This window comes from Grimontia sp. THUN1695, from assembly GCF_059704325.2.
The window spans coordinates 3,113,741-3,170,386 of record NZ_AP046577.1 but is presented as its reverse complement, the minus strand read 5'-3'; the positions used below and the strand labels follow the sequence as shown (position 1 = coordinate 3,170,386).

The following is a 56,646-nucleotide window of genomic DNA, read 5'->3' as shown; positions in this document are numbered from 1 at the left end:
TTAACCACTAAAATGTAGTAAAGTTACGCTAATTCACGAAATTTGAAATCGACATAAAGAGGGCACCGTATGTCTGCTAAGAAGCCTTTGGCACTCGTTATTCTGGACGGATGGGGTTATCGCGAAGACAGTAATGACAACGCGATTGCAAACGCAAAAACACCGATTCTTGATGGCTTGATGGCGGGCACCAGCACCCTGATCTCTGCATCAGGTATGGATGTTGGTTTACCAGAGGGTCAAATGGGTAACTCAGAAGTGGGACACGTGAATATCGGCGCTGGCCGTATCGTGTACCAGGATCTGACCCGTATCACCAAAGCCATTCAGGATGGTGAATTCTTCAACAACCCAGTACTGACCGGCGCAATCGACAAAGCCGTGAAAGCAGGCAAGTCCGTGCACATCATGGGCCTGATGTCGCCAGGCGGTGTTCATAGCCACGAAGATCATATTGCAGCTGCGGTTGAAATGGCCGTTCAGCGTGGGGCTGAAAACGTCTACCTGCACTGCTTCCTGGATGGCCGTGACACGCCACCACGCAGCGCCAAAGCCTCTCTGGAACGTTTCGATACGCTGTTTGCGAAGCTCGGTAAAGGCCGCACAGCGTCTATCATCGGCCGTTACTTTGCGATGGATCGTGATAATAACTGGGACCGCGTCGAAAAAGCCTACGATCTGTTGGTTGAAGCAAAAGGTGAGTTTACCTATGGTTCGGCAGTAGAAGCGCTGGAAGCGGCGTATGCACGTGACGAAAACGACGAGTTCGTAAAAGCATCTGAAATCCGTGCAGACGGCCAGCCAGTCGCAGCCATCGAAGATGGCGATGCCGTTTTGTTTATGAACTTCCGCGCAGACCGTGCACGCCAAATCACCCGCGCATTCATGCCCGGTTTTGATGGTTTTGCACGCAGTAAAACCCCAGTGCTGGCAGACTTTGTGATGCTGACAGAATACGCCGCAGACATCGACACCGCCTGCGCCTATCCATCAGAAAACCTGGTAAATACGCTGGGTGAATGGCTGTCCAAGCAGGGCAAGACCCAGCTGCGTATCTCTGAAACAGAGAAATACGCACACGTTACTTTCTTCTTCAATGGCGGTGTAGAAGCCGTGTTTGAGGGTGAAGAGCGTGCACTGGTGGCCTCACCGAAAGTGGCAACTTACGACCTGCAACCGGAAATGAGCTCTGAAGAGCTGACCGATAAACTGGTTGAGGCCATTAAGAGCGGTAAATTTGACCAGATTATCTGTAACTATCCAAACTGCGACATGGTCGGCCATACCGGTGTCTATGATGCAGCAGTGAAAGCGGTTGAAGCTATCGACCACTGCATTGGTCGCGTGGTTGAAGCCATTAAAGAGGTAGATGGCCAGTTGCTGATCACAGCTGACCACGGTAACGCGGAAATGATGGTTGACCCTGAAACAGGTGGCATCCATACCGCACACACCAACCTGCCAGTCCCCCTGATTTACGTGGGCAACAAAGACATTGCACTGGTTGAAGGCGGCAAGCTGTCTGATCTGGCACCTACCATGCTGGCGTTAAGCGACATGGAAGCACCGGCAGAAATGACCGGTAAACCGCTGTTTGTAGCCAAATAATACGCAGCAAAATCCAGTGACAGAAAACGCGCTTTCTCCGAGCGCGTTTTTTATGCATTTTTGCCCGTCTCAATCCAATTTTTTTCTTAAAATAGAGCAAGTAAACCGGTTAATTTTTATTTTATAACTTGCGATGCTGAGACAGGCAGAATAATGCCAACCCCCGATCCGCTTGATATACTGCCAGCCATGAAAAAGAAAACATTGCGCCATCTAGACTCCTTATGCGCCAGTGCCTTACGTGCTGGCGTTTTGCTGTGCCTGCTTGTTGCCCCCTTCGTGCATGCAAACGATGAACTGCTCTCTGGCATGAAAAATGAAATCTCCCGCCAAGAGCAGCAACTCAGCGCCAACGCAAAAAAGCTCAACGCGCTGCAATCGGCCTTGAAAGCGCAGGAACAATCCATCGGAGCGCTCGCCAAACAGATGCGTGATGCCAATGCCAGCCTCCAATCCACCGAACAAGAGATCGCCACACTGAACCGCGAAAGCCAGCGCCTTGAACAATTGAAGCTGGGTCAGGTGGAGTTACTGAAGGAATTGCTCAACAGCCAGTACCGGCAGGGAAAACATAGCGAGCTCAATGCCCTGTTAAGTGGCAAAGACACAACCGATATGGATCGCATGACTGTCTACACTGAACGTCTGTCAAAAGCCCGTACTGATGCCATTAACGATCTGGCAGCAACAGATACTGAACTACAGCTCAAACGCCACCAGCTTCAGACACAAACAGAGAAACAGAAAGCGCTGATTACCGAGCTCGCCGCAGACAAAGCCGAACTCGAGAAAAAACAGCAGGCCCAGAAGAAAACCGCCAGTGCCATCCGCCGCCAAATCAGCAGTGACAAAGGCTACCTTGCTGAGCTTCGCAGCAATGAAAAACGCCTGAAGGCTGAGCTGGAACGCGCGGCTGAACAAGCCCGCATTGCCGCCGAGCAGGCAGCCGTCAAAATGGATGGCCTTGCGAAATATAAAGGCCGCATGCAATGGCCCGTTAAAGGCCGGATTCTTCACCGCTATGGCTCCGCCCAAACCGGGCAGCTTCACTGGAATGGTATCGTGATTGCCGCCAAAGAAGGCAGCGAAGTGAAAGCCGCACACGACGGTACGGTTGTGCTCTCCAACTGGTTACGTGGCTATGGCCTGATGGTGGTGATTGACCATGGTAAAGGTGACATGAGCTTTTACGGCTACAACCAGGCATTGCTGAAAAACGTTGGTGATACCGTGAAAGCGGGTGAACCAATCGCCCTTGTCGGGAACAGTGGTGGACAGGCCGCGTCAGCACTCTACTTTGAAATCCGCCGCAAAGGTAATGCCACCGACCCCAACCCCTGGTTGACACGTTAGAATCAGGTGCCTGTTTCACAGGCGCTTATTCACCGGCGCTTCGCCATGAAAAAAACCGCCAACGCGGTTTTTTTCATTATAAAGATGGCGGACAGATAAAGTTACTTGGTCCAGTCCAGGATAACTTTGCCTGACTGGCCGGAGCGCATCACATCAAAGCCTTGCTGGAAGTCATCCACACTGTAGTGGTGGGTAATGATTGGGCTCAAGTCCAGACCAGACTGAATAAGGCTTGCCATCTTGTACCAGGTCTCAAACATCTCGCGGCCGTAGATACCTTTAATCACCAGCCCTTTGAAAATGACCTGGTTCCAGTCGATACCCATGTCTGACGGCGGAATGCCCAGCAGCGCAATACGGCCGCCGTGGTTCATGGCTTTCAGCATGCCATTGAACGCTGACGGGTTGCCGGACATCTCAAGGCCGACATCGAAACCTTCGCGCATGCCCAGATCGCGCATCACGTCTTCCAGCGTTTCCTCTGCCACGTTCACCGCACGGGTCACGCCCATTTTACGCGCCAGCGCCAGACGGTATTCGTTGACGTCAGTGATCACCACATGGCGCGCACCCACGTGCTTCGCCACCGCTGCAGCCATAATACCGATAGGGCCTGCACCGGTAATAAGCACATCTTCACCGACCAAATCAAACGACAGCGCAGTGTGAACCGCATTGCCGAATGGGTCGAAGATAGCCGCCAGATCGTCTGAAATGTCTTCCGGAATTTTGAAGGCGTTGAAGGCCGGGATCACCAGATACTCGGCAAACGCCCCTTCACGGTTAACGCCGACACCGATGGTGTTGCGGCAAAGGTGGGTGCGGCCTGCACGGCAGTTGCGGCAGTGTCCACAGGTGATATGGCCTTCACCCGATACGCGATCGCCAATGGCAAAGCCACGTACTTCCTGACCGATACCGACCACTTCACCCACATATTCGTGACCGACCACCATGGGCACCGGGATGGTCTTTTGTGACCACTCGTCCCAGTTGTAGATGTGGACGTCAGTACCGCAGATCGCAGTCTTACGGATTTTGATCAAAAGGTCGTTATGCCCCAGCACAGGCAGATCGGTTTCTGTCATCCAGATCCCCGGTTCTGCTTTCAGTTTTGCCAGCGCTTTCATTTTGTTCGTCATTGTCAGTTACCCAATCAGACCCATTTCTTTGCCGACTTTGATAAAGGCGTCGATAGCCTTGTCCAGTTGCTCACGGCTGTGCGCGGCAGACATTTGTGTGCGGATACGCGCCTGGCCTTTCGGCACCACAGGGAAGGAGAACCCGACAACGTAAATGCCTTCTTTCATCATACGTTCGGCAAATTCACCCGCCACTTTGGCATCGCCCAGCATCACAGGAATGATGGCATGGTCAGCCCCTGCCAGCGTGAAACCCGCTTCACTCATGCGGGCACGGAAATGGTTGGCGTTGTCCCACAGTTTTTCACGCAGGTCACCGCTTTCTGCCAAGAGATCGATAACACGGATAGAAGCAGCCACAATCGCCGGTGCCAGTGAATTGGAAAACAGGTAAGGACGCGAGCGCTGGCGCAGCCAGTCGATCACTTCTTTTCTACCCGACGTGTAGCCGCCAGATGCGCCGCCCATGGCTTTACCCAACGTACCGGTGATAATGTCGATACGGTCCATCACATCATGGTATTCGTGGGTACCACGACCGTTTGCGCCCATAAAGCCGACGGCGTGTGAGTCATCCACCATCACCAGTGCACCGTATTTTTCCGCCAGATCGCAAATAGCCGGCAGGTTCGCGACCACGCCATCCATCGAGAACACACCGTCTGTCACGATCAAGATATGGCGCGCCCCTTTTTCTTTTGCGGCAATCAGTTGTTGTTCCAGCTCTTCCATGTTGTTGTTGGCGTAGCGAAAACGCATCGCTTTACACAGGCGTACACCGTCGATAATAGACGCATGGTTCAGCGCATCAGAAATGATCGCGTCTTCTGCATCAAGAAGAGTTTCGAACAGGCCAGTGTTGGCGTCGAAGCAGGAAGAGTAAAGGATGGTGTCTTCCATACCGAGGAAGGCGGACAGTTTCTCTTCCAGCACCTTGTGTGCATCCTGGGTACCGCAGATAAAACGCACGGAGGCCATGCCAAAGCCATGCTCATCCATACCGGCTTTTGCCGCTTCAATCAGCGCAGGGTGGTTAGCCAGGCCCAGATAGTTGTTGGCACAGAAGTTCAACACGTCTTCACCGGATGTCACCGAGATATTGGCTTTTTGGGCTGAGGTGATCACGCGTTCATCTTTATACAGGCCTTCAGCTTTGACGTCTTCAAGCTGCTGGCGGATTTGCTGATAAAAAGCGGCAGTCATCGCTTACTCCATCAATGGAAACAGGAACGGGTTGATATCAATATGTTTATTCCATCACATTAAGCTAAAGCGTCTAAATAACCGCTAGCTTTCAGGATGACATATCAGAAAGAGTGTAGATGATAGAGTTCTGGGGAAGGTTGCGTCTATCGAATTAGTACATCTAATTGTGTTTGATCACGCGGAGTCTGTCGCGCTTTGGGTGGTTTCCATCTGGGTACGGTAATGTCCGATAAGTGCTGACACCACCGCCTTGCCTTTACCGGTTGTCATGGGTGACACCATGTTGAGGATTTGAAGCACGCCCTGAAAAATCACAACCGGTGTCACCCTGGCCTGTGGCGACTGGGCGCTCTGGTAAAATATCCAGCTGGACGCAACAAGCTTGAGGGTACTGCACAGTGATTGCAGAGCGTCATCATCCATGTCCAGCCAACCGGTGTCACGAAACCGGCTCAGCATGGCAAACAGATTGGCTTTCAGGGCCTGCTGAGCGTCAAGGTACTTTGTCTGTAGCTCTGCATCCCGGCTCAGGATGTCCGGCAGGTTAGCGTAGAAAAAACGGTAACGCCACATCAACTGAAACGTCGCATCAAGGTATGCAAGCAAGCGCTGCTCATCGGATTCCGCTGGCACTTCCGGCTGAAAACCGGTGGAAAGATCGCGCGCGTATTGATCGAAAATACTGTGTATAATCTCTTCTTTATTACGGAAGTGGTAATACAGGTTTCCCGGACTAATTCCCAGATCAGCCGCAATATGGTTGGTAGTCACATTCGGTTCGCCCTGCTCATTAAAGAGCGCCAACGCGGAATGAATGATGCGGTCGCGGGTTTTCATGGTTAAACTGCTATCCTCAAGCCCAGAAAGGGAAATGTTACCATACGCTCTCTCAGTTTACTGATGGGGTGTTCTCATAATTCAGGCCGAACAGAATGTAGGTGAAGATATGATTATAGTGACTGGCGGCGCCGGCATGATCGGCAGCAATCTGGTTAAAGCGCTGAACGAAGAAGGTTATAACGACATTCTGGTGGTCGACAACCTGAAAGACGGCACCAAATTCGTAAATCTGGTTGATCTTAATATCGCAGATTACATGGACAAAGAAGATTTCATCGCCCAAATCATGGCCGGTGATGACTTTGGTCCTATCGAAGCGGTATTCCATGAAGGTGCATGCTCTGCCACCACAGAGTGGGACGGCAAGTATATGATGTTGAACAACTATGAGTATTCCAAAGAGTTGTTGCACTACTGCCTTGAACGTAACATTCCCTTCCTATACGCCTCCTCTGCCGCGACGTACGGCGGTCGTGACCACGATTTCATCGAAGAGCCCCAATACGAAGGCGCGCTTAACGTTTACGGTTACTCAAAGCAACTTTTCGACAACTATGTCCGCCGCATCTGGGCGGATGCTGAAGCCCATGGCGAAACCCTGTCTCAAATCACCGGCTTCCGCTATTTCAACGTGTATGGCCCACGTGAAGGCCACAAAGGCAGTATGGCGTCAGTGGCATTCCACCTGAACACCCAAATCAATGACGGCCAAAACCCGAAACTGTTCGAGGGCAGCGACACCTTCAAGCGTGACTTCGTGTACATCGGTGACGTATGCAAAATGAACCTCTGGTTCTGGAAAAACGGCAAATCCGGCATTTTTAACTGTGGTACCGGTCGTGCGGAATCTTTCCGCGCGGTTGCGGATGCCGTGATCAAATACCATGGCAAAGGGGAAGTGGAAGAAATCCCATTCCCGGATCACCTGAAAGGCCGTTATCAGGCTTACACCCAGGCAGATCTCACCAAAGTACGCGCAGCTGGCTACCCGCATGAATTCAAAACCGTTGCGGAAGGCGTGGCTGAATACATGGCCATATTGAATAAGTAATTGGCGACAAACGGGCCTCGGCCCGTTTTTTCATCTTTCGTTCGACTTCCTGTAGTTTCGACTCTATGAGCCAAAATACAAAAAACAGCGCGTACCTGCCAACGTTTGAGTGGGCATTTCTACACCCCCGCTATTGGGGTACCTGGCTGGGCATATTCTTTGCCGCCATCATGGCGTTTGTGCCATTTCGCCTGCGTGACAAACTGGCCGAGTTTCTCGCTAAGCGTTTGGTAAAAATGAATAACCGCGCGAAGAAGCGTGCAGTGATCAATCTTCAGCACTGTTTTCCAGATAAAACCGACGAAGAACGTTTCGCCATCCTTGAGCAAAGCTACATAAACGCAGGGTGTGTCCTGCTCGGCTTTGCCACCATCATGATGCGCAGCAAACGCTATCTGGAAAAGCGTACCCTGTTCCGCAACGAGGAAATCCTGACCGAACTGGTCGAAAAAGGGGAAAAAGTGATTCTGTTGGTCCCTCACAGCTGGGCCATTGACTATCCCGCCGTGCAGCTTGCTTCCCGCGGCTTACCCGTCGCTGCTATGGTGAAGAAGCAAAAAAACAAAGTCGCAGACTGGTTGATGAACGTCCAGCGCCTGAAATATGGCGGCCGCACCCATGAGCGTGCGGATGGCATCAAACCCTTTATCAAATCAGTGCGCGAAGGCTATCTGGGCTACTATCTTCCTGACGAAGACCACGGCCCGGATTCCAGTGTATTCGTGCCGTTTTTTGCCACACAGAAAGCCACGCTTTCGGGCCTAGGTAAGCTCGCAACCCTAAGTCGGGCGAAAATCGTGCCGTTGATGCCGGTTTACAACCGCGCAACCGGCAATTTTGAAGTGATCGTACAGCCTCCACTTGCACCGTTTCCGTCAGGCAGTGAAGAAACCGATGCGCGTATGATGAACGAGCGTATCGAGCAGTTTTTGCAAAACGATCCCGGCCAATATATGTGGATCATGAACTTGCTGCGTTCACGTCCAGATAATACCCAGCTTTATTAAGAGGGAATAAGATGAATATATTGATGGCCCTCTCCCAACTGGAGGTCACCGGTGCCGAGGTTTATGCCACCACGGTGGGTAATGCACTCACCCAACGCGGCCACAATGTCTTTTATGTGTCAGATACCCTGACAAAACCCCACGATGGCCCTTATTTTAAACTGCGTTTTAACAAGCGCAGCATCCCGCGTCGCTTCTGGCACGTGGCCTATTTGGTGTATCTCATTAAGAAGCACAACATCCAAATGGTGCATGCACATTCCCGTGCTTCCAGCTGGAGCTGCCATGTCGCCTGTAAACTGACCGGCACGCCGATGGTGACAACCGTCCACGGTCGTCAGCCGGTTCATGCATCGCGTAAAAAATTCCACGCCATGGGCAACAAAGCCATGCCGGTGTGCGAAGCCATCTATCATCAACTGATTGATGATCTCAACGTGCCGCAAGAGACGCTGGAAGTCAGCCGGAACGGCATTGATACCCACAGCTACCAATGGCTGGAGCCGCCTCACAATACACGCAAAGTGATCGCCATCATCGGCCGTCTAAGTGGACCGAAAGGCGATCTTTGCTACCGGCTGCTTGAAGAATGCCTCGATCTGGATAAATACGATGTCAAAATCGTCACCGGTACTGTGCCTGATGCGCGCTTTGATAAATTTAAGGACAAAGCCGATTTCGTCGGTTATGTAGAAGATGTACCCGCAATAATGGCGCGTGCAGATCTGGTGATTGGCGCTGGGCGCGTTGCCATGGAATCACTGCTTTGTGGCCGCCCAACCATGGCCATTGGCGAAGCATTGAATATCGGCCCTGTTACCCAGGAAAATCTCCAACAGGCCATGGCAACCAACTTCGGCGACATTGGCAAAAAAGAGCTGGATATCGACTTTTCAATTATTCCGGCACAAATTGAAGCCGCGCTATCAGCACCGCACTGTGACCCGCAGGTGTCTGAGAAAATCAAGCAAAGCTATGATCTTCAAAACATCGTCAGCCACCTCGAAACCATTTACCAGTCGGTTTACGTCTACACCAAGCGTCAAGATATTCCGGTGTTGATGTATCACCGTTTTATCAACAGCGATGACGGGAAAGGTACTATCGGCCCTTACCTGGATATTCGGATGTTCGAAAAACACCTCAAGTTGCTCAAGCGACTGGGGTTTGAAACGCTGACGTTTTCTGATCTGAAAGAGCACGGAGTGATCTCCCGCCTGAAAGCCGGCAAGCGCTATTGCATCATCACCGTGGATGATGGCTTTAAAGACAACTACACCCTGATGTTGCCACTGCTGAAAAAGTACAATTTTAAAGCCGTGGTTTATGCTGTCACTGGCGTGGACTTCAATAAATGGGATGTCGAACACCCTGAGTCACCAGAAAAACGTTTTGAACTGATGACCCCTTCAGAAATAAAGGCCATGGCCGATTCAGGTTATATAGAAATAGGGGGACACACACTCACACATCCACACCTGAATACATTGAGCCGTGAAGCACAAAAAGCGGAAATCATGGAAAACAAGGCGCAGTTAGAAACCTTGTTGGGTAAAGAGTTGGTTTCATTCGCCTATCCATATGGTGACTGGAACGAGGACAGCAAAGCACTGGCTAAAGAGGCAGGCTACCAATTTGCTGTGGCGACCAATAGTGGCCCCGTCGCGTTTCATGAAGACCCGTATTTAATCCGCCGAATTGGGATATTCCCGGGGACGGATGTATTATCCTTAGCAAGGAAAATAACCGGCAGGTATTTATTTAGAAAACTCACGCCTAAAAAGAATGTCTTCACCCACCTTATTTTTAAAGTTCGCAATAGCGTCAAAGTGGCGAAAGGAAACACCATCAAGTTTGGGGTGAAAAACCGGATTCGCAAATGCACCATTGCTATTCACGGACGTGGAAACCGGCTTATTTTTGAAGACGGGGCGAATTTGAAAGGGGTTCACATTGAACTGGATGGCAATCATTGCACCATGATCATTGGCAAACACTGTGTAATAGGTGAAGGTTGTTACTTCTCAGCACGTGAAAATAATACAACCCTGCGCATAGGCGATCATTGTATGTTTTCTCGCAATGTGAAATTAATGACCAGTGATGGGCATGATATACACTCTCTGGAGCAGGAAAAAAGGATCAACCCGGCCAAGAATATCACTATCGGTAACCGCGTTTGGCTTGCCGACAGCGCTGTGGTACTCAAAGGTTGTACCATCGGTGATGGTGCGGTGGTAGGAATCAATGCAGTTGTCACAAAAAATGTACCTAACAACAGCATTGCAGCCGGTAATCCAGCCAAAGTGATCAAAAATAACATTCGCTGGAATGAAGAGTTAACTTACTAACTACAACGATGTCGGCATTGCTCACCGGTATGAGGACAAGGAATGCATGACATTGTTTCGTGAAAGAAATTGTCAATAAAGACAGATATTCCCATGTGTTGCCCCGATTACATGGTCCGGTGGCGCATTAGATATCACTTTTTTCAATATTTTTTCCTTGGTTTTTCTCATCCATTCAGCACTAACTTAGGCTATTTAGCCTGCTTTTTAGCGTTTTCCCTAGCCTCCTCATGGGCTAACAAAAACAAACCCGATCCCGTATCTAAAAAGACAGGAGGATAAATGAACATATTGATTATTGGTCCGTCTTGGGTTGGAGATATGGTCATGTCTCAAAGCCTCTACAAAAGACTGAAAGAAAAACATCCCAGTGCACAAATTGATGTACTAGCCCCTGCATGGTGCAAGCCGATTTTAGAGAGGATGCCAGAGGTAAGCACAGCCATTGAAATGCCGGTTGGCCATGGTGAACTTAACCTGTCTACCCGTTGGAAGCTGGGTAAGTCATTGCGCCAGAACGGTTATTCCCATGCATTTATCCTCCCGAATTCGGCAAAATCGGCACTCATTCCTTTTTTCGCCAGGATCCCGAAACGCACGGGTTGGAAAGGGGAAATGCGTTATGGACTGCTTAATGACCTTCGCCCTGATCGCAATGTTTTTCAGTACATGGTCGAACGGTACGTTGCGTTGGCGCACGACAAAGAGCAAATGTTAGCGGACGTCTCTATTGATAGCCTCCCTTTTCCTTCGCTAACCGTTGACCCAGAAAATCAGGAGAGCTGTTTTTCAAGGTTCGGCATTCGCGCCGACAGTCAATTGGTTGGCCTATGCCCAGGCGCTGAGTTTGGCCCCGCGAAACGCTGGCCAGAAGAACATTACTCAGCATTAGCTCAACAACTGATTGAACGAGGCAATCAGATCTGTCTGTTTGGGGGCGAAAAAGACAGGGTTGTTGCACAAAACATTATCGACAACCTTCCCCGCGCCTCTCAAACGCAGTGTTACAACTTAGCGGGAAAAACATCGCTCGTCGATGCGGTAGACATGCTTGCAGCCTGCCATACTGTGTTTTCTAACGATTCCGGTTTGATGCATGTGGCTGCTGCGGTTGGCGCTCACATCGTCGCGATTTATGGTTCGAGCTCACCAAAGTATACGCCGCCACTATCAACATCCGTGGCGACAGTGAACACGGATATTGAATGTCGCCCTTGTTTTAAAAGAGAGTGTCCTTATGGGCATTTAAAATGCTTAAAAGACTTACATCCATCAACCGTTTTGGCGTCCTACGGCGTTGTTTCCTAAATCATTGAACTAATCATCGGTGCCGCGATCAGATCATCAGAACCTGAAAATGAGTGACGATGATGGGCAAAGCCAAGTACAAAATCAGCAACTGGAAGCAATACAATCAAGCATTGATTAATAGAGGTTCAGTCACCTTTTGGGTTGATGAAGCCGCTATCCAGAGTTGGCACTGCAAAAAGCACCATGGGAAACGGGGAAGAGGCTTTACGTTTACCGATGGTGCCATTGAAACGGCGCTGATGATTAAAGGCATTTTCAAGCTCCCTTTACGCGCCCTTCAAGGCTTTCTCGACTCGATATTTGTCCTGATGGATGTACCGCTGAAATCACCGTCCTACAGCTGTATCAGCAAGCGCGCCAAGACCGTTGAGGTTCAGTATCGCTTACCAAGTCGAGGGCCTGTAGCGCATGTCGTTATTGACGCCACAGGCTTAAAGGTCTTTGGCGAAGGTGAGTGGAAAATGCGGAAACACGGCAAGGAAAAGCGCCGTGTTTGGCGAAAGCTACACCTTGCGATTGATGCCAGTACGCATGAGGTCATTTCAGCTGTCGTCAGCTTGGAATCAGTAGGCGACAATGAAGTGTTACCGACGTTGCTCAATCCGTTACGCCGAAAAATCACACAGGTCAGTGCTGACGGGGCCTACGATACAAAAGCTTGCCATCAGGTGTTAAGGAAAAAAGGTATAAAGCCGACTATTCCGCCGCGCAGCAATGCTGGCTTTTGGGAGGATGGTCATCCTCGAAATGAAGCCGTGAGTGCCTTGAAATCAGGTCACTTGGAAGAATGGAAGCGAGAAGCGGGATATCATCAACGCTCCCTTTCAGAGACTGGGATGTATCGGTATAAAAAGTTACTCAGCCCACAATTGGCACTGCGTGATTACAATGCACAGGTTGGTGAGGCATTGGCGAATGTCAAAGCGATGAACAAAGTCATAAGACTAGGTATGCCTAAGAGTTACCGAGTTGGATAACTGATATAACTCGCGGTGGATCAGTACGTTAAGTGACTGATTTGATCAACAACGCCGCGTCCTACAGCAGAATGGAAAATAACCCCTAGCGTAGGACAAACGAAAAAACATATATAACAAACTGTTATGAGAATTATTATTGTCAGCCTTAAACATTCATTGGAAAGACGAAAAAAAATAGAAAAAAAGCTTAATGCATTAAAGCTGCCATTCTGTTTTTTTGATGCTGTAGACGGTAAAAATGAACACCATAAAATTTTTGACCACTACAACAACAAAAAACGCGTTTTTATTAAAGGGTATCCTTTAAAACCAGGTGAACTTGGCTGCTTTGCCAGCCATTACAGCCTATGGGAAAGATGCGTTGAGTTAAATGAGCCGCTATTAGTGCTTGAAGATGATATTGAGCTAGAAGATGACTTCCTCAATGTCTACAAAAAAATGCATTTGCTTACAGAAAGTATCCCATACTTTAGAATAGGCCGTGTCCTTGATGCAAAATATAAAATATTTAAGCAAATAGATGATTGCCATGATCTCGTTCTGTATACAAAACCAGTGAGAAGTACTCAAGGTTATATGATCACTCCAGAAGCAGCGAAAAAATTCATCAATACCGCTTATGACTGGTATGAACCGGTTGATGATTTCATGGAAAAAGAATGGCTGCATGGTGTTTTAAATTTTGGCATTGAACCTCCTTTGATTCGTCATGATTTCAATATTCACTCTGAAATTGGGGAAAGAGCCAAACCCTATATTCCACTGAACGTTAGAATAATAAGAGAATTACACCGTAGCTATGAATCAATCAGGAAGTTTAGTTATAGCTTTTATAAAATGAGAAAAGTTAATTTAACGACATAAGGCTAAGTCATGAAAAAGATCATTGAATACCTTCTTGGCTTACCCAAGTCTATTTATGTTAATTTTTCTCTTTGCACCTTTAAAGATGCGATAAGGCTTCCTATTATCGTTTCCAGGCGAGTGAAATGTATCTCTCTATCGGGATCAGCCTCTTTTGAAAAAGTAAGGCCAGGTATAGTACGGATTGGATTTGGCAGCGTAGAGACTGTTGATTACAAACATGAAAGAACCCTGCTTTTTATTAAAGGAAATGTGCATTTTAAAGGAAAAGCAAAAATTGGCAAAGGGTCAAGAATTTCAGTGGTCGGGAAAACAACCTTTGGTAGAAATTTTCATATTTCTGCTGATGCAAAGATCATATGCAGGCATGAAATTGAGTTTGGCGAAAATGTTTTAATATCATGGGAAACACTGATCACGGATACGGATCATCACATTGTCACTGATTTTAACGGTAATACAGTAAATAAAAACAAACCTGTCATCATTGGAAAAAATTCATGGGTCGGTGCCAGATCCACCATACTCAAGGGAGTAAATCTCCCTCAAGGAACCATTGTAGGTTCTAACAGTGTTGTCACCAAAACAATAGACACTGAACACTGTTGCATTGCAGGAAACCCAGCCCAAATAGTTAGAAAAAATGTAAAATGGAAAGAATGAGAATTGTCTATATTATCAGTGATATATCCACTACAGGTGGTAGAGAAAGAATAACATTAGAAAAAGTAAAAACATTTGAAAAACATGGTATTATCGCGCATATCATTTCACATAAAATATCAAATAAAGAAGCAATCAACCATTATTTTAGCGATCGAATAATAGACTTAGGTATCAATGAATTTAACAGCAAGCTGTTGAATAAACTAATAAAACGCCCTTTTAGAAAAGCACTGTTCAAGCATAAAATAAAACATCACTTAAAGAAATTATCGCCTGATATCATCATTTCTCTGGGTGATGCATATTCAGATAAACTTAAAAATATCTATCCTTCTTGTCAGCATATTACTGAAGTACATGGCAGTTATGATTTGTTCTTTGATACCCCAAAAAAGCCAAGAAAAAAAACAAGAATAGCGAAAGTAACAAAATTTTGGCACAATGTATCTCAAAACAACCATATGGTTATTTTATCTGATATTGATGCTGAAAAATGGCAATTCCCATCTTTCTCTATTATTCCAAACTTTATTGAACACAGATCATTATATGAGAAAGACAGACAAAAGCGCTTCATTTTTGCCGGACGACTGTCTACAGAGAAAGGCCTTGATTTACTGATAGAAACATGGCGAAACATTCAACGTAAAGGATACCAAATAGAACTCGATATTTTTGGCGAAGGTATGGATTTATTACCTATCATAAAACAGTATGGTCTAGAAAATATGATCAGCGTACATCCATTCGATCCTCATATTATCGAAAGATACCAATCTTATTTGGGATGCGTTATGCCATCTCGATCTGAAGGTTTTCCCATGGTTGCCTTGGAAAGTATTCATCAAGGTACCCCGGTAATAGCGTTTAATATTGAGTCAGGCCTCAGAGACATTGTCAAACACAACAAGAGCGGTTTACTTGCAGCCCCAGGGCGTCCGCATGAATGGTTAGGATTTAGCCATTGACGTCAATCCGGCCATAAGGACCTGCTCCAAGAAGGCGGGTTTCATCATGCAACGTTTCTGTTTCATCGGTACGCTAATCTTGGTGGGTTCTGCCCTGAGCATGTTAAGTGCCATGTGCCTTAACCCTGCCAAGTTTTCAGCGGCGTTTGCTCGGTAAATCTGGCAAGCATCTTCCCGCATACTGACATCTAAAATCCAATGCATGGACTCAATGCCCCAGTGAGCCCGGATTGCATCTCCTGCCTGCTCTGGGGTCAGCTCGGCTGAACTGATGTAGTAGCGATACTCCAACTCTGGCTCTTTGCCTTTTGCTGCCCGGTAGTTTTCGACCATCACAATACTGGTTAGCCCATTCCAGATGGAGAAGTCACCGTCCAACTCACATGCACTCAGGACATGACAAGTACGCGCTTCAATCCGGCCTTTCTGCTTCTCAATTTGACATGTGCCTCTGTCAATCGGAGCGCGTCGATGTGGACTGAAAGCGGCCTGTACCGCTGCCGCTAACTTGCCTTGATTGCCCTTAACCGCCAATAAATAATCGCCGCCTTTGCGCGTGATAGCCTTGGCTATCTTGGTCTGGCAGGCCATCGCATCAATCGTCACGATGGCGCCTCGCAAGTCGAGCATCTGGATCAATGCGGGTATCGCGGTGATTTCATTGCTCTTAGTATCGGTTTTAAGCTGGCCCAATACGAGTTGGTTGGCGCTGGCATAGGCACTCACCATATGGATGGTGCTTTGCCTGTCGTTTCTGTCATAAGAGCCGCGTAAGGTCTTGCCGTCAATGGCGACCACTTCACCACAGGTTAGCTTGTGAACGGCTTTCATCCAGGCTAGAAAGCAATCGCGGAATTCAGCGGGATCAATATTTGAAATCAGACGAGCAAAGGTATCATCAACGGGCACCCCTTTTTCAAACAAGCCCTGTTTAAGGAACCACTCATGGTGACCAAGAACGTACTCGCGAATATCAGTCCAGCCTTGGCCTCCAGCGATAACGGCACAGATTGAACCAAATAGAATATCAAACAGTGGGTAGTCTACTTTTGCGCTTTGCCGCTCGTCACGGATGATGCTGAAATACGCTTTGATGGTATCTAAATTCATGGCTTCTCCTCAAAAGAGGAGCATAAGATCACAGTCGACTCGTCAGGTCAATTTTGACCTCGAATTGGACAAAAAATATTCATGATCTTGCCCTGCTTGCAGCCCCTTTTGATACCGGGGAAATGGCTGAACACATTATCTCTCTGTACGACAATGATGAACTCGCAAAATCACTCTCAAATGGCGCAAGAAAGCACTCGATGTCTTTTACTGAGGAGAGCATCCTCCCCAAGTGGGTGGCATTATTTGAAAACCTGGTAAACCAGACATGACAGATTAACCGCCGACAGTGTCCGCAAAATCTGTACGAAGTTCGAACTGGCGCCGACATATTACGGTAGTATCATTAGATACTAAGCGGTCTGCAATATTCCCAGCAGGGCAGTACTGCGCAATGATTAAGTAAAAAATCTGTTACCTATGAAAAATGATATCGCATCTCCGGTGATTTCCATCATTTGCCCCTGCTATAACGAGCAGGAAGTACTGGAAACCTTCACCACGACTATCACCGGTATTCTGACCGATACCGGCTTTAGCTATGAGCTGTTGTTCATCAATGATGGCAGTAAAGATAATACCCTCGCGGTACTCAATAAACTGGCAGAGGGTTGCAACCATATCCGTGTGGTCAATTTATCACGCAACTTTGGCAAAGAGGCGGCATTGACCGCAGGTTTAGACCTTGCCCGGGGGGAAGTGGTCATTCCGATTGATGCGGATTTACAGGATCCGCCAGAGCTCATTCATGATTTTCTGCGTGAGTGGCAAAAAGGTTATGACGTGGTCGTCGCCAGACGTATCGACCGCAGCAGTGATACCTGGGCGAAAAAAATTACCGCCAATCTGTTTTATAAGTTCCATAACAAAATTGCGAAAATTGAGATACCCGATAACGTTGGTGACTTCCGCCTTATTACCCGTCGCGTGGTCAACGCCATTCGATTACTTCCAGAAAATCAACGCTTTATGAAGGGAATTTTCTCTTGGGTAGGATTTAATACAGCCGTCGTCGAGTACGTGCGACAGCCAAGGGCGGCCGGTCAAACCAGCTTCAATGGCTGGAAATTATGGAATTTCGCGTTAGACGGGATCACCAGCTTCAGTACCGCGCCTTTGCGTGTCTGGTTGTATCTCGGCATTCTGTTTTCCGTCATCGCCTTTGCCTATGGCAGTATGATTGTTATCAAAACCTTAATTTTTGGTGTTGATTTACCAGGTTATGCCTCAATGCTGACCGCGGTGCTATTCTTCGGCGGCATTCAGCTGATTGGCCTTGGGGTGATGGGAGAATACCTCGGCAGGCTTTATATGGAATCAAAACGTCGCCCGACGTACATCGTCGAAAGCGACACGTATACGCAAGGCGACAACACGCCGTGAATCTGATCGATAACCTACTGGCACACCGTATTGTGCGCTTTGCAATGACCGGTGGGCTCGCTACCCTGACCCACATTGCTGTTGCTTTTACCTTGCTGCATTTTTTTTCTACCCGTGTGTTTTATGCCAACCTCGCCGGGTTTGCCTGTGCGTTTGGTTTGTCATATTTGATGCAGTCTCTGTTTGTTTTTCGCAGCACTTTGTCGCTGAAAAACCTGGTGCGCTTTTTCACTGTGCAGTTTTCAGCCTTACTGATTTCACAGTTGCTCAGTGAACAGCTTCAAGAGACCAACAGTTACCTTCGGGTTTTACTTGTGGTGTTTATGATCCCCTTGGTCACTTACCTGATCCACCGTATTTGGACCTACAATCAACCCTCTACTTCTAAAGAATAATCTTCGGATAACCCAATGAATGTAAATCCGCTAAACCGATATACGCCTTGGTTACTTGGCACAGGCTTTATACTTGGACTGGCTATGGCACTGCTGTATGCCAGCAACCAAATCTTGACTGGCGACCAAACACAGATGCTGCACAAAGGCTACTTGGGTGCCTACCAGGATATCTGGCTCGCCTTTGGTAATGCTGCCAGTGCTGTGGGTAACGTACCGGGCTCACTTTCTGCCTGGTTGGTGGGTGGCCCACTTCTGTTATGGGACAACCCCTGGGCACCGATGTTGGTGATCGTTGCCTTGCGCATTGTTTCTTTCTTTCTTTTTGATGCCGTGATCAACGCTGTTTTCAGCCAGCCCGTGCGCATTTTCTTTATGGTGGCGTATTGGCTGAACCCTTGGTTGCTATACGACAGCACCATCTACAACCCCGCATATCTTTGCTTTTTCACCGCACTGCATTTCTGGTCGGCGTTCAAACTGCGCGACACACCGTCCTTCTGGTACAGTTTTCTGCACGTGCTTGCCATTGGCGGAGCCATGCAACTGCATTACTCCTGGCCAGTACTGGCGGTGATCTCCTGTTACCTGCTGTACCGTAAAATGGCACACCCCAACTGGGCCGGCGTATTTGCTGCCGGTGCGGTGATTCTGGTCTCGCTGATCCCCTATTTTCAAGAATATATGACCAATGAAAGCATCAGCCGCGAGAGCGACCGCTACATTGGCTACGGCGCGGTGCATGTTTATCCGGTGTTGAAGGCTGTGTTGTACTGGCTTCGCTACAGTTCAACTCTGTTCTCGAACCGCATTATCACTGATGTTACGTTCGACTGGGTCACCACCATTAGCTGGTTGCAAATGGCGCTGCAGTATCTGTGGCAAGCGGTGTTGTATGTCGTCGGTGCTGCAACTGTGGTGCTGACAGCACGCGTAAACTGGCGTATGTGGAAAACCATCAAGCCAGCAGTCAAACGCGGTACTGCGATTGAGGATGATAAACAATGGCTGTTGCTGTTTGCGGTAGCCACGGTTATCGCCATCATCATTAATGCCATGCTGTCACCGATCACCTTCTCGTACTGGCACCTGATCCTGACCTTCCCGCTGGCGCTGATCCCTTTGCTGGTCGCTGCCGAATCCTGGGCACAAACCATGCCGGAACGTTTCACCAAGGGCGTGCTTGCTCTAGGTGTTTTCTTTCTGGTGGTCAACCTGGTTGCCGCCCACGACAGCAATAAGTACTCCTACAACGTCGACTATGTGGAACAAGTTCAGCAATACCTGGTTGAGCAAGGTCTGACCCACTGATTCAGCACAGGGTCCGGAAGGGCCCTTTTGTTGTACACTAGCGCAGGTTTTACTGATAAGGCTTGATTGTGCGTATTCTCTACACCCTGTTACTGGCGCTGGCGGCCCCTTTTCTTTTACTGGGCCTGTACCGGACAAAAGACAATAAACCCAAGGTAGGCAAACGCTGGGTTGAACATTTTGGACGTACACCCGCCCTCAAAGGCGACAATCCGATTTGGGTGCACGCGGTGTCTGTAGGCGAAGTGATTGCGGCCAGACCCGTGATTGAAGCACTGAAAAAGCGCTATCCCGACATTGCAGTGCTGGTGACCACCACCACCGCCACAGGCGCTGATATCGCGTCTAAAATAGAAGGTATCGAACACAGGTACATGCCGATTGACTTTAGTTTTGCGGTGCATGGTTTTCTTGGCATCACCAACCCCAGAATCATGCTGATCATGGAAACCGAGCTGTGGCCCAATACCCTTACTGCGGTAAAAAAAGCCGGTATTCCGATCATTGTGATGAACGCGCGCCTGTCAGAAAAATCCAAACGGGGTTATCAGCGCATTAAACCACTTTTCAACCTGTTATCACGCAATATCGATCACATCCTCTGCCAGTTTGACAATGATGCCCGCCGTTTCCTCGAGCTTGGCGTAGCCAGGGAAAACGTCTCTGTTTCCGGTTCGATGAAGTTTGATCTCCCCAAATTCGATATCAACTCACCGACAGTGACTGCACTTATCAGACAAGTGACTGGCCGCCCTGTCTGGATCGCGGCCAGTACCCACCCCGGCGAAGACGAAATCGTGCTGGCAGCTCATCAAGCCATCACTGAGATCGTCCCAGATGCGCTGCTGATTTTAGTGCCCCGCCACCCGGAACGTTTTGGGGAGGTGGCCCGCCTTATCGAATCCCGAGGTTTTGCACTGGCACGGCGCAGCCTGGAGCAAACTATCGGTCCAGACACCCGTGTGTACCTTGGTGACACCATGGGCGAGATGATGAATTTACTGGCGGTCAGCGATGTCACCTTGATGGCAGGCAGTTTGATCGGAGAAAAGGTGGGTGGGCACAATTTGCTTGAGCCAGCGTCACTGGCAAAGCCGATTATCACAGGCCCCAGCTACTTCAATTTCCAGATCATTGCCGAACAGCTGATTGAAAGCGGCGCCTGCACCGTCTGTGACAACAGTCATCACATCGCACAGCAGGTTATCTCACTGTTCAAGGATGAAGAAAAGAGGCAAAAAGCCGGCGAGGCAGCGCTTGGGGTGGTAGATAAGAACCGTGGCGCGGTGAAAAAGACACTCGATGCCCTTGCTCCCTGGCTGGGATAAATAGCTCTGAATAGACAGCTCACCGGTTACATAGCACGCTGGATAACCGATTAACCTTGGTAACCTTTGAGCAGGCATTGCCAGTCAGATGCCTGCCAATGGATCTGGCGCTTGCCAACCTCTTTTCGAAATGATCGCTGCAAGCGGCTTAAGTTTGCCGCTTTCCAGCTGTCTCCCGAACGGCGGCCACACTTATCAAAATCAATCAGCCAAAACGCGCCCTGACCATCAAGCAAAATATTGTGGATGTTGAGGTCGGTGTGGCAAACCCCGGCATCATGAAGCTGCCTGACGAGCCTGCCGATATGCTGGTAGCACGCTTCTGTGAGTGGCTTTTCCATTAATACATCCACCAGATCACGGGCCCCGTGCACTTTTTCAACCAGAATATCCGCGCGGTAGGTAAGACCCTCTTTCATCGCACGGGCAGCCAGTGGACGCGGGACGGGAATGCCTTTCTCACGAAGGTAATGAAGAAGATGAAATTCTGCCGCAGAGCGGGTGCGCTCCCAGCCGGTGAAAAAGTAACTGTCGCTCACTACTTTGCCGAACAGGCCTCCCCGACGGTAATGACGAAGTGCAGCAGGCACCGATTCGGTTTGAACGAACCAGGTTGTCCCCCGTCCTGTTGCTGAGCCCATCACGGCATTCTTAGCCTGCCAATGTGCAATGTCGAAACTCTCAAGCACCTCTTCCGCTGCAATTAACGCATCATCAAACCAGACCCGGGTATTATTCTCAGCCAACACTTTCACAGGCACTCCCATTAATCGGCCCATTCTCGTCAAAGGCATTTTACATTGCAGATCGGCAACTGCATAATTTCAGGCAAGACAACCACAAAAGCATCATCATGGCCTTATTTACCACCCCACCCCAGTCTCTTTGCATACTCCGTCTTTCCGCCATAGGGGATGTATGCAACGCAATGGCAGCCGTGCAGGCTATTCAGTCCCAGTGGCCTGACACCCGGATAACCTGGATTGCTGGCAAAGCAGAAGCCGCGTTGCTCACACCACTTTTGCCGGATGTCACCGTCATTGCTTTTGATAAAAAACAGGGCATGAAGGGCATGAAGGCGGTGTGGCAATCGTTGAAAGGGCAACAATTCGATGCACTCCTGCACATGCAAAGTGCGATTCGCGCCAGCGTGCTTTCCCTGGGCATCAAGGCCAAATACCGCCTTGGCTTTGACAAAGTACGCGCCAGCGATCTGCAATCGTGGTTTACCAACATTAAGGTGCCATCGCCTGCCTCCCCACATGTGCTTGATGGATTTATGGCATTCACCGAAGTGCTGGGGCTAGCACCGCAAACACCGACATGGAAAATCTCTCTCGCCAAGGAAGATATTGTTTGGGCGAAAGCACAACTGCGCGATAAACCGACACTCATCGTCGCGCCCGCTGCCAGCAAGGCCTTTAAGAACTGGACAGCCGAAGGGTACGCAGCAGTGATTGAACATGCCATGAAAAAGGGCTTTGACGTGATTCTGGCAGGCGGTCCGGGGCAGATTGAAATCGCGCTGGGTCAGGCGATAGAGAACCAGCTGTCACAACCGGTAAAAAACCTCATCGGAAAAACTACCCTGCTCCAGTTGCTGGCACTGGAAAAAGAAGCATCACTGGTACTGGCACCAGACAGTGGCCCGGCCCATCTTGCCAATGCGGTCAATACACCGGTGATTGGCTTATACGCCCACCACAACCCCGCACGTACCGGCCCCTATAATTGGCGACACTATGTGGTGAGTGTTTATGCCGAGGCCATTGAAGCTGAAACAGGAAAAACCGTTGAGCAGGTCTCCTGGCGCACCCGTGTGAAAGATGAAAACGCCATGCAACGCATTACGATTGAATCGGTGATCGCACGATTCGATGACGTCACCGAGAAAGAGGAACTGTTATGAGCCAGGCACAACGCGCCACCATCAGCGCCATCATTATCACCAAAAACGAAGAGCACATTCTGCCTGAGTGTCTCGCCTCACTGGACTGGGTCGATGAAATCATTGTTGTGGATTCTGGCAGCACCGACAATACGGTCGCAATTGCAGAAGCGGCTGGCGCAAAGGTGTATGTGAATGCTGAGTGGCCGGGATTTGGTAAACAGAAACAACTGGCGCAGCACTACGCGACCAAAGACTGGATCATTGCCATTGATGCTGATGAAGTGGTGTCATCGGCGCTCAAGCAAAGCCTGCTCAAATTGCTGGAAAATCCACCGACAGAAACATTAGTTGAAGTCAATGAGCTGACCTGGGTATTCGGACGCTTCCTGCGTCACTCGGGATGGTATTACAGCCATGTCCGTGTCTACCCGCGGGAATACACCCAGTATGACGATGCATTGGTACATGAAAAAATCATCCATCCGGAAGGGGCGAAAACCCTTGTGCTGGACGGCGATTTGCTCCACTACTCGTATCGCGACCTCAACCACTATCTGGTGAAATCAGCACATTATGCCAAAGCATGGGCAGATGGCCGCCAGGCCCGCGGCAAAAAAAGCAGCATCAGTCAGGGGATCCTCCATGCTCTGGGGTGTTTCCTGAAAATGTATGTACTGAAACGGGGATTTTTAGACGGCAAACAGGGCTTTTTGATTGCAGTGCTGTCAGCGCACTCCACCTTTGTGAAGTACGCTGATTTGTGGATCCGCGCCAATGACAGCCGAGCGGCTAAATAACGCGGCCAAGAAACCCCTTCACGTCCGGCAGAATGGCATCAATATCAATTTTTGACATGTCTGCCGCCTCTTCCTTGTTTTTCGCGGCTGGTGGCGCAAACGCGATATGCCGCCCTTCGCGGTTAATCGGTTTCCAGCGAAGCGGCGTCGCACTGCGTTTGGCCGGGAAAAAGCCAATAGTTGGCACATCGACCGTCGCTGCGATATGAAGAGGCCCTGTTGAGCCAGCCATAAATGCACTCGCACAGGCAATGGATTGGGTGAAGTCTTGCAAGCCATCATTTTTGTCATAAACAGCAGCATTGACGGACTTTTCCGCAAGGAGAGACTGAAGCGCTGACGCTTTTTCTTGTTCTCCCGGCCCGGCAGTCAGCACCCATTCAACCTCATGTTCAGAAGCGATACCCGCCACCAAGCCAGCATACTGCTGAAGTGACAGGTTATTTGCCGATCCGCCGCTCCCTGCGTGCACATAAAACCAGGGCTTATTGGGATCCAGCCCCAATGCTGACGAGAGTTTTTGCTTTTGCGCAAGCAAGATGCTGTTCTCAAAAGCAAGATAGGGAGCATGGGGTTCTTTTGCTTCAACGCCCAGCGTTGCCAGAAACGCGCGGATAAGGTCGAGGTTATACTCAAACTCAGGTTTTGCGGACTGCGATCGGCGTTGCGTCACGCGGTGATTATACAAAAACTGGCAAATTTTAGTCGCCGGTGCCAAGCGAAAAGGCACCCCGGCTTTCCAAACCAGCATCGCGTTGTAGCTGTCTGAGAACAGGCAAATAGACGCGTCAAACCGTTCGGCCCTGATTTGGCTGACAAGCGCTTTTTTACGCTGCTTATCCGCGTTTTTACCACCATCGACCAACACCTTGTCTATCGATGGACAGAGTTCTGCCAATGCTTTGGTATAGGAAGGCACCAATGCGGTAATTTCCACGTCCGGCAGGGATTGTTTCAACATGGCAAATGCAGGCCATGCAAGCATGAAATCGCCAATCTTATCGTTTCTGATGACAAGGATTTTTTTCATTGTATCTACCTGATGCCGTATTCTGCACCGATCATACCTGATGAACGGCCTGTCGCTAAGTATTGGGTAAAAAGAAAAAGTGTCGTATGCATTGCTGTTTTTATGACTTCATCCTATGACGGGGAATAAAATGTCACGCGTTTTTGATAGCATGTCGCCAGTTCAGAAAATTGCAGGATACGACTGTGAGCAAGAAAGCCATCACCCGCGTGATTTACCCGGGTACTTTTGATCCTATTACCAATGGCCATGTTGATCTGGTGGAGCGTGCGGCATCCATGTTTGATGACGTCGTGGTCGGCATTGCCGCAAGCCCAAGCAAAAAGCCGCTGTTCGAGCTTGATGAACGTGTCGAGCTTGCAAAAGCCGTCACCGCCCACCTCGATAATGTCAGTGTGGTCGGCTTCTCGGGCCTTCTGGTGGACTTTGCCAAGCAGTACCAGGCAAACATTCTGGTTCGGGGCCTTCGTGCAGTGTCAGACTTCGAATATGAGTTCCAGCTTGCCAACATGAACCGTCGTTTGATGCCAGAGCTGGAAAGCGTGTTTCTGACGCCGTCTGAGGAAAACTCGTTTATTTCCTCAACACTGGTGAAAGAGGTCGCGCTCCATGGCGGTGACACCCGTGGTTTTGTCCATCCAAAAGTACTGGAAGCACTGAATTCACGACTGAAAAAGTAACGCCAGCAACGCCCGAGCTGCGGGCGTTGTTTATTTTTGGCACGCTGGGCAAAACACCGTATTGCGCTGGCCAATCTTCACGCTTTCAAGCACCTCACCACACACCGGACAAGGTTTGCCCTGTTTGCCATACACCCGCAGCTCCTGGGCAAAGTAGCCGGGCTTACCATCGGCTTGGGTAAAGTCTTTCAGCGTGGTGCCTCCCTGCCGGATGGCCGTTGCCAATACCGCCTTGATCTCGGCCACCAGCGTCTGGGCTTCTTCACGGGTCAGCTGTCCTGCTGGCCGCGTTGGATGAATCTTTGACGTAAACAGGGACTCATTGGCATAGATATTCCCTACTCCAACCACCACCGCGTTATCCATGATAAAGGGTTTAATGGCGGTGCGTTTCCCTTTAGCTTTCTCAAGCAGGTAATCACCGGTAAAGTCGTCAGTGAGCGGCTCAGGGCCGAGCTTTTCAAGGACCGGATGATCGTCCCCTTTTTCCTGCCAGAGCCAGGCACCAAAACGGCGAGGATCGTTATAACGGATCACTTTGCCGTTAGAAAGATGCAGATCGACGTGATCGTGTTTGCCTGCGGGGGTTGCCTCCGGCAATACACGCAAACTGCCCGACATGCCAAGGTGCACCAGTGCATAGCCAATATCGGTATCCAGGATCAGATATTTGGCACGGCGTTTCACCGCCCGTATGGTCTGGCCTTCAATGTCGAACAAGGTATCCGGCACAGGCCAGCGCAGTTTGGGCTGCCTGACCTCCAGTTTGGTCACAACCTGATCTTTGGCATGGGGCGTGATCCCCATGCGGCTCACTTCTACTTCCGGTAACTCTGGCATCCTGTTAGTTCTGTGTGTGGGTTGGAAACAGATAGTTTGGATCAACCGAGACCGCAAGCCAACGATTTTCCCAGTTTTGGATCAGCCAGAACTGGGGCAGCTGGTAGTACGTTAAACGAAATGGCTCTACCGACTCTCCCCGGTCAACCACCAGTGTGGCCGGCCTGTTCAGGCCAGGCTTGAGTTTGTCATAGGTTGGCTTATCAATTTCCGTGCCGGAGAGATTTATCCAGCGACGGGCTAACTCAGATGCAGAAACCGAAAGCGGTGTATCGGTTTGCCAGGGCGTGCCATAGGTCAGGGTGAATGTCGGGAAACGCAGGGATTGCACCTCCACTCCGGACGGCATCAGCGTGATGATACCATCCGCTTGTACCTGTTCAGTCTGGCGTTCAGCATCACTTCCAGCCAACTGGCTTTTAAGGTATGTCGGCAGGTTTATCAAGGTGATAAACACCACAACCCCCAGGATCAGGAAGTTATTGAACGTCTTGCGGGACGGTGTCGCCATCATTCACTCTCAGTATCAAGCTCGTGTTCCCATGCTACCTGATACGACAGACATTCAGGTATAAAAAAACCCAGCCTAAGCCGGGTTTTTTACCAAAGCAAAGACCAATTACTTGATTTTTGCTTCTTTGTACATAACGTGCTGACGAACAACTGGATCAAATTTCTTGATCTCAAATTTGCCCGGCATGTTACGCTTGTTTTTATCAGTGGTGTAGAAGTGACCAGTACCAGCAGATGATACCAGGCGGATCTTCTCGCGAATGCCTTTAGCCATTCTTTAAGTCCTCTTAAACGTTCTCACCGCGGGCACGGATGTCTGCAAGAACAGCATCAATACCTTTCTTATCGATGATACGCATACCTTTAGGGGTAAGACGCAGTTTAACAAAGCGTTTTTCGCTTTCTACCCAGAAACGATGAGTTTGCAGGTTCGGCAGAAAACGACGCTTGGTGGCGTTATTAGCGTGAGAGCGGTTGTTACCAACTACAGGACGCTTGCCAGTTACTTGGCATACTCGTGACATGAATGTCTCTCCAAAATCGTTTCAGCTCGATGCTAACCTTGTCCGCCATTCCTGCAATTTCTAGGTCAGGCTCAAGGTCAAGGCTAATCAAAGGTGGCGCATTATACAAAGTGAATCGGCATTGCTCAAGTCCCGAGCAGATCCTTTTGACACTTTTCGATCGTTTTTTAGCAACCTAGGTGACGCTGACCTGAGGCAAACCTCGCTCGCCCCCAGGAAAAACGCCATACAGCGGTTTTCTACCGAATTAGAGAGAAGATGTTAAAGTACGATCGAGTATGAAACATACTCTTAAATCCAACCACGCTCGGCGAAGGATACCACGTCACCATCACCGATCACCATATGGTCAAGCAAACGAATGTCTACTAGCGCCAGCGCGTCACTAATTCGATGGGTAATATGGCGATCGGCATTGCTTGGCTCGGCGATGCCTGAAGGATGGTTATGGGCCAAAATGACTGCATTGGCCCCCAGCTCCAGTGAACGTTTGACCACTTCACGCGGATACACCCCAGCGGTATTGATGGTGCCTTCAAACAAGATTTCATCAGCAATCGGACGGTTCTGGTTATCCAGATACAACACCAGAAATGCCTCCCGCTGACGGTCGCGCAATTTCAGCGACAGATAGTTTGCGGTGTGGGAGGGGCTTGCCAGCGCATCTTCCCGCGCAAGTGTTTCGCCCAGGTGGCGCTTGCTCAGCTCAAGTACCGCCTGCAATTGTGCATATTTCGCCGCACCCAGCCCTTTTCTTGCACTGAATTGCGTCAACGTTGCCTGCATCAGGCCGCGCAGGGAGCCAAAATCTTCCAGCAGATAGCGGGCAAGTTCAATGGCGTTCATTCCGGTGACACCGGTGCGAAGGAAAATGGCCAGAAGCTCAGCATTGGTCAATGCTTCCGGCCCCTTTGCCAGCAGCTTCTCCCGTGGCCGGCACTCTTCCGGCAAATTTTTCAGCGACATGGCATTCTCTATCGGGAAAACCATGAGCGTTATCCTCACCATCGTATCCGTCAAGTAGTACGGCAGTAAGCTGCGATGAGAGCGCTAATCCCAGTGAATTGTGCAAGCACATGATTACATTTCCCTGGGTGATACTTCTGTTTTCACATTCGTGGACGCACAATGGACGATCACCGGTCTATTTATGCTATCTTTCCTCCCATTATCTATTGGTTAAATTCGTTATGGCCCAGAAAATCACTAAGACCCTGTCGGGCAGACATATCGTGCTTGGCATAGGTGGCGGTATTGCTGCCTACAAATGTGCCGATCTCACGCGTCGCCTGATTGAACGCGGTGCCGAGGTGCGCATCGTGATGACCCATGCAGCGAAAGAATTCATTACCCCGCTGACCATGCAGGCGGTATCCGGCTATCCGGTAGCAGACAGCTTGCTCGACCTGGCAGCAGAAGCGTCCATGGGCCATATCGAAATCGCCAAGTGGGCAGATTTGGTGCTGCTGGCACCGGCGACTGCCGATTTGATTGCCCGTGTCGCAGCCGGTATGGGGAACGATCTTCTGACCACCTTGTGCCTGGCTACCGATGCGCCTGTTGCCCTCGCTCCTGCCATGAACCAGCAGATGTACCGGGCGGTGGCGACCCAGGAAAACCTCGCCACACTGAAACGCCGCGGCCATCCCGTATGGGGACCTGCGAGTGGCGAGCAAGCCTGCGGTGATGTCGGTCCGGGCCGTATGCTGGAGCCAATGCAGCTTGTAAATCTGGTCGAAGAACACTTTACCGAAGGTGACCTCTCCGGCACTTCTTTCCTCATTACCGCAGGGCCAACAAGAGAAGCGATTGATCCGGTACGTTATCTCACCAACCACAGCTCAGGGAAAATGGGCTATGCGATTGCTGAAGCCGCAGCAAAACGCGGTGCAACCGTCACCCTTATCAGTGGCCCGGTCAACCTGCCGACGCCGGCAGGCGTTTCACGGATTGATGTGGAAAGCGCACAGCAAATGCATGATGCTGTGCATGCACATGCCGGACAGCACCAAATTTTCATTGCCTGCGCCGCAGTCGCTGATTTCAGGCCGGCAAACATTGCCGACCAGAAAATGAAGAAACAGGACGGTCAGGACGACATGACCCTCACACTGGTGAAAAACCCGGATATCGTTGCTTCTGTCGCCGCCATGACAGAAAACCGTCCCTTTACGGTGGGGTTTGCTGCAGAAACGCAGGACATTGAGCACTATGCCCGCAACAAACTTGCAAAAAAGAACCTGGATTTGATTTGTGCCAATGACGTATCACGCGAAGGACAAGGGTTTAACAGCGACCAAAACGCGTTACACCTGTATTGGCCAACTGGCGACAAAGCGTTGCCTCTGGCAAGCAAAGCCGACATCGGCCACCAGCTTGTCAGCGAAATTACAGCACTCTATCACTCGAAATAACGATTCAGCGGAAACTGGTTATGAAAAAAATTGATCTTAAAATCCTCGACCCACGCGTTGGTAATGAATTCCCCCTGCCAGCCTACGCAACTGAAGGCTCTGCAGGGCTGGATTTGCGCGCGGTACTGGATGCCCCGCTGACACTGGAGCCAGGCCAGACAGAACTGCTGCCTACTGGTCTTGCTATCCATATTGCCGACACATCACTGGCGGCAACTATCCTGCCGCGTTCAGGCCTTGGCCACAAACATGGCATCGTGCTGGGCAATCTGGTTGGCCTTATCGACTCTGATTACCAGGGTCAGCTGATGGTTTCCTGCTGGAACCGCGGGAACACCACGTTTACCATTGAACCGGGTGAACGCATTGCACAACTGGTTTTCGTGCCGGTGGTCCAAGCTGAATTTAATATTGTGGAAACGTTCGACGAAACAGCGCGTGGTGCTGGTGGATTCGGGCATTCAGGCACAAAATAACCGTGTTAACCCAGTGAAAAGTCTGAAAAATGCCACAAATGCGTGGTATTTTTCATGCCGCATTCACGCTTTCAGACATCCCTACAGGCACTGTCTACATCCATAGCGCATTATTCTTTTAATACAGAGAGTTCATCGTTAAGATAGCGGCTCTTCAGCCGATATTTGGGTCTGTGACCCCTAGAACAACAAAGGAACCATCTATTCATGGCTGGTCAAAGAAAACAGAATCGCAGAGAGGAAATTCTTCAGGCTCTGGCCCAAATGCTGGAGTCCAACCAAGGCAGCCAACGCATTACTACTGCAAAGCTTGCTGCGCAGGTCGGTGTTTCTGAAGCGGCGCTTTACAGACATTTCCCCAGCAAAGCACGCATGTTTGAAGGCTTGATCGAGTTTATCGAAGAGTCATTACTCACCCGCATCAACCGCATTCAAAGTGACGAAAAAGATACCCTGACCCGACTGCGTCTGATTCTGCAACTTCTGCTTGTTTTTGGTGAGCGCAATCCAGGCCTGACCCGCATCATGACAGGTCATGCATTGATGTTCGAACAAGACAGGCTGCAAAGCCGCATTAACCAGTTGTTTGAAAAGATTGAAACCCAGGTGCGCCAGGTGCTCCGTGAACGGCGCCTAAGGGAAGGCAAAGGGTTTCCCATTGAAGAATCTGTGCTGGCAGCACAACTGCTGGCCCAGGTGGAAGGAAACCTGAACCGCTTTGTCCGTTCAAACTTTAAGCACCTGCCAACGGCAGAATTTGACCAGTACTGGCTGCTGTTGAGCGCACAAATTCAATGATCGTGCAGGCAATAGATGTAAAAAGGCTGCAATCATGCAGCCTTTTTCGTTTAAGAGCAAACGTGGTTACACCCCGTATTCTGCGCGATACGCTTTTACTGCTGCCAGATGTTCAGGATTTCCACCCTGCTCTTCCAGGTACGTCACCAGATCGCTAAGGCTGATAATAGACACCACCTGACAGCCAAAATCGCGCTCCACTTCCTGGATAGCTGACAGCTCACCCTTGCCGCGCTCCTGACGGTCAATCGCCACCAATACGCCAGCCAGTTCAGCCCCCTGAGCCTGAATAACTTCCATCGATTCACGAATCGCGGTACCCGCTGTGATCACATCATCCACCAGCATGATACGGCCAGCCAGCGCACTGCCAACCAGACTGCCACCTTCACCGTGATCTTTGGCTTCCTTGCGGTTGAAGCAGTATGGAGTGTCCACATTATGGTGCTCTGCCAGCGCCACTGCTGTGGTTGTGGCAATGGGAATCCCTTTGTAAGCAGGGCCAAACAACACGTCATATTCAATCCCGGCATCCACCAGTGCTTCTGCGTAGAAACGGCCCAGACGCGCCAAATCCCTACCGGTGTTAAACAAGCCGGCATTAAAGAAGTAAGGGCTCTTGCGACCAGACTTCAAGGTAAACTCACCGAATTTCAGTACTTCTTTTTCTAATGCAAACTCGATGAACTGACGCTGGTAGGCTTTCATTTTCTCTCCTGTCGAACAATTACCTGAGGCGCGAATGCCTCTTTTACAAAATCCAGTTAAAAAAAAGCGGCTCCAATAGAAGCCGCTCTCTTATCAATCAATTAACGATGCTTTCTGAATAGCAACGATATCTTTAATGCCCTGTGTTGCCAGCGCCAACATGGCATTTAGCTCTTCGGCGGTGAATGGCTCCGCTTCTGCCGTGCCCTGCACTTCAATCATGCGGCCATCTTCCAGCATCACCACATTCATGTCAGTGTCTGCTGCAGAGTCTTCCACATATTCCAAGTCACAAATGGGTGTGCCTTCGAAAATACCCACAGACACGGCCGCTACATGGCCCTTCATTGGGTTTTCTTTCAGCTTGCCTTCACTCACCAGCATGTTCAGTGCATCCGCCAGCGCAACACTTGCACCAGTAATCGACGCAGTACGTGTACCGCCATCGGCCTGAATCACGTCACAGTCAACAGTAATGGTGAAGTCACCCAGCTTATCCAGGTTCACCGCCGCACGCAGGCTACGTGCAATAAGACGTTGGATTTCCATGGTGCGACCACCTTGCTTACCGTTCGCCGCTTCACGACGGTTACGCGTGTGGGTTGCACGTGGCAACATGCCGTATTCTGCGGTTACCCAGCCCTGTCCTTTGCCTTTCAGAAAACGAGGTACGCCCTCTTCAACGCTCGCGGTACAGATAACTTTCGTGTTGCCAAACTCCACCAGCACTGAACCTTCCGCATGGGCGGTAAAATGACGGGTAATGGTAACCGGACGAATTTGACCAACTTCTCTGCCGCTAGGACGCATAGACTCACCTGTAAAATCTGCTGAATTTCGTTAACCGGCGATTATAACGACTTCACGCCTCCGGTGCTAACACAATGCCGTTTTATCCGGTTTTTCTGGCTCAAATAGCGTCATGACGCATCTCACTGACATCCCGAGTCAGAAAGGCATATAATGACGCAAATTTATCTTCGATGAGTGAACTTCAATGATCCACAGTATGACTGCCTACGCCCGTCGGGAAATCAAGGGCACATGGGGCACCGCCGTTTGGGAAATCCGCTCGGTTAACCAACGTTACCTCGAAACCTATATCCGTATGCCAGAGCAGTTCCGTGGCCTTGAACCTATCATTCGTGAACGTTTCCGCAGCCGTCTTGCCCGCGGCAAAGTGGAGTGCAACCTGCGTTTCGAAGCCAACCAATCCGCCAATACTGAGCTTAAAATCAACGAGGAACTGGCCAAACAGGTGATTCACGCCGCTAAGTGGGTCAAAGAGGTTTCCGGTGAAGGCAACATTGGTCCTTTCCAGGTGTTGCAGTGGCCAGGCGTGATGGAAACGCCAGAGCAGGACATGGACGTGATCAACAAAGCCCTGCTGGAAGGATTTGACCAGGCTGTTGATGATTTCATTGCTGCCCGCGCCAGCGAAGGCAGCAACATGAAGGCCCTGATTGAACAGCGCCTCGACGGTATCGCAGCAGAAGTGGTAAAAGTGCGGGCGAAGATGCCGGAAATCCTGCAATGGCAACGTGAGCGCCTGCTGACCAAATTGGAAGAAGCGAAGATTGAGCTCGACGCCAACCGCGTGGAGCAGGAAATTATCCTGCTGGCGCAAAAGTCAGATGTTGCCGAGGAGCTGGATCGCCTGGAGTCACACGTTTCCGAGACCCGGAAAATCCTCACTAAAGGCGGCGCCTGTGGCCGACGTCTGGATTTTATGATGCAGGAGTTCAACCGTGAGTCGAACACCCTGGCGTCGAAGTCTATCAGCACAGAAATCACCGCATCAGGCGTTGAGCTGAAGGTTCTGATTGAACAAATGCGCGAGCAGATCCAAAACATCGAATAGTTTTTACCCGTCCAAGAATGCCTTAGAAGCCCTGTTATTTACTTGTAAGTACAGGGCTTTTCTGTCTCCCGTCCAAATCAGTGGTGGGCAGCCATTATTGCTAACAACATTTGACCTGTCTATAACTTCATAGTTTATCGTCATTCGTGTTCTGGTCTGTTTGAGCCAGCCGCGCCATTATTAAAAAGAACGGAAAGGACGTTTTATCTGTGTATCGCATTTCTGAGTTAGCTGAAAAAGTCGGGCTGTCACGGTCAACCTTGCTCTACTACGAGAAGCTAGGTTTGTTGCAGGGTGTTCGCCAAACCAACGGCTATCGACTGTATTCAGATAAAGATGTTCAGCAGTTGCGCTTGTTGCAACAACTGCAAGTGGGCGGTTTAACACTTAAGGAATGTAAATCCTTTTTGGACAGCAAGGTGCAGCGCTCTGTACTTGAAAAGCGCTTGCAGCAGCTGGACGAAGACATCGCTAAAAAGCAACAAGCTCGCGCGTTACTTGCCGCCATGCTTGGTGAAGGTTCGCTGCGTCTTTGGCACCAACAGACCGATAAATTAGCACCAGATGCCCATCTGGAGTGGTTAAAGCAGCAAGGCTTCAATGAACAACAAGCCCTGCATTTAAAATGGTTGTCAAAAGATATGAACGAACACGATCAATACATGGCCGACTTTATGGCGGTATTCCAGATGTTAGAGCGCTGGGGACCAGGCTGTGATGCCGATTCGCTTAAAGCGTTGTCAAAACTCCCAACGACGCCAACCAAGATCATTGATATTGGCTGTGGCAAAGGTTTTTCTACCCGCTTATTGGCAACGCATACTCAAGCACAGATCGTTGCGGTGGATAATGAGCAAAGCGCCCTTGATGAGCTGGGCGAACGCCTTATTGAGCAAGAATTGGATGCGCGCGTGATCTTATGCTGTGCCAGCATGACGGAACTGCCCTTTGCCTCTGAAAGCTTTGACTGTGTGTGGTCAGAAGGCTCGGCTTACATTATGGGGGTCGAGCAAGCATTAACCCAGTGGCGAACGCTACTGGCCGATAGTGGCTACATGGTAGTCAGTGACTTAGTGTGGCTAACCGACAATCCAAGCTCAGAGGCTGTAGAGTTCTGGAGGGGTGAATACCCAGACATGCAAACCATCGAAAAACGCTTAAGCCAAATGCGCCAAGCAGGCTTTGAAGTGATTGATCATTTCACCTTAAGGGAACAAGTGCGTATTCCGGCCGGATCTGAACAGTAATTCCGGAAACACTTGAACACCTATTCTGGAATCATTTGAACTCTGATTCCGGATTTATTTAGTACAGTTTTGTGCTCATTTCCGGAATCGGTGTTCAAGTACACCGGAATTTTCTCAACGCATTGAAATAACAATTAATTTGATAACTTAACCACTGACTTTTCGTTGGCGAGTGAGGGGTAGGTTTGAAAAGGATCACAATGCGTAAAATCAGAGAGGTTTTAAGGCTGCATTTCTCGGCAGGATTGAGTATCCGAGAGATCCACCGCAGCACCAAAGTCAGTGTCGGTAGTATTCAAACACTGCTCAGCAAAGCCAAGAGCATGAACTTATCCTGGCCACTGCCGGGTGAACTGGATGATGCGCAGTTGGCCCGCTGCTTTTATCCGCAAGCCGATACCCGCCATGCCAAGCGATTCCAAGAGCCGGATTGGGCAGACTTACGTAAGCAACTAAGCCGTAAGGGCGTGACGAAGCTGCTGTTGTGGGAGGAATACACTCAGCAATACCCCAACCGCTGTTACAGTTATTCCCAGTTCTGCGACCGCTATCTGCACTGGCTGAAGAAACAGCGCCGCTCCATGCGTCAGCATCACCGGGCAGGTGACGTCTTGTTCGTCGATTACGCAGGACAAACCATGCCTGTTGTGAATCCACAGACTGGCGAGATCCGGCACGCCCAAATCTTCGTGGCGGCCATGGGAGCGAGCAGCTATTACTTCGCCGAAGCGACCTGGACGCAAGGTATACAAGACTGGCTGGGCAGCCACGTTCGGGCCTTTGACTATCTCGGTGGCGTCCCCACTATGGTGGTGCCGGACAACTTAAAAAGTGCCGTCACCAAAGCCTGTAAAAGCGACCCAGATATCAACCCGGCCTATCAGCAACTGGCGGCTCACTATGATACGGCCATCGTGCCGGCCAGACCGTATAAGCCGAAGGATAAAGCCAAGGCCGAAGTGGGTGTACAAATCATTGAGCGCTGGATATTAGCCCGGCTTCGCCATCACACCTTCTTCTCACTGTATGAGCTGAATCAGTGCATCAGCGCGTTACTGATAGAAGTAAACAGTAAGCCCTTCAAACAAATGGCTGGAACCCGTCAGCAGTGGTTCGACGAACTGGATAAACCCGCCTTAAAACCGCTACCGTGTCATGCCTATGAATACACTGACATCCGCCAGGCTAAAGTGAACATTGATTACCATGTGCAGTATGAGAGCCATCTTTACTCAGTACCGCATCAACTGGTTGGTGAGCGGGTTGAGCTTCACGCGAAGCCGCGCTTAGTGCAAATCTACTTCCAGGGTAAATGCGTTGCCAGCCACCCCCGTAATGACCGCTACGGGTTTACCACTACACCGCAGCACATGCCTGTACAGCACCAGCATTACCACAAAGTCAGTGAGGGCAGTCTGATGAACTGGGCGAAGGACATCGGCGATGACGTGCTTGTCTGGGTAAAAGCGCAGCTTAAACGCAAACCGCATCCACAGCAGGCGTTCCGCGTCTGTCTGGGCGCATTGCGATTAGCCAGCCAGTATCCACCGCAGCGGCTCAATACCGCCTGTAAACTGGCTAATCAACATCAGCTCTATCGCCTGCAACAGCTCAAAGACATCTTAAACAGTAATCAGGACAAGCTCATCAGTGAATCCAGCCAGGAAACACTGACACTCCCTCAGCACCACGAAAATATCCGTGGCCCACAGAGCTTCCATTAAGGAGAAAACCCATGGTAAACACCACACTCTCCCAACTGCACCAACTCAAACTGAGTGGCATGGCAAAAGCATTGAGCCAGCAACTCGAACAACCGGGCCAGTATCAGGACCTCTGCTTCGCTGAGCGGCTGCAACTGCTGGCCGACCAGGAAATCCATGAACGGGATAACCGTAAACAACAGCGCCTGCTCAGACAGGCCCAACTAAAACTTGCGGCAACCGCCCAGGACATCGATTATCAGCACCCGCGCGGCCTGCAAAAAAGTGTCATGACAGGGTTGCTTCAATGCGACTGGCTACAGCGGCAGCAAAACCTGTTACTGACCGGGCCATGCGGCACCGGGAAAACCTATATCGCCTGTGCGCTTGCTAACACCGCCTGCCTGAAAGGCTACACGGTGAAATACTACCGGGTGAGTCGTCTGCTCATGGAACTCACCCAGGCCAAAGCCGATGGCACTTACAGCAAGAAGCTGAAAAGCCTGGCTAAACTCAACCTGCTCATCCTGGACGACTGGGGACTAGAACCGCTAAAAGCCGCGCAGCGCAACGACCTGATGGAGATCATGGATGACCGCCATGGCAGTAGCTCAACCCTCCTCATCAGCCAACTCCCCACCGACCAATGGTATCAATCCATCGGTGATAACACGTTGGCCGATGCCATCCTCGATCGCCTGATGCACAATGCACACCGGATAAAACTGAAAGGAGAGTCAATGAGGAAAATACTGGCGACCGTTGACGCCACTTGAACACTTAAGTTAAAAATCGGTTAGCCAACGATGCGTTGATCTGAGGTGTTCAAATAAAACCGGAATGGCTGTTCAAGTAAATCGGAATACGCAAACAAGCATGGCACGATTACTATCAACCACTCAAAGCGCGAGTGGCAGAAGTAAAAGCAAGCATGCCAAATTCAAACGCCATCGCAGATATCGAGCGAGAAATTGCGATTTATGAACGTTACCTAGGCGAGTTTGGGTACCACATGTTTGTGCTGCGCAAAGGGGCGTAACGGAACGCCCTATAAAAGTAGACTTTTGAGACGATTTAACAGCGCTTTACGGCTATTATTCGCCACAACAAAGCGCTCAAAGCGTTGTTCAAACGCCGCTTCATCCGCTTTGAACTGATAGGCCTCAAACAGCTGATGCAAATAGCGTGATGCCGCATCGTAACCACTGGCGCAAGTGCGATCCGCTTGCTCTTGTGCTTGCTGCCAGTAGTGCTCACGCCGATTGTAAACATCCGTCAACGCTTTTTCTTTTTCTGCTTTTTCAATAGCCATTTTCTTTGCGAGTGCTGCGGCTTGCTCTTGCTGTAATTGGCTTTGCGCTTGCTCAATAAAAGGAGAAATTACCTCGGGGGTTAACCAATACTGATAGATTTCGTCTATGTTGGCAGGTTCTTTTCGCGTCAGCGCTAAGGCTTGGTGACGGGTTAGCTGGCCTTGCTCAAACAGCGCGCGTAATAGCGTGTCTTTCTCAACTTCCGTGAGATTGTTTAGCCACGTATCAAACTGAAACTGGGCTTGTTTGGCTTGATGGCTGGGTTGTGCGTTCAGCACCATGGCGAGTGCCTTAACCAATGCTAAGGGAATATCATACAGCGCTGCAAACGCCTGTTCCTCTTCACTGAGGTGCTCAAAATCGAATTGAATTAACGGCACTCGCTCAACGTCATCATTAAAATCAAACGTTTTGAGCCACATAAAGTACACAAGGCGCCAATCCCCTTGCATTAACCCGCTGCGTAACCCAGCTAAATGCTGGAAAAATTCGTCGGCATGCTCATCGTCAAAATATTCGTCATACTCCTCAAGGGAAAAAATCAGTAACTGCCACTCATCGTTTTCGTGAACATGAAGCCCATCACTTGAAAAGCAAAGTAAAGCTTCAGGGAGCGTTCCTGCTGGCAGCTTGATGTAGGCATCGATTGAGCCCCAATCGGCATAGTAAAAACCGATATCAAAGTATTTTAACATCAGCTCAAAAGGCTCTGCCTTTAAGTCACTGTAGGTGTAATACACCTGAAAGGACGTAGCGCTGATCTCGGCACGGCTTGAAATTGATCGGAGTGCTTGACGTGCTTTAGCATCTAAATACCCATCCAGACGCTCAAATTTATAGTATTGATATTCGCTCACGATGACCTTGCTATGTATTTATTGTGAATTGAAAAGTTTGTTTTACTTTCATTGAAAAAGCGCTGCATTTTCCTGTTTGCGCTGATCCAATGTCTTAGCAATGGCAGACACTGTTGTTTTACTGATCCCTTGCTGCTGTGCCAGATACGTAAATTGGCTGATGGCTTCTGCGACTTCTTCAATGACTTGCCTTGCATCATTCCAATTCGAAAAGCCAGCGCTGGTCGCCAGTTTTTGCATCACCTTAAGCGGTGGCGCTTTGCCATAACCTCCGAAAGCAGTGGCGTGGTCATTGAATGGATGTGGGCTGTAAGTCACATCGTAAAAAGGGGCAGGATCCCATTGACCGTCATCCGCTTGCAAAAACGCCCAGTTTTTACTGTGGTCGTCTTGATTAGACGACAGCAGGTTAAAAACGGCACGGCGAAATTGCAGTTGTCCAGCCGCTGGCGATTTACACAACTGACGGCTGGCTTTAATTAAATCAATGTAATCTAAACTTGGCGTTCGAAAGTCTGCATCCAGTAGCCCGCAAGCGCTGTGCATATGCAGGCGACCTGAACTGCGATTGCCGCTTAAATTGGTCTGCTCGGTGACATAATCAAAACGCTTAAGCGCCAACCAGGCAGACGCACCGCTTGTAGTTGGTGCTTCAATGAGTTGCCATTGCGGCGGTTGACACTTAGCAAGCTCGGCCATTTGCAAATAAACCGCCTCACACAAACCTTCTTCATGGCCGAGTGCGAGATTTTTAGAGGTAAACTTCACCAGCCAGGCCTCATCTCCAAGCTGAGTGAAGGTTCGACAATGCTGAGTTTCCCCAGCAGGCATATAAATTTGTGCCTTAGGCCTTGCCCCACCCGAACTACCTCCGGCGACTAATGCGGCCAACACCTGTTGAGTATGCCCATCTAACTCATCGTGATTATCATCCATATAATCTGACATCGAAGAATCGAACAGCGTTTGTGCTTCTAAGCCTAACGTCGCTAAATCAATATCCGCGTGCGTGGTGGCTGAAAACTCAGACACCGGAGAAAAAGACAATGCTCCCATGCCTTTATCACCGACAAAGGCTAACCTATCCATCGCCGTTAATTGATTAGGCAGTATGCCCTTTTGCCGGAAAATACGATCTTGTAACAGCATGCCCCAGCCATCGGGTAAACAATCTCCAAATACGCCATGTACACCTTGGTGTGGCTGCTTAGGTGCGACTTGAACTTGTGTGCTCGACTGCAAGGTAAAAGGAGATAAATTGCCAAACTGCTGCAAATAGCTGTCTGCATACTGAAAAAAAACGCCTTGCCGATTCTGCGCCAAGACTCCAACAGATATCTGCTCACCTGAACTTAAGGTGCGAGTCACGGCGAGTTTTTGAATGGGTTTAAAACTCATCTTTTAGCACCTCATCAATACTAGAGGGCATAGTGACCCGTTCTTTGCTAGGTTGTGTGAGTTGATAGAGCCTCTCTAGCGAATCAAGGGTCTGCCATAGCAACAGCAATTGGCGAAATGAAATTTGCCCGGTCAGCTCAAACTTTTTAATGGTGGCCGCAGGTACACAGCTTCGCTCAGCAAGCGCCGCTCGTGACAGCTTTGCCTGCTTCCGTAACTCACGTAAATAAGCCGCATAGGCTTGGCTTACATCGGTATCATCAAGTAAGGTAAAATTCATCCGCAAAGACCGAATGGATACAGTTATATCCATTATAGCGAAATAAAACAGAAATTGGATACTATTGTATCCACTAACGGATGAGGTGTTGAAAAATTACTCGATAAAGCCCTTCAAAACTTCTATGTTTTAGCTCTAACAGCAGCATAAAAACGGCACTGTTTTTCCATTGCTAACCACTAAGATTTAGTAAAAGCCATAGGCAAGTGGTGGGCAGTTTGGTGGGCAAACAGGCATTTTTGATCGGTTTCTTTTCGGTAACTCATTGAGTTTGTTAGGATCTAGTCCGCTGCTCAATGAGCAGATCCAAAACATCGAATAGTTTTTTACCCGTCCAAGAATGCCTTAGAAGCCCTGTTATTTACTTGTAAGTACAGGGCTTTTCTGTCTCCCGTCCAAATCGGTGGTGGGCAGCCATTATTGCTAACAACATTTGACCTGTCTATAACTTCATAGTTTATCGTCATCCGTGTTCTGGTCTGTTTGAGCCAGCCGCGCCATTATTAAAAAGAACGGAAAGGACGTTTTATCTGTGTATCGCATTTCTGAGTTAGCTGAAAAAGTCGGGCTGTCACGGTCAACCTTGCTCTACTACGAGAAGCTAGGTTTGTTGCAGGGTGTTCGCCAAACCAACGGCTATCGACTGTATTCAGATAAAGATGTTCAGCAGTTGCGCTTGTTGCAACAACTGCAAGTGGGCGGTTTAACACTTAAGGAATGTAAATCCTTTTTGGACAGCAAGGTGCAGCGCTCTGTACTTGAAAAGCGCTTGCAGCAGCTGGACGAAGACATCGCTAAAAAGCAACAAGCTCGCGCGTTACTTGCCGCCATGCTTGGTGAAGGTTCGCTGCGTCTTTGGCACCAACAGACCGATAAATTAGCACCAGATGCCCATCTGGAGTGGTTAAAGCAGCAAGGCTTCAATGAACAACAAGCCCTGCATTTAAAATGGTTGTCAAAAGATATGAACGAACACGATCAATACATGGCCGACTTTATGGCGGTATTCCAGATGTTAGAGCGCTGGGGACCAGGCTGTGATGCCGATTCGCTTAAAGCGTTGTCAAAACTCCCAACGACGCCAACCAAGATCATTGATATTGGCTGTGGCAAAGGTTTTTCTACCCGCTTATTGGCAACGCATACTCAAGCACAGATCGTTGCGGTGGATAATGAGCAAAGCGCCCTTGATGAGCTGGGCGAACGCCTTATTGAGCAAGAATTGGATGCGCGCGTGATCTTATGCTGTGCCAGCATGACGGAACTGCCCTTTGCCTCTGAAAGCTTTGACTGTGTGTGGTCAGAAGGCTCGGCTTACATTATGGGGGTCGAGCAAGCATTAACCCAGTGGCGAACGCTACTGGCCGATAGTGGCTACATGGTAGTCAGTGACTTAGTGTGGCTAACCGACAATCCAAGCTCAGAGGCTGTAGAGTTCTGGAGGGGTGAATACCCAGACATGCAAACAATCGAAAAACGCTTAAAGCAAACACGCCAAGCTGGTTTTCAGGTGATAGATCATTTCACCTTGAGCGAACAAGCTTGGAATGATTATTACCAACCTCTCAAAGCACGGATTGCTGAGGTAAAAGCGAGCATGCCAACGTCAACCGCCATTGCGGATATGGAGCAAGAAATTGCGATTTATGAACGCTACTTGGGCGAGTTTGGTTACCATATGTTTGTACTGCAGAAAGGGGCCAATCTCATCGGGAGTTAACCGGTTGAAAACCCAAACATCGCATCCGGTATGGTCCCTACTGGAAGCGTGAATATACAAAAAGGACAGTAACAGTCTCTCCAAACAAGGGATAATCTGAGTCATATCAACATTGGCGCACAAATACTGGGTGTAACATAGCAATCGGGCAGTCTATGCACTGCATACCGTGAGCGTATTTACACCCAATGACCTGAAGATGCCCGGATTCAAAGACCATCAATGCGTTCAATGTCGACGCAAATTTTCTCTAATGGCTGTTGGCCTTTTACGGTTGTTCAGCAGTTTGTCAATGCCTTGTCCAAGGCAAAATGAGGCCACATTCACAACGCCAGTCAAACTCGCTGAGTCCTGCCTCATCAGGTTGTTTGGGTAGCAATTCGTTGGGAAAGGGTAAATATAATGAACAAAAAATTAATTCTAACTGTCATGTTGGCTGCCAGTTTCTCTATCGGGGCAACAGAACAACCTGTGCATTGGGGGTATGAGGGCCAGGAAAGCCCTGAGCACTGGGGAGAGCTTTCACCCGATTTTACGCTGTGTGAAATCGGTAAAAACCAGTCACCGATCAATATCCAGGGCGCCTTGAAGGCCAATCACTGCAAACTTGCGCTGGCCTTCCAGCAGGGTAAACAGCAAATCATTAATAATGGCCATACTATTCAGATTAACGTCAGCGAAGGTAATACCCTGCACCTGGACAAAGAGACCTTCATGCTGCAACAACTCCATTTCCATTCACCCAGTGAAAACGAGATCGATGGTAAACAGTTCCCGCTGGAAGGCCACTTTGTCTATAAAAATAAAGATGGCTCTCTGGCCGTACTGGCGCTGATGTTTAAGACAGGGAAAGCCAACCCAGAGTTGGCAAAAGCCTGGCAGCAAATACCAACCAGGGTTGGTCAGACTACCATGCTGACGCACCCCATAGACATAAAAGCCTTGTTGCCTGAAAAATTCGATTTCTACCGCTTCAGTGGTTCTCTGACCACACCACCTTGTTCTGAAGGTGTCATCTGGATGGTATTGGAACAGCCTGTCAGCGCTTCTGATGAACAAATCAGGCAATTCCTCTCAGCGCTCCACCATACAAATAATCGCCCGGTGCAGCCGCTGAATGGCCGCATTATCATTCATTGATTAGAGAGGATACAAGCAGGTCGCGATACCCTATGGGTAGTGACCTGCTATGTATGCCACCTCTATTGGCACAGCATTTCTCTGGGACTTTGACAGGGAGACAGAGCGCATAAAAAGCCAAGAAAATCAAAATCATCTGCTTGTGTAAACGCGTAGCTTCCCTGATAATGTTACCGTAACATTGAAGGTAGCCACTGCATATGTCAAATCCCAAGAAAAACCGTACCACCCTGCAAGATATCGCTGATCGGGTCGGCATCACTAAAATGACGGTATCTCGCTACCTTCGTAACCCCGACGCTGTCGCGGCAAAAACGCGCGATAAGATTGCGGCGGCGATTGAAGCGCTGGGGTATATCGAAAATAAAGCGCCGGCCATGTTGTCAAAGTCCTCCAGCCGTGCAATTGGCGTGCTGCTCCCCTCACTCTCCAACCAGATTTTCGCTGCGTTTGTCCAAGGGATTGAAGCGGTGACAAACGCCCACGGTTACGAAATCCTGCTGGCACACTTCGGTTACGACGAAAACGAAGAGGAGCAGAAAATCGCCTCGCTGCTCTCATATCATGTTGACGGGCTGATCCTGACAGAAAGCCACCACACTCCCCGCACTCTACAGATGATCCAAACCGCTGGCCTGCCAGTGGTGGAAACCATGGAAATCCCGGCCCAGCCCATTGATATGGCAGTGGGGCTGGATCATGTTGCCGCCTCTTATGACGTGGTAAAGCGCATGCTCGGTTCAGGCAAACGGAACATCGCCTATTTTGGTGCCCGTTTGGACACCCGGACCCGGCTTCGCATGCAAGGGTATGACAACGCGATGCAAGAAGCGGGGCTGGAACCCATCCACGTGCTGACCGAAGAACATTCCAGCTTTTCATTGGCGGAAACGCTGCTGGCTCGTGCCCTTGATGCCCACCCAAACCTGGATGGCGTGTTCTGCACCAACGATGATATCGCCACCGGCACGCTGTTAAGTGCGCTGCAACGGGGAATAAAGGTGCCGGAACAACTGGCTGTTGTCGGCTATAACGCATTGGATATCGGCCAGTCTGTCCGCCCTACCCTTACCAGCGTGGATACCCCGCGTTATGAGATTGGCAGGAAAAGTGCGGAGCTCCTGTTGGCACGGCTGAAAGGTGAGTCCATCAAAGAGACAGTCATCGATTTGGGATACCGCATCACCGATGGAGAAAGTCTCTAGCGGGTGCAGAGAGTAAAAAGGGCAGCCCCGCTGCCCTTACCCATTGATCAGACGATGAAGCTTGCGCCCTCTTCGGCACTTGATACGTTTTCTCGCATCACACGGAACAGGTTGCGCCCCCAGGTTTGCTGATACGCTTCGGTATCCCGTTCAACCACTTCCCGCCCACGGGTATCACTGAGGTTATTCAGTTCACCAGTCTGGCAGTTAAGGGAAATCAGGTCGCCATCACGCACAAAACTAATCGCACCACCGCGGATAGCTTCCGGCGAGACGTGGATCGCTGACGGGATCTTTCCGGACGCGCCAGACAAACGGCCATCTGTCACCAAAGCCACATTAAAACCGGCTTTCTGGATATTGCCCAGGATTGGCATCAGCTTGTGAAGCTCTGGCATACCGTTTGCTGCCGGGCCGTTGTGCGTCACCACCACGATGCAATCCTTGTTCAGCTCCCCGCGCTTGTATGCCGCTTCCACCTCGTGCTGGCACTGGAACACCACTGCTGGCGCTTCAATAACCCGCTGTTCTTCTTTAACGGCAGACACTTTCACCACAGCGCGGCCAAGGTTACCGTTCAGCACTCGGATACCGCCGGTGCTTTGGAACACCTTACCATCCGCAGCAATCACTGAGGCATCCAGCGTGCCATTGCACGGCTGCCAGCTGAGGGTGCTATTTTCCAGCACAGGCTGAGTAAGCTGATCCTCAAAGCCACCAAACACCGGCGTCACATCGGTGTGCAACAGGCCAGCAAGATTCAGGCGACGCAGCAGGGCTGGCACACCGCCCGCTTGCTGGAAGGCATTCATGTCTGCTGGGCCATTCGGATAAATGCGCGCCAGCAACGGCACCACATCCGACAAATCACTGATGTCCTGCCAGGTCAGTTGGATTCCTGCCGCACGTGCTACCGCCAGCATGTGGATGGTGTGGTTGGTGCTGCCACCTGATGCCAGCAAGGCAATCACACCGTTGATTAAGCTCTTTTCAGTCACCACGTCATACAGGGGACGATACTGGGCTGACTCCCTGGTCATTGACGCCACCTTAACGGCTGTGTGCTCTGTCAGTGCGTGACGCAGGGCGGAATGTGGATGCACAAACGCCGAACCTGGCAGCATCAAGCCCATGGCCTCAAACACCAGTTGGTTGGTATTGGCAGTGCCATAGAACGTACAGGTACCCGGCGCGTGGTAGGCGCGGCACTCCATCTCCAGCAATGCGTCTTTACCCACTTCGCCCGCCGCAAAACGCTGGCGGATATCCACTTTTTCTTCGTTGCTTATTCCTGTCGGCATCAGACCAGCAGGGACAAATGCGGTTGGCAGGTGCGCATAGGCCAGCGCGCCCATCAGTTGTCCCGGTGCAATTTTGTCGCAAATGCCCAGCAGCAATGTGGCATCAAAAGTATTGTGGCTCAGTGACAACGCGGTGGACTGCGCAATCAGGTCGCGGGAGAACAGTGACATGTCCATCCCCGGCTGGCCCTGGGTTACACCATCACACATCGCCGGCACCGCACCGGCAACTTGTGCGGTATGCCCATGTTCAGCCAATACTTTTTTAATTTGTGCCGGGTAGTCCTGATAGGGCTGATGGGCGCTCAACATGTCATTATAGGCACTGACCAGCGCCACGTTGGCGTGGGTAAAATCGAGGATTGCTTTCTTTTCTGCCGAGCAGGATGCCGCCACCGCATGCGCCAGGTTGCCACAACTCAGGCGCGCGCGGCCCTTGCCTGCTTTTTCCTGTTCACGGCAACGCGCCAGAAATGCCTCTCGTGTTGCACGGCTTCGCTCAATCAACCTGTCGGTGATGGCCTGAACTTTGGGATGAATCATAATGCCACCTCTTGGCCACCTTGCAGCACCTGGGCCGCTCGTTCAACCACCTCTTCCAGTGAGCCGCTGATATCAACAACAAAGGTATTCGGTTCGCCGTCCGGCCGCTCCAGCGTTTCAAACTGGCTTTTCACCATGTTCTCTTTCATGAAGTGACCCTGACGTGCGCGCATGCGCTCCATGATCAATGCCATATCGCCGTCCAGAAACAGGAAGGAGACGTTGTCATTCCCCTCACGGATTTGGTCGCGGTACTTTTTCTTCAGCGCAGAGCAGACAATGATGCCATGCTCGTTTTTGCTTTCTAAGCTATAGGCCGCGTCGCGGATACGCTCCAGCCAGGGCGCGCGGTCATCATCATTCAGCGGTTGACCAGACGCCATTTTCTGAATATTTGCACGAGGGTGAAGATCATCCCCATCAATGAATTTGCGGTTAAGACGCTTTGCCAGCAATTCACCTACGGTTGTTTTCCCACTGGCACAAACGCCCATCACAATGATACTACTTCCAGCCATGACTATTCCTCTATACCAAATTTGCGCGCGCTCTCAATTTTGAAATTCTCAGCGCGATTTGGGTTTATCTTAATGATGTTATCGGTAACATGTTACCGGTAACTATGACAAGTGTGAACTCACACACAAACAAGACCTAATCGTGAAAGGTGTTAAAAATGGAGCAGTTTGTACAAGCCTCTGACCCTACCTATCTGCTGACTGTCGCCGCACTTGCTATCGCCGCGCTGTTGGTACTGATCATTAAAATGAAAGTTCACGCTTTCGTGTCACTGACCGTTGTCAGCCTGGGTACGGCGCTTGCGACCGGTGTGGCATCAGAAAAAGTGGTTCCGACCATGATGGGCGGCTTTGGTGGCACCCTTGCCTCTGTTGCCTTGTTGGTTGGCCTGGGTGCCATGATAGGTAAAGTGCTGGAAGTCACCGGTGGCGCAAAAGTGCTGGCAGATACCCTGATCGGCCGCTTTGGTGAAGACAAAGCCCCGTTTGCGTTGGGTGTGGCATCGCTGATGTTTGGTTTCCCCATCTTCTTTGATGCTGGCCTTGTGGTGATGATGCCTATCATCCTGAGCGTCGCAGCACGCTTTGGTGGTTCGCCACTCAAGTATGCATTGCCTGCGGCGGGTGCGTTTGCCGTGATGCATGGTTTTGTACCGCCACACCCGGGCCCGGTTGCCGCGGCGGAGTTTCTAGGCGCGAACATCGGCCTACTGCTGGTAGTTGGTATTCTGGTTTCAATCCCAACCTGGTACGTCGGTGCATACCTGTTTGGCCTGTATGCAGGCAAGAAATTCGACATCCCACTGTCAAAAGCGTTCTTCAACAGCGACACCGTGGTGGATGAAAACAAACTGCCAAAATTTGCCACTGTCATGGGCATTCTGGTGTTGCCGGTTCTGCTGATCTGTCTCGACACCGTTGTGCACACCCTGTCTGTGGCCGGCATCATTGACGGCAAAACACCACTGGTTGAATTCCTGCGTATGCTGGGTAAAACCCCGGTAGCCCTGCTGATCACCCTGCTTGTCTGCCTGGCAGTGTTTGCCAAAGACTATGGCATGGCAAAACTGGAAAAACTGTGTGGTGATTCCCTGGCACCTATCTGTGGCGTGGTGCTGGTGACCGGTGCCGGTGGCATGTTTGGTGGTGTACTGCGTGCAAGTGGCATAGGTGACGCACTGGCAGGCGCACTGACAGATACCGGTATGCCAATTATCGTCGCCGCTTTTGTCATTGCTACCTGTTTACGCGTAGCGCAGGGTTCTGCAACTGTTTCACTGACCACCACTGCAGCACTGATTGCGCCAGTTGTGGCAGCAACCACTGGCCTGAGCGAGTTGGATCTGTGCTTTATCGTGATTGCTATCGCGGCGGGTGCAACCGTACTGTCCCACTTCAACGACTCCGGTTTCTGGCTGGTTTCACGTCTGCTGGATATGGATGAGAAAACCACACTGAAAACCTGGACCGTGATGGAAACTTTGCTTGGCGGTATCGCATTCATTATCGTAGCAACACTGAGCTTTATTCTTTAGAGGTTAACCATGAAGACCCTTGAACAACGTCTGCAAGAGATCAAAATCGTCCCGGTCATTGCCATCAATGATGTCGCGCATGCGCTGCCACTGGCAAAAGTCCTGGTGGAAAACGGCTTGCCTTGTGCAGAGGTGACTTTCCGTACTGACGCCGCGGCCGAATCTATCCGCGTGATGCGTGAAGCCTATCCCGATCTCTTGATTGGTGCCGGCACAGTGCTGACCACCGAGCAGGTTGATATGGCTATCGATGCCGGTGTGGACTTCATTGTCAGCCCTGGTTTCAACCCAACCACAGTCAAATACTGCCAGCAGCGCAATGTCGCGATCGTACCGGGCGTCAACAACCCAAGCCTGGTTGAGCAAGCCATGGAGATGGGACTGAAAACGCTGAAATTTTTCCCGGCAGAACCCTCTGGCGGCGTGAATATGCTCAAAGCCCTGACCGCGGTTTATCCGGTGAACTTTATGCCAACGGGCGGTATTAACCCAGCCAACGTCGGTGACTACCTGAATGTGAAAAGCGTGGTCGCGTGCGGCGGTACCTGGATGGTGCCAACAGACCTGATGGACAAAGGCGACTGGGATGGCCTGGCGACACTGGTGAAAGGCGTGGCAGACCTACTGGCATAAGCCCCGAAAATAAATAAGCCGGGTCCCGAACAGGGACCCGGCTTTCTTTTAGGTGGGCCTAGGCTGAGCTGCGTTCGCTCACTTTCAATAACATCAGCGGTAGCATCGCCGCATCTACATCCACTTTCTCTTTCAGGGTATCCAGCACTTTGGGGAAGTTTCCGCCATGGCTGCGCGCACGGTGATAACTTTGCACAACCAGCACCAGATCGTCATCAGTCAGCGGGGTTTCTGCGGCCATTAACATCAATGCCCCACGAAGATAGAAGAAATCCACAATGATTTGGCTGAACTGTTCATACATATTGTCAGCCGGAAAATCCAACTGGTACATCTGGTAAATAAAGTAATTTATCCATACGTGCTCATGCTCGGCCATGTACGCCTGATAATGGCCGTTAAACCCTTTCTCCAACACCGCCTGTTGCTGGAAAATATTGTCCCCCACGCCTGCCAGCGCCGCTTTCATGCGCTGGTGGATTTTACTCAGGCGCGCCAGCACCTGCGGTTTTTGCTCAAGCACATTGAGTGCAAACAAGGCGTTGTAACCTTTTAGCAGGTACGATGCATGTAACTGGGTCGCTGTCGGCAGGTCAGCATAAAACGCCGCAATCTCACCGCTCTGGATCTGGGCAATCACCTGCTCAAACACGTCTGTGCGCTGTTCAGGCTCACTCTGTGCCAGTTGTTTCAATGCCAAACCAAAGGTGAACAGACGTTGCTCCAGCGCCATGTTGGTATCAGACAACAACAGCACAAACAACTCACGCACGGCGTCATAACAATCTGGACGCACATAGGGCACCGGTTTGAATGCCGGATCCTGAGTAACCTGGGTATCAAATGTCATCGCATCAGGGTTCAGCAACGCTTGCCGTACCGCTTCCGGGCAAGACAGGGTGAGGTTTTTTTGCACCTGATCGCCACGCACTTTCTCCAGACGTGGATAAGTTCTACAGGTATGCGACAGCCGCGCATGGCCGTGTGTCGCATGCACCTCACACAAGCCATTTGCCATACGAAACGGGCAATTCCCCTGTGCATCAAGTTTAATTCTGGCATAACCCGCCTTTCCACGGGTGCGTTCAATCGCCTGTGCTGATTTGGCCTTAAACGCACTTTTCCGGGTCATAAAGAGATACGTGCCCCGATCGATGTTCACAGTCCAACTGTGGCAACAATGATCTTCGCAATCCGACCCAATGCAGGAGAAGGTGTCATAGAATTTTGGAGTTACCGTGTACTTGTTCATGACTGTGTCATCGCCTCTAATCGGGAAACTGGCGCATTGTCCAACGCAAATTGCTTGGCACTTTTCACCGCTTCACCATGTTCATTGATGCTGTTGGGCAACGCAGGAACCGTGCCAAACAAACGCACCAGTTGCTCATCAGCCTCTTTTGTTAACACCATAATTTCTATCCGGCGGTTTTTACCGCTTTGCGGGTCAGCCTCATCCAGCAGGGTACGGTCGGCCATCGCGACCACCTGCAGCACCTGTTGCTGAGGCAATCCCGATCCCACCATCACCTGACGGGCTTTTAAGGCACGATCCCCCGATAATTCCCAGTTGGAATACGCTTGGGTACTAAACGCGGTCGAATCTGTGTGACCGCTGATAATCAAGCGGTTTTGTATTTTTCCCAGCTTTGGCGACAGCGCGTAGAGTATGTCTTCAAAAAACGGCGTCATCTGGGCACTGCCCCGCTGGAACATCACGTTCCGTTTACTGTCCTGAATTTGGATACGCAGCCCCTGAGGCACAACGTCAAGGTGGATGTTTTCCATCGCATCCAACGACGCCACAATCTCTTTCAATGCAATAGCCAACCCACTCAACTGCGCTGCATTCAGATACTGCCCCTCCAGCACAGACATGGCGTTTTCCCCTTGCCCCGCGTTATTGCCTTTCTCCCCCTGCGGCACCTGTTCATGCAGAGAGTTACCGAGCTCACTTGTCCCACTGAGCGTCGAATTGATCGGGTTCTCAAACGGCGACGCCTCACCACCAAAATCAATCGGGAATGGGCTATTTCGAATATCGAACAGGTTGTCGATGCTTTCAAAGATAGTACTTTGCTGCAAACGGTACTGGATTTCTTCCCGCTCTTCCTTTGAGGTGATTTCCATGATCCAAAGCACCATAAAAAAAGCCATCATCGCAATGGCAAAGTCAGCGAAAGCCACTTTCCATGCACCGCCGTGGTGATCATCATGATCGCCATGTTTCTTCTTTTTAATAATGATGACGTGTTGCTTATCGTGGGCCATGGCTCAGTCTCTCACCATCCACTGTTCCATCTCAGAGAACGACGGTTTGTACTCGCTATACAGCAAACGACGGCCCGAATCCAATGCCAGAATCGTGGGTTTGCCCTGCGCCTGCGCCACTAAAATCGTCGCAACCATACGCAGCGCCAACATCTCTTTTTTCACCAAACCCGTGATACTGGATGACAAAGGGTCAAACACGCCATACGCCATCAACACCCCGAAGAACGTCCCGACCAGTGCCGCTGCCACCTTCACACCAATCAATGTCAACGGACCACCAATATTTTGCATGGTGACGACAATCCCCAATACCGCCGCCACGATACCGAAGCCCGGCATCGCCTCACCGGTTTTGGTCAGCGCTTTGGAAGGGCGCATCAAGTCGGCTTCCAGCGCTTCCATTTCCAGCTCCAGCGCCGCTTCCAGATCATGATGGGTCATTTTTCCCATCGCCAGGGTACGCAAATTATCCGTAATAAATGGCAATAAAATGGGCGACTTCACCACATTCGGATAGCGCGAAAAAATGTCACTGCTCTCTGGATTTTCAATATGATCATCAAGCTTTTTCATGCCATCTTTACGCACCACTTCCAGCAACTCATACATCAGTTGCAGCACGGATTTATAGAAATCATCGCCGTAAGGCTTCCCCATCAGCATCTTGAGGCGGGTCAGGATATTTTTCAGCACATAAGGGGGATTAGCGATCACCATCGCCCCCAGTGCCGCGCCCAAAATGATGACAAATTCCGGCGGCTGCCACAGCGCAGCGATTTTGCCTGTCGCCATCACATAGCCGCCCATTACCGTGGCAAAAACAACAACAAACCCCAGTATTACCTGCATAAAAAGTGACTCCGCTATACCAACTGCCAGTCAGACAGTTTCTGATTAAGGGTCGCCAATGCTTTTTTCTGGATCTGGCAGATCCGGGCTTCCGTGAGATCCAGCACCAGCGCAATCTCCTTCATGCTCATTTCATGCTCAAAGTAAAAGCTCAGGACGATTTGCTCGCGTTCTGTCAGCGTCGCCAGTGCCGCTTTCAGTGCGACCGCCAGCTTTTCTTTTTCTATGTGATCGCAATACACCGCCAATCCCGGTATCGCGATATTATCTTCCTGCATCGATTCAAAACTGTGTGGCCGTTCCGCCTCATAATCCAGACGCAGCTGACGCACATCACTGACAGACATCTCCATCGCCCGTGCCAGTTCCGGATCGGTCGGCGCACGCCCCAGTGTCTTCGCCACCTCCCGTTCTTTTTCGCACAGTTGGTGGGTTTTCTGGCGAAGCTGGCGAGATCGCCAGTCTAAACGGCGCATTTCATCTAACAGCGCACCACGAATACGCGGTACCGCCAGCTTTTTCAGCCCACATTCATCTTCCTCCGGATACCGGCGAATCGTTTCCAGCAGTGCCATCAGGCCGATCTGCTCCATGTCATCCCGGTTCATCACCACATCGGCCTGAATCGCCAGATGGTTCACCACCCGTTTAACCAGACCAGAGAGCTGCATCAACAGACGTTTTTCCCGGGTTTTGCTGCCTACCTGATGCTGCTGATACGCGTGCAGTCCCACGGAAGACGCCTCATTCATCATCAACATACTCACCCCTTACTGAATAACCATTTTAGTGATGAGTACGCGTTCCACGCCTTTGCCGCCGGTCATCTCATTCATCTGGTCTTGTAACGCGTTACGGATGTCCTCCTCCAACGCAGGAAGCGCGCCTGCCTTCGACAGATCATTAAAATGTTTACCGTTGAGCAGCTTCACCACGGTGTTACGCAGCACGGGCATCATGTCTTCCATCTTCTTGAGGTCATCTTCCTCATAACTCATCAACGACATTTCCAGCATCAGGTAATGCAAACGGGAACCGCCTTCCAGACTGACAACAAAACGTGGCATAGAAAGAAACTTCGGCTTTTTCACCATCGCGGTCGGGGCAACCTCGGTCCCCTCCTTCACTTCGACGACACTTTCTTTCCATTGTGCATAAAACAGCCAGCCACCCACGGCCAGCAGCAAAAAGACAACGCCCGCCACCACCACGATAAGGCGCGACTTAGATTTAGGTTGTTCTTCAAGTGCTGTATTGGTCATATCATGCTCTCAATCTGGTTAAACCACCGATGCATAGCGACCCAGATCGCTCATCGACGGCGTAGAAAAAGGGGATGATTCCTTCATTGGGTTACCCTTCACGGCGCGGTGTTCTTGCTGCCCGCCCTGTGACTGGTCATGCCCTTGCTGTTGCGATCCGCTCGACACAGACACATTTGTCAGTTGTAACTGGCTCTGTTCAATGTCAAGGCGAAGACGATCTGCATGTGTAAGCAGTGCTTCACGCAGCTGCGGGTGCGCGGCTGCGATATGCACGTTCACTTTGTCGCCTTCTACGCGCAGGGTGATTTCCAATTTGCCAAGCTCTGGCGGATCAAGCCGCACATGGGCGGTCTGGACAGCATCCTGCTGGTTAAACCGCAGACGGGCGCGTAACTGGTCAACCAGCTCACGTCCCCACTCCGGTTGAGAAATATCAACCGATGCGTCAAGCTGCTGCGCCGCGGTAGCCGGACTGGCGCCGGGTACCATGATCGCAGGGCGTGTTTGGGGTGATGGCTGAGGCGCCAGCCCGGGAGCTAAAAGGCGCTCAGGGGCCGCGTCGTTCATCGTCACCGCCAAATCAGAGACCGGCAACGCATTCAACGGCTGGGCGGCACGATCCCCCGACATCTCCCGTAGCAACGAGGCAATGTCTGCCCGATCTGCGCGCACCGCAGCATCCGCCATTGCCGTTGTCTGAACGTGTGTCTGCCCTTGCGGTTGCAGATGAAGCAGCTTCTGTGCCTGTGTCAGCTCAGACACAGGCAGCGCCCCGTCAGCCACTTGCCCAAACAGACTTTCCAACGTCGCCAATGCCGACGGCGGCACAGATACGCCGTTTGCTTTCAGCTGGGTGTTCAGCGTCGCCACTAACGCTTCTGGCGTGATCCCTCCGTGTTGCAGGCTCACTATCCACTGAGCGATCTGCTCGCACTGCGGTGCTGCAAGGCCAGGAAACACCGTGTCCAGTGCCGCTGACAGGGCATCCAGCTCTGATGCCTGCCACAGCGTATCGCTGGCCGGGCTCTGTTCGAGTGCCCCCTCACCCTGTGGTACGCAGCCAGGAAACACAGTCGTTGGGGCGGAAGGCTGTTGCTCCGCACTGTGCGACAGTTCTGCCCCCTGCGCAGCACCGTTTTGCGTCGCCAGCTCGCTGGCTTGCGCGTGATAGTTAACAGGTGTCGCTGCATTTCCTGTCTGTCCGCCGGTGACAGCAGGACGGGCACTGATGGTTTTTCCACCGGCACTGGGCACAGTGGCGGCATTGGTGGCTGAAACAGAAATTTGCATGTGAACTCAGTTACTCATGGTGTCCCAGATAAGCCATCACCCCCTGTTTTGTGGCTTCCTGTTGTGACAATTGAAGCCGAATACGTGCTTGCTCCTTTCGGCCCTCAGAAATCATGGTCGTATAAAACGCATTCAACCGGGTCAATGCCGCCTTGGTGTCAGCATTCAGCGGTTGTTGTTTTAACCGGTGCAACGCCTCGGACAACTGGATATCCAGCGTACCAAGCGCAGCCCAGTCTCCAGCATTGAGCGCCAGCTCAAGCTGGGTATAAAGATGATCAAGCTGCTGCGCGGTGTCGACGCCATTTGATGAAGCCCGGGGTGCAGAGACGGGACGTGTCATCGGGTTCACTGTGCCACCTCAACTTTTTCCGGTTTCAGCACCACCCAACCTTCAAGGATTTGGGTGATCAGGCTGACCACCTCATCAATGCCCGCCAGGTCATTTTTCAGGTTCGCCTCAAACAGGCGACGGCCACAGTAGTCGTACAGACGGTACAACTCCTGCGTCACCTCTCCGCCTTTTTCCGCATCCAGCACCACGCTCAGGCCATTAAGGATGTCTAGGCATTTGGAAATGGTCATGCCTTTGTCTGACACCTGACCACGCTCCATATAGCCGCGTGCACGGCTGAGATTTTCCAGCAACCCTTCCAGCAACATCTGGATCAGGCGGTGTGGACTTGCCGATGCTGCCTGCGCATGGTTTTTAGAATGTTGGTAGGCCCCCAGGCCTTCATCAATCATCATGGTATTACCTGCTCTACATCAGCATGCTGATCAGCATGCTCTGGGTTTGGTTCATCTGTGCGATCTGGCTGTCCATCTTGGCGTAGTAATCACGCAGGGACAGGGCCTTCGCTTCCATCCGCGCATCCAGTGCCTCCCGCTCTTCCTGCAAACGCTGATTATCGGCATCCAACCGGTCGATCCTGACATCAAACAAACCGCCGTTTTTGTGGTAATCGTCCAGTACGGTCAGCATGCTGCCCATGATGCCGGTCTGTTTTTCCGGCACTGAGCTGGCTGGATCGCCCATAAACAACTTGGCGATTTCATCGAAGTTGTCTTCTATCACCTTGTCGAACTTGTCAGATTCCAGCTCCAGCGTACCGTCCATCTTGGTGGTGATACCAAGCTGTGACAGTGTGCCCAGCGTCGACGAGGCGTATTGGTCAGAAATCACTGAACGCAACCGGCTGATCATCGAACGGGTTGCCGCATCACCAGACAGGGCCGCCGCCATTTCCTCACTGGATTTGGTGTAGGTGTTAACCGTCTCCACCACCTTGTTGTAGCTGTCGATAAACGTTTTCACCGTCTCTTTAACGCCGTCTTCATCGCGCTGGATGTTGACGTTAACCGTGCCGGTTTCTTTCAGTGTCAGGGTGATACCGTCAATCACGTTTTCCATTTTGTTGGTCGGCGAAGTCAACTCCATGTTACCGAACTTAACAACCGCATCTTGCGCCGCCTGAAGCTGCACGCCGAGATCACTTACCGCCACATCGCTTCCGTTATCATCTTTAGCCGTCACATCCGTCACCGACAGCCCTTTCACCGCGTTCTCCACCCCGGTGTCTTTGGCGTTGAGCACCATGGTCAGCTGATCGCCGGTCTGCACCAGCGTGACCTTGGCACCATCAGCGTTTTCATGGCGGTTAATCGCCCCTTGCAGCTCCTCCGCCGTGACACCTTTGTCGCGATAGCGGGCAATGTTCTGGTCATATTCTTTGATGCGGGCATCAAAGCTGGCTGTAGCCTCTTTATCTTCTGCCAGCTTGGCCTCCGCTTTGGCTTCCCAGCCGTCTTTGGTGGTATCAATGTCGTGCTCTTTCGCCACCTCGGTCAGGGTATCGATGCGATACTGTGCCTTCTTGTCCTCTTCCTTGGTTTTCAGCTCAGTCGCCAGCGCGGCAATATCGACACTCACTGTCCCTTTATCCGTGGTGAATTCCACTTTTCCTGTGGTCAGGTAGCTGCCTTTTTTCATCGTCAGCACTTTGTCACGCGCTGCCTGTGCCAGCTGGGTCACATCAAAGTTATATTCACCGGATACCGCGCCGCCCGATACAGCCACACCCATCACATCGGTGTTACTCAATTCGGCTTTCAGCTTGTTCAGTTCAGTGTAGGCGTTCAGATCTTCCACCGTGTCGCGAAAGCTGT

Annotated in this window: 56 protein-coding genes and 1 pseudogene (1 of these 57 running past the window's edge); 30 read left to right on the top strand and 27 right to left on the bottom strand. The window is 50.5% G+C overall.

The genetic code is table 11. The features are described 5' to 3' along the window. Positions 1-69: 69 nt before the first annotated feature. Together gpmM and AC6IB1_RS18005 are read left to right on the top strand one after the other, a co-directional pair. Positions 70-1,608: a 2,3-bisphosphoglycerate-independent phosphoglycerate mutase gene (gene gpmM, locus AC6IB1_RS18010; RefSeq protein ID WP_497567759.1), complete on the top strand. Its 1,539-nt coding sequence runs from the start codon at positions 70-72 to the stop codon at positions 1,606-1,608. Between the two features lie 189 nt (positions 1,609-1,797). Further along, a complete protein-coding gene (locus tag AC6IB1_RS18005; RefSeq protein WP_497569172.1) occupies positions 1,798-2,961 on the top strand; it encodes a peptidoglycan DD-metalloendopeptidase family protein in 1,164 nt (387 codons plus the stop codon). 101 nt (positions 2,962-3,062) lie between these two features. On the opposite strand, the gene tdh is transcribed toward AC6IB1_RS18005, so the two are convergent. From tdh to AC6IB1_RS17990, 3 genes are all read right to left on the bottom strand, one after another. Further along, positions 3,063-4,103, bottom strand: coding sequence for an L-threonine 3-dehydrogenase (gene tdh / locus AC6IB1_RS18000; RefSeq protein WP_497567758.1), 1,041 nt, complete (start codon positions 4,101-4,103; stop codon positions 3,063-3,065). A 6-nt stretch (positions 4,104-4,109) separates the two neighbouring features. Next, complete coding sequence (locus AC6IB1_RS17995; RefSeq protein ID WP_497567757.1) at positions 4,110-5,306, bottom strand: glycine C-acetyltransferase; 1,197 nt, start codon at positions 5,304-5,306, stop codon at positions 4,110-4,112. Between the two features lie 177 nt (positions 5,307-5,483). Continuing rightward, a complete protein-coding gene (locus AC6IB1_RS17990; protein WP_497567756.1) occupies positions 5,484-6,146 on the bottom strand; it encodes a TetR/AcrR family transcriptional regulator in 663 nt (220 codons plus the stop codon). A 109-nt stretch (positions 6,147-6,255) separates the two neighbouring features. On the opposite strand from AC6IB1_RS17990, the gene rfaD reads away from it, so the two are divergent. The 9 genes and pseudogenes from rfaD (at position 6,256) to AC6IB1_RS17945 (ending at position 15,347) form a co-directional block, all read left to right on the top strand. Next, positions 6,256-7,200, top strand: coding sequence for an ADP-glyceromanno-heptose 6-epimerase (rfaD, locus tag AC6IB1_RS17985; RefSeq protein ID WP_005501470.1), 945 nt, complete (start codon positions 6,256-6,258; stop codon positions 7,198-7,200). Between the two features lie 65 nt (positions 7,201-7,265). Continuing rightward, positions 7,266-8,207: a lauroyl-Kdo(2)-lipid IV(A) myristoyltransferase gene (gene lpxM, locus AC6IB1_RS17980; protein ID WP_497567755.1), complete on the top strand. Its 942-nt coding sequence runs from the start codon at positions 7,266-7,268 to the stop codon at positions 8,205-8,207. Positions 8,208-8,218: 11 nt separating this feature from the next. Next, positions 8,219-9,979 (top strand): annotated as a pseudogene (locus tag AC6IB1_RS17975) (bifunctional glycosyltransferase family 4 protein/polysaccharide deacetylase); the annotation flags it as partial. 30 nt (positions 9,980-10,009) lie between these two features. Then, positions 10,010-10,558, top strand: coding sequence for an acyltransferase (locus AC6IB1_RS17970; RefSeq protein ID WP_497569171.1), 549 nt, complete (start codon positions 10,010-10,012; stop codon positions 10,556-10,558). A 282-nt stretch (positions 10,559-10,840) separates the two neighbouring features. Beyond that, complete coding sequence (waaF, locus tag AC6IB1_RS17965; protein WP_497567754.1) at positions 10,841-11,866, top strand: lipopolysaccharide heptosyltransferase II; 1,026 nt, start codon at positions 10,841-10,843, stop codon at positions 11,864-11,866. A gap of 62 nt (positions 11,867-11,928) precedes the next feature. After that, entirely contained in the window at positions 11,929-12,846 is a 918-nt protein-coding gene (locus AC6IB1_RS17960) for an IS5 family transposase (RefSeq protein ID WP_032475470.1), read from the top strand. A gap of 126 nt (positions 12,847-12,972) precedes the next feature. Further along, the gene (locus AC6IB1_RS17955) at positions 12,973-13,713 is read left to right on the top strand and encodes a glycosyltransferase family 25 protein (protein ID WP_497567753.1); all 741 of its coding nucleotides are present in this window, start codon (positions 12,973-12,975) and stop codon (positions 13,711-13,713) included. 9 nt (positions 13,714-13,722) lie between these two features. After that, entirely contained in the window at positions 13,723-14,376 is a 654-nt protein-coding gene (locus tag AC6IB1_RS17950; protein ID WP_497567752.1) for an acyltransferase, read from the top strand. Next, the gene (locus AC6IB1_RS17945) at positions 14,364-15,347 is read left to right on the top strand and encodes a glycosyltransferase (protein WP_497567751.1); all 984 of its coding nucleotides are present in this window, start codon (positions 14,364-14,366) and stop codon (positions 15,345-15,347) included. The genes AC6IB1_RS17950 and AC6IB1_RS17945 overlap by 13 nt, the downstream gene beginning before the upstream one ends. Here the strand turns inward: AC6IB1_RS17945 and AC6IB1_RS17940 are convergent. Next, on the bottom strand, positions 15,330-16,457 hold the full coding sequence (locus AC6IB1_RS17940) for an ISAs1 family transposase (protein ID WP_497566782.1): 1,128 nt from the start codon (positions 16,455-16,457) through the stop codon (positions 15,330-15,332). The two genes, AC6IB1_RS17945 and AC6IB1_RS17940, sit on opposite strands and share 18 nt — an antisense overlap. Positions 16,458-16,877: 420 nt before the next feature. Between AC6IB1_RS17940 and AC6IB1_RS17935 the strand changes: the two genes are divergently transcribed. The 4 genes from AC6IB1_RS17935 (at position 16,878) to waaA (ending at position 20,874) form a co-directional block, all read left to right on the top strand. Continuing rightward, positions 16,878-17,840: a glycosyltransferase gene (locus AC6IB1_RS17935; RefSeq protein ID WP_497567750.1), complete on the top strand. Its 963-nt coding sequence runs from the start codon at positions 16,878-16,880 to the stop codon at positions 17,838-17,840. Continuing rightward, a complete protein-coding gene (locus tag AC6IB1_RS17930) occupies positions 17,837-18,235 on the top strand; it encodes a GtrA family protein (protein ID WP_005501490.1) in 399 nt (132 codons plus the stop codon). Before AC6IB1_RS17935 ends, AC6IB1_RS17930 begins: the two co-directional genes overlap by 4 nt. A 15-nt stretch (positions 18,236-18,250) precedes the next feature. After that, entirely contained in the window at positions 18,251-19,546 is a 1,296-nt protein-coding gene (locus AC6IB1_RS17925) for a 3-deoxy-D-manno-octulosonic acid transferase (protein WP_497567749.1), read from the top strand. A gap of 62 nt (positions 19,547-19,608) precedes the next feature. Further along, a complete protein-coding gene (gene waaA, locus AC6IB1_RS17920; protein WP_497567748.1) occupies positions 19,609-20,874 on the top strand; it encodes a lipid IV(A) 3-deoxy-D-manno-octulosonic acid transferase in 1,266 nt (421 codons plus the stop codon). A 50-nt stretch (positions 20,875-20,924) separates the two neighbouring features. Here waaA and AC6IB1_RS17915 read toward each other — a convergent pair whose 3' ends face one another. Further along, positions 20,925-21,641, bottom strand: coding sequence for a 3-deoxy-D-manno-octulosonic acid kinase (locus AC6IB1_RS17915; RefSeq protein ID WP_497569170.1), 717 nt, complete (start codon positions 21,639-21,641; stop codon positions 20,925-20,927). 86 nt (positions 21,642-21,727) lie between these two features. Between AC6IB1_RS17915 and AC6IB1_RS17910 the strand changes: the two genes are divergently transcribed. Next, positions 21,728-22,783, top strand: a complete 1,056-nt coding sequence (locus tag AC6IB1_RS17910) for a glycosyltransferase family 9 protein (protein WP_497567747.1) — start codon at positions 21,728-21,730, stop codon at positions 22,781-22,783. After that, the gene (locus tag AC6IB1_RS17905; RefSeq protein ID WP_497567746.1) at positions 22,780-23,562 is read left to right on the top strand and encodes a glycosyltransferase family 2 protein; all 783 of its coding nucleotides are present in this window, start codon (positions 22,780-22,782) and stop codon (positions 23,560-23,562) included. The genes AC6IB1_RS17910 and AC6IB1_RS17905 overlap by 4 nt, the downstream gene beginning before the upstream one ends. Here AC6IB1_RS17905 and AC6IB1_RS17900 read toward each other — a convergent pair. Then, positions 23,555-24,592 (bottom strand): glycosyltransferase family 9 protein, encoded by a 1,038-nt coding sequence (locus AC6IB1_RS17900; RefSeq protein ID WP_497567745.1) that lies wholly within the window; start codon positions 24,590-24,592, stop codon positions 23,555-23,557. The two genes, AC6IB1_RS17905 and AC6IB1_RS17900, sit on opposite strands and share 8 nt — an antisense overlap. Before the next feature lie 185 nt (positions 24,593-24,777). Between AC6IB1_RS17900 and coaD the strand changes: the two genes are divergently transcribed. Next, positions 24,778-25,272, top strand: coding sequence for a pantetheine-phosphate adenylyltransferase (gene coaD, locus AC6IB1_RS17895; protein ID WP_115659272.1), 495 nt, complete (start codon positions 24,778-24,780; stop codon positions 25,270-25,272). A gap of 30 nt (positions 25,273-25,302) precedes the next feature. Here the strand turns inward: coaD and mutM are convergent, their stop codons facing one another. From mutM to radC, 5 genes are all read right to left on the bottom strand, one after another. Next, positions 25,303-26,112, bottom strand: a complete 810-nt coding sequence (mutM, locus tag AC6IB1_RS17890; protein WP_497567744.1) for a bifunctional DNA-formamidopyrimidine glycosylase/DNA-(apurinic or apyrimidinic site) lyase — start codon at positions 26,110-26,112, stop codon at positions 25,303-25,305. Between the two features lie 4 nt (positions 26,113-26,116). Beyond that, the gene (locus AC6IB1_RS17885) at positions 26,117-26,626 is read right to left on the bottom strand and encodes a hypothetical protein (RefSeq protein ID WP_497567743.1); all 510 of its coding nucleotides are present in this window, start codon (positions 26,624-26,626) and stop codon (positions 26,117-26,119) included. Between the two features lie 105 nt (positions 26,627-26,731). Continuing rightward, positions 26,732-26,899 (bottom strand): 50S ribosomal protein L33, encoded by a 168-nt coding sequence (gene rpmG, locus AC6IB1_RS17880; protein ID WP_002535344.1) that lies wholly within the window; start codon positions 26,897-26,899, stop codon positions 26,732-26,734. Positions 26,900-26,912: 13 nt separating this feature from the next. Next, on the bottom strand, positions 26,913-27,149 hold the full coding sequence (rpmB, locus tag AC6IB1_RS17875; protein WP_005501506.1) for a 50S ribosomal protein L28: 237 nt from the start codon (positions 27,147-27,149) through the stop codon (positions 26,913-26,915). Positions 27,150-27,440: 291 nt separating this feature from the next. Continuing rightward, a complete protein-coding gene (radC, locus tag AC6IB1_RS17870) occupies positions 27,441-28,115 on the bottom strand; it encodes a RadC family protein (RefSeq protein ID WP_497567742.1) in 675 nt (224 codons plus the stop codon). A gap of 224 nt (positions 28,116-28,339) precedes the next feature. On the opposite strand from radC, the gene coaBC reads away from it, so the two are divergent. The 3 genes from coaBC (at position 28,340) to slmA (ending at position 30,837) form a co-directional block, all read left to right on the top strand. Beyond that, on the top strand, positions 28,340-29,563 hold the full coding sequence (gene coaBC, locus AC6IB1_RS17865) for a bifunctional phosphopantothenoylcysteine decarboxylase/phosphopantothenate--cysteine ligase CoaBC (protein WP_497567741.1): 1,224 nt from the start codon (positions 28,340-28,342) through the stop codon (positions 29,561-29,563). Between the two features lie 20 nt (positions 29,564-29,583). Further along, positions 29,584-30,039 carry a dUTP diphosphatase gene (gene dut / locus AC6IB1_RS17860; protein WP_497567740.1) on the top strand — a complete coding sequence of 152 codons (456 nt, stop codon included), beginning with the start codon at positions 29,584-29,586 and terminating at the stop codon, positions 30,037-30,039. 207 nt (positions 30,040-30,246) lie between these two features. Continuing rightward, the gene (gene slmA, locus AC6IB1_RS17855; RefSeq protein WP_497567739.1) at positions 30,247-30,837 is read left to right on the top strand and encodes a nucleoid occlusion factor SlmA; all 591 of its coding nucleotides are present in this window, start codon (positions 30,247-30,249) and stop codon (positions 30,835-30,837) included. A gap of 66 nt (positions 30,838-30,903) precedes the next feature. Here slmA and pyrE read toward each other — a convergent pair whose 3' ends face one another. Both pyrE and rph read right to left on the bottom strand, forming a co-directional pair. Further along, positions 30,904-31,545, bottom strand: coding sequence for an orotate phosphoribosyltransferase (gene pyrE, locus AC6IB1_RS17850; RefSeq protein ID WP_497567738.1), 642 nt, complete (start codon positions 31,543-31,545; stop codon positions 30,904-30,906). A gap of 93 nt (positions 31,546-31,638) precedes the next feature. Continuing rightward, positions 31,639-32,355, bottom strand: coding sequence for a ribonuclease PH (gene rph / locus AC6IB1_RS17845; protein WP_497567737.1), 717 nt, complete (start codon positions 32,353-32,355; stop codon positions 31,639-31,641). A gap of 187 nt (positions 32,356-32,542) precedes the next feature. Between rph and AC6IB1_RS17840 the strand changes: the two genes are divergently transcribed. The 4 genes from AC6IB1_RS17840 (at position 32,543) to istB (ending at position 37,132) form a co-directional block, all read left to right on the top strand. Beyond that, complete coding sequence (locus tag AC6IB1_RS17840) at positions 32,543-33,406, top strand: YicC/YloC family endoribonuclease (protein ID WP_497567736.1); 864 nt, start codon at positions 32,543-32,545, stop codon at positions 33,404-33,406. Positions 33,407-33,615: 209 nt separating this feature from the next. Then, a complete protein-coding gene (locus AC6IB1_RS17835; protein ID WP_497567735.1) occupies positions 33,616-34,653 on the top strand; it encodes a MerR family transcriptional regulator in 1,038 nt (345 codons plus the stop codon). A 200-nt stretch (positions 34,654-34,853) separates the two neighbouring features. Then, a complete protein-coding gene (istA, locus tag AC6IB1_RS17830) occupies positions 34,854-36,377 on the top strand; it encodes an IS21 family transposase (RefSeq protein ID WP_497566251.1) in 1,524 nt (507 codons plus the stop codon). 11 nt (positions 36,378-36,388) lie between these two features. Continuing rightward, positions 36,389-37,132 (top strand): IS21-like element helper ATPase IstB, encoded by a 744-nt coding sequence (gene istB, locus AC6IB1_RS17825; RefSeq protein WP_497566252.1) that lies wholly within the window; start codon positions 36,389-36,391, stop codon positions 37,130-37,132. A gap of 272 nt (positions 37,133-37,404) precedes the next feature. On the opposite strand, the gene AC6IB1_RS17815 is transcribed toward istB, so the two are convergent. From AC6IB1_RS17815 to AC6IB1_RS17805, 3 genes are read right to left on the bottom strand one after another with little or no spacing between them, the layout of a single operon-like run. After that, a complete protein-coding gene (locus AC6IB1_RS17815) occupies positions 37,405-38,526 on the bottom strand; it encodes a hypothetical protein (protein WP_497567734.1) in 1,122 nt (373 codons plus the stop codon). Between the two features lie 48 nt (positions 38,527-38,574). Beyond that, entirely contained in the window at positions 38,575-39,924 is a 1,350-nt protein-coding gene (locus AC6IB1_RS17810; RefSeq protein WP_497567733.1) for a type II toxin-antitoxin system HipA family toxin, read from the bottom strand. Continuing rightward, the gene (locus AC6IB1_RS17805) at positions 39,914-40,204 is read right to left on the bottom strand and encodes a helix-turn-helix domain-containing protein (protein WP_031214897.1); all 291 of its coding nucleotides are present in this window, start codon (positions 40,202-40,204) and stop codon (positions 39,914-39,916) included. Before AC6IB1_RS17805 ends, AC6IB1_RS17810 begins: the two co-directional genes overlap by 11 nt. A gap of 532 nt (positions 40,205-40,736) precedes the next feature. Between AC6IB1_RS17805 and AC6IB1_RS17800 the strand changes: the two genes are divergently transcribed. The 3 genes from AC6IB1_RS17800 to AC6IB1_RS17790 all read left to right on the top strand — a co-directional run bounded on the left by AC6IB1_RS17800 (position 40,737) and on the right by AC6IB1_RS17790 (position 44,269). Continuing rightward, positions 40,737-41,924, top strand: coding sequence for a MerR family transcriptional regulator (locus tag AC6IB1_RS17800; RefSeq protein WP_497567732.1), 1,188 nt, complete (start codon positions 40,737-40,739; stop codon positions 41,922-41,924). Between the two features lie 402 nt (positions 41,925-42,326). Next, positions 42,327-43,064, top strand: coding sequence for a carbonic anhydrase (locus AC6IB1_RS17795; protein ID WP_497567731.1), 738 nt, complete (start codon positions 42,327-42,329; stop codon positions 43,062-43,064). Between the two features lie 200 nt (positions 43,065-43,264). Continuing rightward, a complete protein-coding gene (locus tag AC6IB1_RS17790) occupies positions 43,265-44,269 on the top strand; it encodes a substrate-binding domain-containing protein (RefSeq protein ID WP_497567730.1) in 1,005 nt (334 codons plus the stop codon). Positions 44,270-44,316: 47 nt separating this feature from the next. Here AC6IB1_RS17790 and edd read toward each other — a convergent pair whose 3' ends face one another. Next, complete coding sequence (edd, locus tag AC6IB1_RS17785) at positions 44,317-46,113, bottom strand: phosphogluconate dehydratase (RefSeq protein WP_497567729.1); 1,797 nt, start codon at positions 46,111-46,113, stop codon at positions 44,317-44,319. After that, positions 46,110-46,631 carry a gluconokinase gene (locus tag AC6IB1_RS17780; protein WP_497567728.1) on the bottom strand — a complete coding sequence of 174 codons (522 nt, stop codon included), beginning with the start codon at positions 46,629-46,631 and terminating at the stop codon, positions 46,110-46,112. Before AC6IB1_RS17780 ends, edd begins: the two co-directional genes overlap by 4 nt. Before the next feature lie 158 nt (positions 46,632-46,789). Between AC6IB1_RS17780 and AC6IB1_RS17775 the strand changes: the two genes are divergently transcribed. Next, positions 46,790-48,166: a GntP family permease gene (locus AC6IB1_RS17775; RefSeq protein ID WP_497567727.1), complete on the top strand. Its 1,377-nt coding sequence runs from the start codon at positions 46,790-46,792 to the stop codon at positions 48,164-48,166. Between the two features lie 9 nt (positions 48,167-48,175). Next, positions 48,176-48,799 carry a bifunctional 4-hydroxy-2-oxoglutarate aldolase/2-dehydro-3-deoxy-phosphogluconate aldolase gene (locus tag AC6IB1_RS17770; RefSeq protein WP_497567726.1) on the top strand — a complete coding sequence of 208 codons (624 nt, stop codon included), beginning with the start codon at positions 48,176-48,178 and terminating at the stop codon, positions 48,797-48,799. 58 nt (positions 48,800-48,857) lie between these two features. Here the strand turns inward: AC6IB1_RS17770 and fliB are convergent, their stop codons facing one another. The 9 genes in view from fliB to fliD are tightly spaced (at most 18 nt apart) and all read right to left on the bottom strand, a layout consistent with a single transcriptional unit that may run on beyond the window. Further along, on the bottom strand, positions 48,858-50,051 hold the full coding sequence (gene fliB / locus AC6IB1_RS17765) for a flagellin lysine-N-methylase (protein ID WP_497567725.1): 1,194 nt from the start codon (positions 50,049-50,051) through the stop codon (positions 48,858-48,860). Next, positions 50,048-51,070, bottom strand: coding sequence for a flagellar motor protein MotB (locus AC6IB1_RS17760; protein ID WP_497567724.1), 1,023 nt, complete (start codon positions 51,068-51,070; stop codon positions 50,048-50,050). The genes fliB and AC6IB1_RS17760 overlap by 4 nt, the downstream gene beginning before the upstream one ends. Positions 51,071-51,073: 3 nt before the next feature. Further along, positions 51,074-51,922, bottom strand: a complete 849-nt coding sequence (motA, locus tag AC6IB1_RS17755; RefSeq protein WP_005501536.1) for a flagellar motor stator protein MotA — start codon at positions 51,920-51,922, stop codon at positions 51,074-51,076. A 14-nt stretch (positions 51,923-51,936) separates the two neighbouring features. Continuing rightward, positions 51,937-52,683, bottom strand: coding sequence for a FliA/WhiG family RNA polymerase sigma factor (locus tag AC6IB1_RS17750; protein WP_497567723.1), 747 nt, complete (start codon positions 52,681-52,683; stop codon positions 51,937-51,939). A gap of 9 nt (positions 52,684-52,692) precedes the next feature. Continuing rightward, complete coding sequence (locus tag AC6IB1_RS17745; protein WP_497567722.1) at positions 52,693-53,184, bottom strand: flagellar basal body-associated FliL family protein; 492 nt, start codon at positions 53,182-53,184, stop codon at positions 52,693-52,695. An 18-nt stretch (positions 53,185-53,202) separates the two neighbouring features. Continuing rightward, a complete protein-coding gene (locus AC6IB1_RS17740) occupies positions 53,203-54,477 on the bottom strand; it encodes a flagellar hook-length control protein FliK (RefSeq protein ID WP_497567721.1) in 1,275 nt (424 codons plus the stop codon). 10 nt (positions 54,478-54,487) lie between these two features. After that, entirely contained in the window at positions 54,488-54,829 is a 342-nt protein-coding gene (locus AC6IB1_RS17735; RefSeq protein WP_497567720.1) for a hypothetical protein, read from the bottom strand. Beyond that, positions 54,826-55,227: a flagellar export chaperone FliS gene (gene fliS, locus AC6IB1_RS17730; RefSeq protein WP_497567719.1), complete on the bottom strand. Its 402-nt coding sequence runs from the start codon at positions 55,225-55,227 to the stop codon at positions 54,826-54,828. Before fliS ends, AC6IB1_RS17735 begins: the two co-directional genes overlap by 4 nt. Before the next feature lie 13 nt (positions 55,228-55,240). Next, positions 55,241-56,646, bottom strand: partial view of a flagellar filament capping protein FliD gene (fliD, locus tag AC6IB1_RS17725; RefSeq protein ID WP_497567718.1) — the 3' portion only. Its footprint extends 157 nt past the window's final position; only the last 1,406 of its 1,563 coding nucleotides appear in the window; its start codon lies beyond the right edge, outside the window; it ends in the stop codon at positions 55,241-55,243.

Bases quoted from the DNA above. Each gene is read 5' to 3' on its own strand.
- AC6IB1_RS17805 (WP_031214897.1), bottom strand. From the start codon at position 40,204: ATGAATTTTACCTTACTTGATGATACCGATGTAAGCCAAGCCTATGCG.
- AC6IB1_RS17960 (WP_032475470.1), top strand. From the start codon at position 11,929: ATGGGCAAAGCCAAGTACAAAATCAGCAACTGGAAGCAATACAATCAA.
- rfaD (WP_005501470.1), top strand. From the start codon at position 6,256: ATGATTATAGTGACTGGCGGCGCCGGCATGATCGGCAGCAATCTGGTT.
- rph (WP_497567737.1), bottom strand. From the start codon at position 32,355: ATGCGTCCTAGCGGCAGAGAAGTTGGTCAAATTCGTCCGGTTACCATT.
- AC6IB1_RS17795 (WP_497567731.1), top strand. From the start codon at position 42,327: ATGAACAAAAAATTAATTCTAACTGTCATGTTGGCTGCCAGTTTCTCT.
- fliB (WP_497567725.1), bottom strand. From the start codon at position 50,051: ATGAACAAGTACACGGTAACTCCAAAATTCTATGACACCTTCTCCTGC.
- istB (WP_497566252.1), top strand. From the start codon at position 36,389: ATGGTAAACACCACACTCTCCCAACTGCACCAACTCAAACTGAGTGGC.
- radC (WP_497567742.1), bottom strand. From the start codon at position 28,115: ATGTCGCTGAAAAATTTGCCGGAAGAGTGCCGGCCACGGGAGAAGCTG.
- AC6IB1_RS17990 (WP_497567756.1), bottom strand. From the start codon at position 6,146: ATGAAAACCCGCGACCGCATCATTCATTCCGCGTTGGCGCTCTTTAAT.
- fliS (WP_497567719.1), bottom strand. From the start codon at position 55,227: ATGATGATTGATGAAGGCCTGGGGGCCTACCAACATTCTAAAAACCAT.
- AC6IB1_RS17935 (WP_497567750.1), top strand. From the start codon at position 16,878: ATGAAAAATGATATCGCATCTCCGGTGATTTCCATCATTTGCCCCTGC.
- coaBC (WP_497567741.1), top strand. From the start codon at position 28,340: ATGGCCCAGAAAATCACTAAGACCCTGTCGGGCAGACATATCGTGCTT.
- tdh (WP_497567758.1), bottom strand. From the start codon at position 4,103: ATGACGAACAAAATGAAAGCGCTGGCAAAACTGAAAGCAGAACCGGGG.
- AC6IB1_RS17770 (WP_497567726.1), top strand. From the start codon at position 48,176: ATGAAGACCCTTGAACAACGTCTGCAAGAGATCAAAATCGTCCCGGTC.
- AC6IB1_RS17945 (WP_497567751.1), top strand. From the start codon at position 14,364: ATGGAAAGAATGAGAATTGTCTATATTATCAGTGATATATCCACTACA.
- AC6IB1_RS17760 (WP_497567724.1), bottom strand. From the start codon at position 51,070: ATGGCCCACGATAAGCAACACGTCATCATTATTAAAAAGAAGAAACAT.
- rpmB (WP_005501506.1), bottom strand. From the start codon at position 27,149: ATGTCACGAGTATGCCAAGTAACTGGCAAGCGTCCTGTAGTTGGTAAC.
- AC6IB1_RS17790 (WP_497567730.1), top strand. From the start codon at position 43,265: ATGTCAAATCCCAAGAAAAACCGTACCACCCTGCAAGATATCGCTGAT.
- lpxM (WP_497567755.1), top strand. From the start codon at position 7,266: ATGAGCCAAAATACAAAAAACAGCGCGTACCTGCCAACGTTTGAGTGG.
- edd (WP_497567729.1), bottom strand. From the start codon at position 46,113: ATGATTCATCCCAAAGTTCAGGCCATCACCGACAGGTTGATTGAGCGA.
- rpmG (WP_002535344.1), bottom strand. From the start codon at position 26,899: ATGGCTAAAGGCATTCGCGAGAAGATCCGCCTGGTATCATCTGCTGGT.
- AC6IB1_RS17915 (WP_497569170.1), bottom strand. From the start codon at position 21,641: ATGGGAGTGCCTGTGAAAGTGTTGGCTGAGAATAATACCCGGGTCTGG.
- AC6IB1_RS17780 (WP_497567728.1), bottom strand. From the start codon at position 46,631: ATGGCTGGAAGTAGTATCATTGTGATGGGCGTTTGTGCCAGTGGGAAA.
- AC6IB1_RS17775 (WP_497567727.1), top strand. From the start codon at position 46,790: ATGGAGCAGTTTGTACAAGCCTCTGACCCTACCTATCTGCTGACTGTC.
- AC6IB1_RS17940 (WP_497566782.1), bottom strand. From the start codon at position 16,457: ATGAATTTAGATACCATCAAAGCGTATTTCAGCATCATCCGTGACGAG.
- AC6IB1_RS17995 (WP_497567757.1), bottom strand. From the start codon at position 5,306: ATGACTGCCGCTTTTTATCAGCAAATCCGCCAGCAGCTTGAAGACGTC.
- AC6IB1_RS17905 (WP_497567746.1), top strand. From the start codon at position 22,780: ATGAGCCAGGCACAACGCGCCACCATCAGCGCCATCATTATCACCAAA.
- AC6IB1_RS17840 (WP_497567736.1), top strand. From the start codon at position 32,543: ATGATCCACAGTATGACTGCCTACGCCCGTCGGGAAATCAAGGGCACA.
- AC6IB1_RS17745 (WP_497567722.1), bottom strand. From the start codon at position 53,184: ATGACCAATACAGCACTTGAAGAACAACCTAAATCTAAGTCGCGCCTT.
- AC6IB1_RS17910 (WP_497567747.1), top strand. From the start codon at position 21,728: ATGGCCTTATTTACCACCCCACCCCAGTCTCTTTGCATACTCCGTCTT.
- dut (WP_497567740.1), top strand. From the start codon at position 29,584: ATGAAAAAAATTGATCTTAAAATCCTCGACCCACGCGTTGGTAATGAA.
- AC6IB1_RS17810 (WP_497567733.1), bottom strand. From the start codon at position 39,924: ATGAGTTTTAAACCCATTCAAAAACTCGCCGTGACTCGCACCTTAAGT.
- AC6IB1_RS17750 (WP_497567723.1), bottom strand. From the start codon at position 52,683: ATGTTGATGATGAATGAGGCGTCTTCCGTGGGACTGCACGCGTATCAG.
- mutM (WP_497567744.1), bottom strand. From the start codon at position 26,112: ATGCCAGAGTTACCGGAAGTAGAAGTGAGCCGCATGGGGATCACGCCC.
- slmA (WP_497567739.1), top strand. From the start codon at position 30,247: ATGGCTGGTCAAAGAAAACAGAATCGCAGAGAGGAAATTCTTCAGGCT.
- gpmM (WP_497567759.1), top strand. From the start codon at position 70: ATGTCTGCTAAGAAGCCTTTGGCACTCGTTATTCTGGACGGATGGGGT.
- pyrE (WP_497567738.1), bottom strand. From the start codon at position 31,545: ATGAAAGCCTACCAGCGTCAGTTCATCGAGTTTGCATTAGAAAAAGAA.
- AC6IB1_RS18005 (WP_497569172.1), top strand. From the start codon at position 1,798: ATGAAAAAGAAAACATTGCGCCATCTAGACTCCTTATGCGCCAGTGCC.
- istA (WP_497566251.1), top strand. From the start codon at position 34,854: ATGCGTAAAATCAGAGAGGTTTTAAGGCTGCATTTCTCGGCAGGATTG.
- AC6IB1_RS17900 (WP_497567745.1), bottom strand. From the start codon at position 24,592: ATGAAAAAAATCCTTGTCATCAGAAACGATAAGATTGGCGATTTCATG.
- motA (WP_005501536.1), bottom strand. From the start codon at position 51,922: ATGCAGGTAATACTGGGGTTTGTTGTTGTTTTTGCCACGGTAATGGGC.
- AC6IB1_RS17885 (WP_497567743.1), bottom strand. From the start codon at position 26,626: ATGATGGCGACACCGTCCCGCAAGACGTTCAATAACTTCCTGATCCTG.
- waaF (WP_497567754.1), top strand. From the start codon at position 10,841: ATGAACATATTGATTATTGGTCCGTCTTGGGTTGGAGATATGGTCATG.
- AC6IB1_RS17950 (WP_497567752.1), top strand. From the start codon at position 13,723: ATGAAAAAGATCATTGAATACCTTCTTGGCTTACCCAAGTCTATTTAT.
- AC6IB1_RS17925 (WP_497567749.1), top strand. From the start codon at position 18,251: ATGAATGTAAATCCGCTAAACCGATATACGCCTTGGTTACTTGGCACA.
- AC6IB1_RS17955 (WP_497567753.1), top strand. From the start codon at position 12,973: ATGAGAATTATTATTGTCAGCCTTAAACATTCATTGGAAAGACGAAAA.
- AC6IB1_RS17740 (WP_497567721.1), bottom strand. From the start codon at position 54,477: ATGCAAATTTCTGTTTCAGCCACCAATGCCGCCACTGTGCCCAGTGCC.